The 57,044-nt window shown below is 68.1% G+C and carries 54 protein-coding genes and 1 tRNA gene (1 of these 55 running past the window's edge); 34 read left to right on the top strand and 21 right to left on the bottom strand.

Going from position 1 to position 57,044, the window contains the following annotated elements; translation table 11 throughout:
• Positions 1–516, top strand: the 3' portion of a protein-coding gene (gene hisF, locus IG65_RS0110300; RefSeq protein ID WP_030514640.1) for an imidazole glycerol phosphate synthase subunit HisF. 258 nt of this gene lie to the left of the window's left edge; only the last 516 of its 774 coding nucleotides appear in the window; the start codon falls outside the window, past its left edge; the stop codon is at positions 514–516.
• 61 nt (positions 517–577) lie between these two features.
• Positions 578–925 (top strand): phosphoribosyl-AMP cyclohydrolase, encoded by a 348-nt coding sequence (gene hisI, locus IG65_RS0110295; protein WP_030514639.1) that lies wholly within the window; start codon positions 578–580, stop codon positions 923–925.
• A gap of 5 nt (positions 926–930) precedes the next feature.
• Here hisI and IG65_RS0110290 read toward each other — a convergent pair whose 3' ends face one another.
• The 3 genes from IG65_RS0110290 to IG65_RS0110280 all read right to left on the bottom strand — a co-directional run bounded on the left by IG65_RS0110290 (position 931) and on the right by IG65_RS0110280 (position 2,809).
• Positions 931–1,455 (bottom strand): MarR family winged helix-turn-helix transcriptional regulator, encoded by a 525-nt coding sequence (locus IG65_RS0110290; RefSeq protein ID WP_231509128.1) that lies wholly within the window; start codon positions 1,453–1,455, stop codon positions 931–933.
• A gap of 149 nt (positions 1,456–1,604) precedes the next feature.
• A complete protein-coding gene (locus tag IG65_RS34555; protein WP_036523953.1) occupies positions 1,605–2,201 on the bottom strand; it encodes a hypothetical protein in 597 nt (198 codons plus the stop codon).
• 131 nt (positions 2,202–2,332) lie between these two features.
• Positions 2,333–2,809, bottom strand: a complete 477-nt coding sequence (locus IG65_RS0110280; RefSeq protein ID WP_030514636.1) for a peroxiredoxin — start codon at positions 2,807–2,809, stop codon at positions 2,333–2,335.
• Positions 2,810–2,905: 96 nt separating this feature from the next.
• Between IG65_RS0110280 and IG65_RS0110275 the strand changes: the two genes are divergently transcribed.
• The 9 genes from IG65_RS0110275 to IG65_RS0110235 all read left to right on the top strand — a co-directional run bounded on the left by IG65_RS0110275 (position 2,906) and on the right by IG65_RS0110235 (position 12,775).
• On the top strand, positions 2,906–4,483 hold the full coding sequence (locus tag IG65_RS0110275; RefSeq protein WP_369801514.1) for an anthranilate synthase component I: 1,578 nt from the start codon (positions 2,906–2,908) through the stop codon (positions 4,481–4,483).
• A gap of 98 nt (positions 4,484–4,581) precedes the next feature.
• Entirely contained in the window at positions 4,582–5,532 is a 951-nt protein-coding gene (locus IG65_RS0110270; RefSeq protein WP_369801506.1) for a TIGR02234 family membrane protein, read from the top strand.
• A gap of 151 nt (positions 5,533–5,683) precedes the next feature.
• Positions 5,684–6,508, top strand: a complete 825-nt coding sequence (gene trpC / locus IG65_RS0110265; protein ID WP_030514633.1) for an indole-3-glycerol phosphate synthase TrpC — start codon at positions 5,684–5,686, stop codon at positions 6,506–6,508.
• Positions 6,505–7,779, top strand: coding sequence for a tryptophan synthase subunit beta (trpB, locus tag IG65_RS0110260; RefSeq protein WP_030514632.1), 1,275 nt, complete (start codon positions 6,505–6,507; stop codon positions 7,777–7,779). Before trpC ends, trpB begins: the two co-directional genes overlap by 4 nt.
• Positions 7,776–8,567: a tryptophan synthase subunit alpha gene (gene trpA, locus IG65_RS0110255; protein ID WP_030514631.1), complete on the top strand. Its 792-nt coding sequence runs from the start codon at positions 7,776–7,778 to the stop codon at positions 8,565–8,567. The genes trpB and trpA overlap by 4 nt, the downstream gene beginning before the upstream one ends.
• A gap of 50 nt (positions 8,568–8,617) precedes the next feature.
• A complete protein-coding gene (gene lgt / locus IG65_RS0110250) occupies positions 8,618–9,826 on the top strand; it encodes a prolipoprotein diacylglyceryl transferase (protein WP_369801505.1) in 1,209 nt (402 codons plus the stop codon).
• 31 nt (positions 9,827–9,857) lie between these two features.
• On the top strand, positions 9,858–10,343 hold the full coding sequence (locus IG65_RS0110245; RefSeq protein ID WP_030514629.1) for a TM2 domain-containing protein: 486 nt from the start codon (positions 9,858–9,860) through the stop codon (positions 10,341–10,343).
• A gap of 103 nt (positions 10,344–10,446) precedes the next feature.
• Positions 10,447–11,868 carry a pyruvate kinase gene (gene pyk, locus IG65_RS0110240; RefSeq protein WP_030514628.1) on the top strand — a complete coding sequence of 474 codons (1,422 nt, stop codon included), beginning with the start codon at positions 10,447–10,449 and terminating at the stop codon, positions 11,866–11,868.
• Position 11,869: 1 nt separating this feature from the next.
• Positions 11,870–12,775 carry an acyl-CoA thioesterase II gene (locus tag IG65_RS0110235; protein WP_030514627.1) on the top strand — a complete coding sequence of 302 codons (906 nt, stop codon included), beginning with the start codon at positions 11,870–11,872 and terminating at the stop codon, positions 12,773–12,775.
• 24 nt (positions 12,776–12,799) lie between these two features.
• On the opposite strand, the gene IG65_RS0110230 is transcribed toward IG65_RS0110235, so the two are convergent.
• The 4 genes from IG65_RS0110230 to IG65_RS0110210 all read right to left on the bottom strand — a co-directional run bounded on the left by IG65_RS0110230 (position 12,800) and on the right by IG65_RS0110210 (position 14,868).
• Entirely contained in the window at positions 12,800–13,204 is a 405-nt protein-coding gene (locus IG65_RS0110230; RefSeq protein ID WP_030514626.1) for a hypothetical protein, read from the bottom strand.
• A gap of 107 nt (positions 13,205–13,311) precedes the next feature.
• Positions 13,312–14,037 (bottom strand): low molecular weight phosphatase family protein, encoded by a 726-nt coding sequence (locus IG65_RS0110225; RefSeq protein ID WP_231509127.1) that lies wholly within the window; start codon positions 14,035–14,037, stop codon positions 13,312–13,314.
• 51 nt (positions 14,038–14,088) lie between these two features.
• Entirely contained in the window at positions 14,089–14,670 is a 582-nt protein-coding gene (locus IG65_RS0110220; protein WP_051755694.1) for a phenylacetaldoxime dehydratase family protein, read from the bottom strand.
• A gap of 111 nt (positions 14,671–14,781) precedes the next feature.
• Positions 14,782–14,868: transfer RNA gene (locus IG65_RS0110210), tRNA-Leu, on the bottom strand.
• A 196-nt stretch (positions 14,869–15,064) separates the two neighbouring features.
• Between IG65_RS0110210 and IG65_RS0110205 the strand changes: the two genes are divergently transcribed.
• From IG65_RS0110205 to IG65_RS0110190, 4 genes are all read left to right on the top strand, one after another.
• A complete protein-coding gene (locus IG65_RS0110205; RefSeq protein WP_030514623.1) occupies positions 15,065–15,691 on the top strand; it encodes an ANTAR domain-containing response regulator in 627 nt (208 codons plus the stop codon).
• Between the two features lie 316 nt (positions 15,692–16,007).
• On the top strand, positions 16,008–18,788 hold the full coding sequence (polA, locus tag IG65_RS0110200) for a DNA polymerase I (protein WP_030514622.1): 2,781 nt from the start codon (positions 16,008–16,010) through the stop codon (positions 18,786–18,788).
• Between the two features lie 138 nt (positions 18,789–18,926).
• Positions 18,927–19,607 (top strand): bifunctional 2-polyprenyl-6-hydroxyphenol methylase/3-demethylubiquinol 3-O-methyltransferase UbiG, encoded by a 681-nt coding sequence (locus tag IG65_RS0110195; RefSeq protein ID WP_030514621.1) that lies wholly within the window; start codon positions 18,927–18,929, stop codon positions 19,605–19,607.
• A 371-nt stretch (positions 19,608–19,978) separates the two neighbouring features.
• Positions 19,979–20,407, top strand: coding sequence for an alpha-isopropylmalate synthase regulatory domain-containing protein (locus tag IG65_RS0110190; protein ID WP_030514620.1), 429 nt, complete (start codon positions 19,979–19,981; stop codon positions 20,405–20,407).
• Between the two features lie 89 nt (positions 20,408–20,496).
• On the opposite strand, the gene trxA is transcribed toward IG65_RS0110190, so the two are convergent.
• Positions 20,497–20,862, bottom strand: a complete 366-nt coding sequence (gene trxA / locus IG65_RS0110185) for a thioredoxin (protein WP_030514619.1) — start codon at positions 20,860–20,862, stop codon at positions 20,497–20,499.
• 76 nt (positions 20,863–20,938) lie between these two features.
• Positions 20,939–21,448 (bottom strand): 2'-5' RNA ligase family protein, encoded by a 510-nt coding sequence (locus IG65_RS0110180; RefSeq protein ID WP_231509126.1) that lies wholly within the window; start codon positions 21,446–21,448, stop codon positions 20,939–20,941.
• Between the two features lie 182 nt (positions 21,449–21,630).
• On the opposite strand from IG65_RS0110180, the gene IG65_RS0110175 reads away from it, so the two are divergent.
• The 4 genes from IG65_RS0110175 (at position 21,631) to IG65_RS0110160 (ending at position 25,516) form a co-directional block, all read left to right on the top strand.
• Entirely contained in the window at positions 21,631–22,713 is a 1,083-nt protein-coding gene (locus tag IG65_RS0110175) for an isocitrate/isopropylmalate dehydrogenase family protein (protein WP_030514617.1), read from the top strand.
• A 152-nt stretch (positions 22,714–22,865) separates the two neighbouring features.
• A complete protein-coding gene (locus IG65_RS0110170; RefSeq protein ID WP_231509125.1) occupies positions 22,866–23,774 on the top strand; it encodes an ABC transporter substrate-binding protein in 909 nt (302 codons plus the stop codon).
• Between the two features lie 6 nt (positions 23,775–23,780).
• Positions 23,781–24,731, top strand: a complete 951-nt coding sequence (locus IG65_RS0110165) for an amino acid ABC transporter permease (RefSeq protein WP_030514615.1) — start codon at positions 23,781–23,783, stop codon at positions 24,729–24,731.
• Complete coding sequence (locus tag IG65_RS0110160) at positions 24,728–25,516, top strand: amino acid ABC transporter ATP-binding protein (protein WP_030514614.1); 789 nt, start codon at positions 24,728–24,730, stop codon at positions 25,514–25,516. The genes IG65_RS0110165 and IG65_RS0110160 overlap by 4 nt, the downstream gene beginning before the upstream one ends.
• Positions 25,517–25,530: 14 nt before the next feature.
• Here IG65_RS0110160 and IG65_RS0110155 read toward each other — a convergent pair whose 3' ends face one another.
• Entirely contained in the window at positions 25,531–26,373 is an 843-nt protein-coding gene (locus IG65_RS0110155; RefSeq protein ID WP_030514613.1) for an oxidoreductase, read from the bottom strand.
• Between the two features lie 90 nt (positions 26,374–26,463).
• Here IG65_RS0110155 and IG65_RS0110150 point away from each other — a divergent pair, with 90 nt between their 5' ends.
• Positions 26,464–27,357 (top strand): LysR family transcriptional regulator, encoded by an 894-nt coding sequence (locus tag IG65_RS0110150; RefSeq protein ID WP_030514612.1) that lies wholly within the window; start codon positions 26,464–26,466, stop codon positions 27,355–27,357.
• 19 nt (positions 27,358–27,376) lie between these two features.
• On the opposite strand, the gene IG65_RS0110145 is transcribed toward IG65_RS0110150, so the two are convergent.
• Positions 27,377–28,288 carry a LysR family transcriptional regulator gene (locus tag IG65_RS0110145; RefSeq protein WP_030514611.1) on the bottom strand — a complete coding sequence of 304 codons (912 nt, stop codon included), beginning with the start codon at positions 28,286–28,288 and terminating at the stop codon, positions 27,377–27,379.
• Positions 28,289–28,359: 71 nt separating this feature from the next.
• Here IG65_RS0110145 and IG65_RS0110140 point away from each other — a divergent pair, with 71 nt between their 5' ends.
• From IG65_RS0110140 to IG65_RS0110125, 4 genes are all read left to right on the top strand, one after another.
• Complete coding sequence (locus tag IG65_RS0110140) at positions 28,360–29,724, top strand: FAD-binding oxidoreductase (RefSeq protein ID WP_030514610.1); 1,365 nt, start codon at positions 28,360–28,362, stop codon at positions 29,722–29,724.
• An 83-nt stretch (positions 29,725–29,807) separates the two neighbouring features.
• Positions 29,808–30,746, top strand: a complete 939-nt coding sequence (locus tag IG65_RS0110135; RefSeq protein ID WP_030514609.1) for an SPFH domain-containing protein — start codon at positions 29,808–29,810, stop codon at positions 30,744–30,746.
• The gene (locus IG65_RS0110130; RefSeq protein WP_030514608.1) at positions 30,746–30,925 is read left to right on the top strand and encodes a hypothetical protein; all 180 of its coding nucleotides are present in this window, start codon (positions 30,746–30,748) and stop codon (positions 30,923–30,925) included. Before IG65_RS0110135 ends, IG65_RS0110130 begins: the two co-directional genes overlap by 1 nt.
• 109 nt (positions 30,926–31,034) lie before the next feature.
• Positions 31,035–31,859, top strand: a complete 825-nt coding sequence (locus IG65_RS0110125; RefSeq protein WP_063833564.1) for a hypothetical protein — start codon at positions 31,035–31,037, stop codon at positions 31,857–31,859.
• Here IG65_RS0110125 and IG65_RS0110120 read toward each other — a convergent pair.
• Positions 31,834–32,715 carry a class I SAM-dependent methyltransferase gene (locus tag IG65_RS0110120; protein ID WP_030514606.1) on the bottom strand — a complete coding sequence of 294 codons (882 nt, stop codon included), beginning with the start codon at positions 32,713–32,715 and terminating at the stop codon, positions 31,834–31,836. The two genes, IG65_RS0110125 and IG65_RS0110120, sit on opposite strands and share 26 nt — an antisense overlap.
• 473 nt (positions 32,716–33,188) lie before the next feature.
• On the opposite strand from IG65_RS0110120, the gene rpsA reads away from it, so the two are divergent.
• Both rpsA and IG65_RS0110110 read left to right on the top strand, forming a co-directional pair.
• Complete coding sequence (gene rpsA / locus IG65_RS0110115; protein WP_030514605.1) at positions 33,189–34,661, top strand: 30S ribosomal protein S1; 1,473 nt, start codon at positions 33,189–33,191, stop codon at positions 34,659–34,661.
• Positions 34,662–34,882: 221 nt separating this feature from the next.
• Complete coding sequence (locus tag IG65_RS0110110) at positions 34,883–36,412, top strand: phospholipase C (RefSeq protein ID WP_030514604.1); 1,530 nt, start codon at positions 34,883–34,885, stop codon at positions 36,410–36,412.
• Positions 36,413–36,466: 54 nt separating this feature from the next.
• Here the strand turns inward: IG65_RS0110110 and IG65_RS37700 are convergent, their stop codons facing one another.
• Positions 36,467–36,673 carry a hypothetical protein gene (locus tag IG65_RS37700; RefSeq protein ID WP_146098606.1) on the bottom strand — a complete coding sequence of 69 codons (207 nt, stop codon included), beginning with the start codon at positions 36,671–36,673 and terminating at the stop codon, positions 36,467–36,469.
• A gap of 291 nt (positions 36,674–36,964) precedes the next feature.
• Here IG65_RS37700 and coaE point away from each other — a divergent pair, with 291 nt between their 5' ends.
• A complete protein-coding gene (gene coaE, locus IG65_RS0110105) occupies positions 36,965–38,161 on the top strand; it encodes a dephospho-CoA kinase (RefSeq protein WP_030514603.1) in 1,197 nt (398 codons plus the stop codon).
• 23 nt (positions 38,162–38,184) lie between these two features.
• On the opposite strand, the gene IG65_RS37695 is transcribed toward coaE, so the two are convergent.
• The 3 genes from IG65_RS37695 to IG65_RS0110090 form a co-directional block, all read right to left on the bottom strand.
• On the bottom strand, positions 38,185–38,349 hold the full coding sequence (locus tag IG65_RS37695) for a hypothetical protein (protein WP_156055551.1): 165 nt from the start codon (positions 38,347–38,349) through the stop codon (positions 38,185–38,187).
• Positions 38,350–38,391: 42 nt separating this feature from the next.
• On the bottom strand, positions 38,392–38,916 hold the full coding sequence (locus IG65_RS0110095) for a DUF402 domain-containing protein (protein WP_030514602.1): 525 nt from the start codon (positions 38,914–38,916) through the stop codon (positions 38,392–38,394).
• Positions 38,917–39,002: 86 nt separating this feature from the next.
• Positions 39,003–39,566, bottom strand: coding sequence for a hypothetical protein (locus IG65_RS0110090; RefSeq protein WP_081879372.1), 564 nt, complete (start codon positions 39,564–39,566; stop codon positions 39,003–39,005).
• 864 nt (positions 39,567–40,430) lie between these two features.
• On the opposite strand from IG65_RS0110090, the gene uvrB reads away from it, so the two are divergent.
• The gene (gene uvrB, locus IG65_RS0110085; RefSeq protein WP_030514600.1) at positions 40,431–42,614 is read left to right on the top strand and encodes an excinuclease ABC subunit UvrB; all 2,184 of its coding nucleotides are present in this window, start codon (positions 40,431–40,433) and stop codon (positions 42,612–42,614) included.
• Between the two features lie 71 nt (positions 42,615–42,685).
• Here the strand turns inward: uvrB and IG65_RS0110080 are convergent, their stop codons facing one another.
• Positions 42,686–43,156, bottom strand: a complete 471-nt coding sequence (locus IG65_RS0110080; protein WP_030514599.1) for a VOC family protein — start codon at positions 43,154–43,156, stop codon at positions 42,686–42,688.
• A 76-nt stretch (positions 43,157–43,232) separates the two neighbouring features.
• Between IG65_RS0110080 and IG65_RS0110075 the strand changes: the two genes are divergently transcribed.
• From IG65_RS0110075 to IG65_RS0110065, 3 genes are all read left to right on the top strand, one after another.
• On the top strand, positions 43,233–44,138 hold the full coding sequence (locus IG65_RS0110075) for a helix-turn-helix domain-containing protein (RefSeq protein ID WP_231509124.1): 906 nt from the start codon (positions 43,233–43,235) through the stop codon (positions 44,136–44,138).
• A gap of 104 nt (positions 44,139–44,242) precedes the next feature.
• Entirely contained in the window at positions 44,243–44,659 is a 417-nt protein-coding gene (locus IG65_RS0110070; protein ID WP_030514597.1) for a DoxX family protein, read from the top strand.
• A 435-nt stretch (positions 44,660–45,094) separates the two neighbouring features.
• Positions 45,095–45,547, top strand: a complete 453-nt coding sequence (locus IG65_RS0110065) for a universal stress protein (protein ID WP_030514596.1) — start codon at positions 45,095–45,097, stop codon at positions 45,545–45,547.
• Between the two features lie 28 nt (positions 45,548–45,575).
• Here IG65_RS0110065 and IG65_RS0110060 read toward each other — a convergent pair whose 3' ends face one another.
• On the bottom strand, positions 45,576–47,954 hold the full coding sequence (locus IG65_RS0110060; RefSeq protein ID WP_030514595.1) for an ATP-binding domain-containing protein: 2,379 nt from the start codon (positions 47,952–47,954) through the stop codon (positions 45,576–45,578).
• A gap of 225 nt (positions 47,955–48,179) precedes the next feature.
• Positions 48,180–49,520, bottom strand: coding sequence for a diguanylate cyclase domain-containing protein (locus tag IG65_RS0110050; RefSeq protein ID WP_369801503.1), 1,341 nt, complete (start codon positions 49,518–49,520; stop codon positions 48,180–48,182).
• Positions 49,521–49,826: 306 nt separating this feature from the next.
• On the opposite strand from IG65_RS0110050, the gene IG65_RS0110045 reads away from it, so the two are divergent.
• Positions 49,827–50,969, top strand: coding sequence for a beta-ketoacyl synthase N-terminal-like domain-containing protein (locus IG65_RS0110045; protein ID WP_030514593.1), 1,143 nt, complete (start codon positions 49,827–49,829; stop codon positions 50,967–50,969).
• A gap of 107 nt (positions 50,970–51,076) precedes the next feature.
• Positions 51,077–54,031, top strand: a complete 2,955-nt coding sequence (uvrA, locus tag IG65_RS0110040) for an excinuclease ABC subunit UvrA (protein WP_030514592.1) — start codon at positions 51,077–51,079, stop codon at positions 54,029–54,031.
• 88 nt (positions 54,032–54,119) lie between these two features.
• Here uvrA and IG65_RS0110035 read toward each other — a convergent pair whose 3' ends face one another.
• Both IG65_RS0110035 and IG65_RS0110030 read right to left on the bottom strand, forming a co-directional pair.
• Positions 54,120–55,418 carry a hypothetical protein gene (locus IG65_RS0110035; RefSeq protein ID WP_030514591.1) on the bottom strand — a complete coding sequence of 433 codons (1,299 nt, stop codon included), beginning with the start codon at positions 55,416–55,418 and terminating at the stop codon, positions 54,120–54,122.
• Positions 55,418–55,639 (bottom strand): hypothetical protein, encoded by a 222-nt coding sequence (locus IG65_RS0110030; protein WP_030514590.1) that lies wholly within the window; start codon positions 55,637–55,639, stop codon positions 55,418–55,420. The genes IG65_RS0110035 and IG65_RS0110030 overlap by 1 nt, the downstream gene beginning before the upstream one ends.
• Before the next feature lie 211 nt (positions 55,640–55,850).
• On the opposite strand from IG65_RS0110030, the gene IG65_RS0110025 reads away from it, so the two are divergent.
• Entirely contained in the window at positions 55,851–56,819 is a 969-nt protein-coding gene (locus IG65_RS0110025; RefSeq protein WP_036523946.1) for a nitronate monooxygenase family protein, read from the top strand.
• Positions 56,820–57,044 lie beyond the last annotated feature (225 nt).

Genomic DNA, 57,044 nt, shown 5'->3' with positions numbered 1-57,044 from the left:
GTCGAGGATGTGGACCGGCTGCTGCGCGCGGGCGCGGACAAGGTGTCGGTGAACACCGCGGCGATCGCGAACCCGGAGATCCTGCGCGAGATGTCGCAGCGCTTCGGTTCCCAGTGCATCGTGCTGTCGGTCGACGCGCGGCGTGTGCCCGACACCGGCTCGCCCACCCCGTCCGGCTGGGAGGTGACCACTCACGGCGGCAAACGCGGCACCGGCATCGATGCGGTCGAGTGGGCGGTGCGCGGCGCCGAACTCGGTGTCGGCGAGATCCTGCTCAACTCGATGGACGCCGACGGCACCAAGGGCGGTTTCGACCTGCCGATGATCAGCGCGGTGCGCGCCGCGGTCTCGGTGCCGATCATCGCCAGCGGCGGCGCCGGCGAGGTCGACCATTTCGCGCCCGCGGTGCGGACGGGCGCCGACGCGGTACTGGCCGCGAGCGTCTTCCACTTCGGCGATCTGACGATTCCCCAGGTCAAATCCGCGATGCGGGCCGAGGGCATCACCGTCCGCTGAGGCCGGACGGCATCCTCCGCCCAGCCCGCTCAGTTCCGACAGGACAGGTATAACGATGGCTATGAGTTTGGATCCCGCCGTCGCCGCCCGGCTCAAGCGCAACGAGGCGGGGCTGGTCGCGGCGATCGCACAGGAACGCGGCACCGGCGATGTGCTGATGATGGCGTGGATGGACGACGAGGCCCTGGCCCGCACCCTCGCCACCCGCAAGGCCACCTACTATTCGCGCTCGCGGCAGCAGTACTGGGTCAAAGGCGAGACCTCGGGACATACGCAATACGTGCACGAGGTGCGGCTGGACTGTGACGGCGATGCCGTGCTGCTGATCGTCGACCAGCAGGGCGCGGCCTGCCACACCGGCACCCACACCTGCTGGGACGGGGATCTGCTGCTCGCCGACGCGAGCTGAACCGGTCAGTGGGCGGCGCCGGCCGTCGCCTCGGTGGCCGGCGGGTCGGGGAGTCCGTCGGCGCGCCCGATGCCCCGGGACAGGCCCGCGTCGAGCTGCGCTACCAGCGCCTCACCGAGAGTGAGCAGCTGTTCGACCTGCTCGTCGTCGATGCCGTCGAACACCAGCCCCCGCACGCCTTCCAAGTAGGCGGGGGTGGCCTTCTGCACCTGTTCGAAACCCTCATCGGTGAGCACCGCATAGGCGCCGCGGCGGCCGCGCACTACGTCGCGGCGCGCCCAGCCCAGCCGTTCCAGCTTCGTCACCACATGCGACAGCCGTGATAGCGAAGCATTTGCCCTATTGGCCAGTTCGCTGAGTTGCAGGCGATGTCCAGGCTCCTCGGACAGCAGTGCCATGAGGAAATACTCGAAATGCGTCATACCGGCTTCGCGTTGCAGCTGGGTGTCCATTGCCGCCGGTAATCGCGTCGTCAGCGCGACCAGAGTCCGCCACGCTCGCCGTTCGGTGGGATTGAGCCATTCCGTCACTTCGCGCCCTCTCTTGCAGCCCAGTGACGCAAATCTCGGTTCACTGTCACTCGCGACCAACAAGTTTGCCACGACTTCGCTGGCTGGTCAGCCCGGTTGCCGATGACGTGACAGCTATCACGCCGGGGCGCGATCACGACGCTGTCGGTTCACTCCCTGATATCGCCTGGTGGACGCGTGTCGTTAGCAGTGTCCGGCGCGGTGACCACGCCGGCTTCGGCGCGGCGGGCCGAGCGTGCTCGCCATTGTTTGCGTAGCAGTAGCACGAGCAGCACCACGAAGATGGCGGCCGCCACGATGGCGCCGACCAGTGAGGCGCCGCGGAAGCCGGGCGCGTCGACGTCGAGCACGCGTTCCCCGGCGTGCGCGGCGCTGTTGCCGCCCAGCACGATGGTCAGCGTCATCAGATTGGGCAGGGCCACGATCAACGCCAGCACCGCCGCGGCGCCGGCGGCGAATTTGCCGGCTCGGGTGCGCCATACCCGCACCGCGCCCAGCAGGAGCAGCAGGGGGATCAGCGTGCACAGGAACCCGATCGCCAGGCCCGACCAGATGCCCTGGGCGAAGCTGCCGTGCCCGGACACGCCGGCGATCCGCTGCGCCCACCAGCGCGGAATGAAGGCCGACAGCACGAAGTAGGCGACGACCAGCACGATGATGACCGCGAGCAGGCCGAGGGCTCGATTCCGCCACACGGTGGCTCGGGGTTTGGTCCCGGAGTTCGTGAGGGAGCTCGTCGATGTCATGAATCCAGCGTATGCGCGAGGCCCGCGCCGACGCCGGGAGAATCGTGTCGTGTCGGGCCGTCAGTGCGCTCTCACCAGGGGAAAGGCGGCGTGCACCGGGAGGCGGCCCGGGGTGTGTCCAGCTGGTCGATTCAGGCCCGGTGCTCGCGCAGGGCGGCCAGCGCGGCGTCGGCGTGGACGTTCGCGCGCAGTTCGCCCGAGATCACCGCCAATACCGTGCGGTCGGTGTCGATCACGAAGGTCTGCCGCTTCACCGGCAGGAAGTTGCCGAGCAGACCGCCGATCGCCCCGGAACGCTTGACGCCGAACCGTTCCGCCACCGCGCCGTCGCGATCGGACAGCAGCGGATAGCCGAGGGTCTGCGCCTGCGCGAAACCGGCTTGGGTGTCGACCGAATCGGTGCTGATTCCCGCGCAACTCGCGCCCAGGGCCGCGAATTCGCTTGTCAGATCACGGAAATGGCAGGCCTCGGCGGTGCACACGGGAGTATTGGCGGCGGGGAAGAAGAACAGTGTCAACGGCCCGTCGGCCAGCAACGAATCGAGCGACCGGACGGTGCCGGTCTGATCGGGAAGTTCGAACCCGGGTGCGCGCTGGCCTTTTTTCACAGTCGCGAGGGTACCGGGCGGCACGGTTGCCCGGTACCCGCCGCGGATCGCGCGGGTCGCGGCGGGGCCAGGAAATCTCGGTTGCGGCCGACTGGAATGATGAGCGATATGCACGGCGCCGCATTCGACCGTCCGGAAACCGCAACCACCACCACTCGGGACCAGTTCCGCGTACTCGCGGCCGCGCACCGGGTGGTGCCGGTGACGCGCAAGGTGCTGGCCGATTCGGAGACCCCGCTGTCCGCCTATCGGAAGCTGGCCGCGGACCGGCCGGGCACCTTCCTGCTGGAGTCGGCCGAGAACGGTCGTTCGTGGTCGCGCTGGTCGTTCATCGGCGCCGGCAGCCCCACCGCGCTGACGGTCGTCGACGGCGAGGCGGCCTGGCTGGGCGCCACCCCCGCCGACGCCCCGGCCGGCGGCGATCCGCTGGAGGCGCTGCACGACACGCTGGAACTGCTGCGCACCGAGCGCCTGCCCGGCCTGCCGCCGCTGACCGGGGGGCTGGTCGGATATCTGGGCTACGACATCGTGCGCCGCATCGAGCGGCTGCCGGAACTGACCACCGACGATCTGCGGGTCCCGGAGATGGTGCTGCTGCTGGCGGCGGATCTGGCCGCCTTCGACCATCACGAAGGCGCCATCACGCTGATCGCCAACGCGGTGAACTGGAACGGCACCGACGAGCGCGTCGACGAGGCCTACGACGACGCCGTCGCCCGGCTCGACCGGATGACCGCTGCGCTGGCCGCACCCGCCGAATCGACCGTGTCCGTCTTCGACCGTCCCGAGCCGGACTACATCCGCCGCCGCACCAGCGAGGACTTCGGTGCGGGCGTGCGGCGGCTGGTCGGCGAGATCGAGGCCGGCGAGGCGTTCCAGGTGGTGTTGTCGCAGCGGTTCGAGATGGACTTCGACGGCGAACCGCGCGATGTGTACCGGATGCTGCGCGCCTCGAATCCCAGCCCGTACATGTATCTGATGCACATTCCCGACGGTGCGGGCGGCACCGCCTTCTCCATCGTCGGATCGAGTCCGGAATCGCTGGTGACGGTCAAAGACGGTGTGGCGACGACACATCCGATCGCCGGCACCCGGTGGCGTGGCGCCACCGAGGAGGACGATGTGCTGCTCGAGAAGGATCTGCTCTCCGACGAGAAGGAGAACGCCGAACACCTCATGCTCGTCGACCTGGGCCGCAACGACCTGGGCCGAGTGTGCGAGCCGGGCACCGTGCGCGTCACCGAATACCGCCACATCGAGCGCTACAGCCACGTGATGCATCTGGTGTCGACGGTGACCGGGCGGCTGGCGGCCGGTCGCATCGCCCTCGACGCCGTACGCGCCTGCTTCCCTGCCGGCACGCTGTCGGGTGCGCCCAAGGTGCGGGCCATGGAGTTGATCGAGGAGAACGAGCCCACCCGCCGCGGCGTCTACGCCGGGGTCGTCGGCTACCTCGACTTCGCCGGCGACGCCGATACCGCGATCGCGATCCGCACCGCGCTGCTCAAGGACGGCATCGCCTATGTGCAGGCCGGTGCCGGCATCGTCGCCGATTCCCAGCCCGACTACGAGGACGAGGAATCGCGCAACAAGGCGATGGCCGTTCTCAAGGCCGTCGCCGCCGCCCGCACCGTACGCACCTTCACCCCCGAACCCGACGGCACCCTGCTATGAGTAACCCGGAATCTGAACCAGCCCAACGACATTCGCCCAGCGAACCGGAGGCGAAGCCCGCGCCTGGCACGAGCGACGCGTCTGCTGCCGGTGCGGCAGTGCGCCAGCCGCAGCCCGATGCCGACACCTCTGCGGCACAGCGCGCGCCGATGCAGAGCGGCCCCGAGGGCGAGGCGGTCCGGTCGGGTGCCGGACAAGCCGATGGCAGGGAATCCGACGGCCACGCTGCGGCGGTCCGGTCCGGCTCCCGCCTCGACGACGCCGCCGCGCAGGTGCCTCCCGGCGGCGACCCCGACCACTATGTCCCCGAGACGGAGACGGGCGGCGCCGACAGCGTGACCGGCAAACGCGCCCGCCCGGTGCTGCCGGTCCTCCTGCTGGCCGTCGGCGCGGCCGCGCTGTGGGGCGCCTCGCGCATGACCTGGGTGACCCTGCGGTCCTCCGACGGTCTGACCGAACCGCGCACCCAGCATCTCAACGGCGGCCTCTGGTTCGGCGCGCTGACGCCGCTGGCGCTGGTGCTGCTGGCCTCGATCGCGGCCGTCTTCGCCACCAAGGGCTGGCTGCGCCGGCTGATCGGGGTGGTGGTGGCGCTGGTCGCCGCCGTCGCCGCGGTGCCGGGCCTGGCGCTGCTGACCCAGCACGGCAAGATCGCCGAACGGGCCGCCCGGCTCGCCGAACTGCCCGCCCGCGCGCACGTCGACGCCGCCACGGCGGCCACGTTCCCCGCCGCCCTCAGCGTCGTCGGTGCGCTCGCGGCCTTCGCCGCCGGAGTGCTGCTGGCCCGCATGCCAGAAACGACGGCCCGCATGTCGGGTAAGTACGACAATCCGGTGTTCCGCCGGGCCGCGGCCGCCGAACAGGTCGCCGAATTGCGCCGCACGGGTGATCCGGAATCGGCCGCCGCGGCCACCGACGCACCGCGGACGGCGACGCCGAAGTCCTCGCCGCACACCCCGGAACCGGAGTCGGGCGAACTCTCGCAGCGCGTGCTGTGGGACGCGCTCGACGCGGGCGCCGACCCGACCGACGACGAGCCGGGCCGATGAGCGCCCTACCACGCCGCGCCGGGCGGCAGGCGTCACACCCCGCCGTCGGCTCGGCTTACCCTTCCATTTACTCTTTATCAGCATCGGTGAGACAGCACCTGGGGGGATTCTCAGGTAGCAAGTCCGTCTCCCCAGAAAGGATTCGAGCCAGATGACGGTACTCGACTCGATTCTCGACGGGGTCCGTGCGGATGTGGCCGCTCGGGAAGCCCTCCTGGATTTCCAGGCCGTCAAGAAGGCCGCCGCCGCGGCACCCTCGCCGCGCGATGCGCTCGCCGCTCTGCACGCGGACGGGATCGGAGTCATCGCCGAGGTCAAGCGCGCCAGCCCCTCGAAGGGTGAGCTCGCCGACATCCCGGACCCGGCCAGCCTGGCGAAGTCCTACGAGGACGGTGGCGCGCGCATCATCAGCGTGCTCACCGAGGGCCGCCGCTTCCACGGCTCGCTCGACGACCTGGACGCGGTCCGCGCGGTCGTCGACGTGCCGATCCTGCGCAAGGACTTCGTCGTCGGCCCGTACCAGATCCACGAGGCTCGTGCCCACGGCGCGGACGTGATCCTGCTGATCGTGGCCGCCCTGGAACAGGACGTGCTGGCCTCGCTGATCGATCGCACCGAATCGCTGGGCATGACCGCGCTGGTCGAGGTGCACACCGAGGAGGAGGCCGACCGGGCACTGACCGCCGGCGCCTCGGTCATCGGCGTGAACGCCCGCAACCTGAAGACCCTCGAGGTCGATCGCGACGTCTTCGCCCGCATCGCGCCCGGACTGCCCACCGAGGTCATCCGGGTCGCCGAATCCGGCGTCAGCGGCACCGCCGACCTGCTCGCCTACGCCGGCGCCGGCGCCGACGCGGTTCTGGTCGGCGAGAGCCTCGTGACCAGCGGCGATCCGCGTGCCGCCGTCTCCGAGCTGGTGACCGCGGGTACCCATCCGTCCTGCCCGCGTCCGCTGCGGCGGGGTGTCACCCGATGACCGGCGTGCACGAGCCGCTGCCCCAGGCCAGCGAGGGCGTCACCCACCGCAGCCACGAACCGGATCTCGGCGGCCACTTCGGCGTCTACGGCGGCCGGCACGTGCCCGAGGCGCTGATGGCGGTGATCGAAGAGGTCACCGCCGAATACGACAAGTCCCGCCTGGATCCCGATTTCCTGGCCGAACTCGACCGGCTGCAGCGCGATTACGCGGGCCGGCCCTCGCCGGTCTTCGAATGCAAGCGGCTCTCGGAACATGCCGGCGGCGCCCGCATCCTGCTCAAGCGCGAGGATCTGAACCACACCGGTTCGCACAAGATCAACAATGTGCTGGGCCAGGCGTTGCTCGCCCAGCGGATGGGCAAGACCCGGGTGATCGCCGAAACCGGCGCCGGTCAGCACGGTGTCGCAACGGCCACCGCCTGTGCGCTGCTCGGCCTCGAATGCGTGATCTACATGGGCGCGGTCGACACCGCGCGCCAGGCACTCAACGTCGCGCGGATGCGGCTGCTCGGCGCCAAGGTGGTATCGGTGACCACCGGCTCGCAGACGTTGAAGGACGCGATCAACGAGGCGCTGCGCGACTGGGTCACCAACGCGTCGGAAACCTACTACTGCTTCGGCACCGCGGCGGGCCCGCATCCGTTCCCGCTGATGGTGCGCGATTTCCAGCGCGTAGTCGGCCTCGAGGCGCGGGTGCAGGTGCAGGCGCAGACCGGTCGGCTGCCCGATGCCGTCGTGGCGTGCGTGGGCGGCGGATCGAACGCGATCGGCATCTTCCACCCGTTCCTCGACGACGAGGGCGTGCGGCTGATCGGCTACGAGGCGGCCGGCGACGGCGTCGAAACCGGAAGGCACGCGGCGACTTTCGCCGGCGGCCGGCCGGGAGCGTTCCAGGGCGCCTACTCGTACCTGCTGCAGGACGAGGACGGCCAGACCATCGAATCGCATTCCATCTCCGCCGGTCTGGACTATCCCGGCGTCGGCCCCGAACACGCCTACCTGAAGGACATCGGCCGCGCCGAGTACCGGCCGATCACCGATACCGAGGCGATGGACGCGCTGCTGCTGCTCTCGCGCACCGAGGGCATCATCCCGGCCATCGAATCGGCGCACGCGGTGGCCGGTGCTCTGCAGCTGGGTCGCGAATTGGGTTCCGGCGCAATCATTCTGGTGAATCTGTCCGGACGCGGCGACAAGGACATGGATACCGCGGCGCGCTGGTTCGGCCTGTTCGACGACGCTGCCGCCACGGAGGAGAATCGCTCGTGAGCCGTCTGGAATCGACCTTCGCGGCCAGCCGCGGCGAGGGCCGCGCCGCGCTGATCGGATATCTGCCCGCGGGCTACCCGGACCTGGCCGGATCCATCGACGTGTGCACCGCGATGGTCGAATCCGGTTGCGACATCATCGAAGTCGGTATCGCCTATTCCGATCCGGTGATGGACGGCCCCACCATCCAGGCCGCCACCGAGCAGGCCCTGCGCGGCGGCGTGCGGGTGCGTGACGTCTTCGGTGTCGTCGAGGCGATCACCGCCGCCGGGGGCAATGCCGTGGTGATGACCTACTGGAATCCGGTGCTGCAATACGGCGTCGATCGTTTCTCCCGCGATCTCGCCGCGGCCGGCGGCCTCGGGCTGATCACTCCCAATCTGATTCCCGAGGAGGCGGGGGAGTGGTTCGAGGCCTCCCGCGCCCACGATCTGGACCGCATCTTCCTGGTCGCTCCCTCCTCCACCGAGGAGCGCCTGGTCAAGACCATCGAGGCCAGTAGCGGATTCCTCTACGCCGCCTCCACCATGGGCGTCACCGGCGCCCGCGACGCGGTGTCCTCCGCCGCGCCGGAACTGTGCGCGCGGGTGCGTGCCCACTCCGATATCCCGGTCGGTGTCGGCCTCGGCGTGCGCAGCGGTGCGCAGGCGGCCGAAATCGCTTCCTACGCCGACGGAGTGATCGTCGGCTCGGCGCTGGTCACGGCCGCGGGCCAGGGACTGGACCAGGTCCGCAAGCTCACCGCGGAACTGGCCGAGGGCGTGCGTTCGGCGACTGTCACCAGCTGATCGGAGACGCGAACTGGGCGGCGCGCGCCCCCTCCGTTACGGTGGGGCCCGTGACTTTTCCAGTCCTGGCAGACGGCGTCGATGTGCACGGTGGAGCAATACTGGCCTATATTCCCAGTCCGCCGCGAGGCGTATGGGATGTGGGGCCGTTCCCGCTGCGCGCCTATGCGATCTGCATCATCATCGGCATCATCGTCGCGATCTGGTGGGGTGAGCGGCGTTGGCGCGAGCGCGGCGGCGAGCAGGGCAAGGTGCTCGACGTGGCGATGTTCGCGGTGCCGTTCGGACTCGTGGGCGGCCGGCTCTATCACGTGGCCACCGACTGGGAGAAGTACTTCGGCGCCGGCGGGCATCCGATCAACGCGCTGAAGATCTGGGAGGGCGGTCTCGGAATCTGGGGTGCCGTGCTGCTCGGCGGCGTCGGCGCCTGGATCGGCTGCCGGGTGTATCGAATTCCGTTGCCCGCCTTCGGCGATGCCATCGCCCCGGCGATTCTGCTCGCGCAGGCCATCGGCCGCCTCGGCAACTACTTCAATCAGGAGCTCTACGGCCGCAAGACCGATCTGCCGTGGGGCCTCGAGATCTATCTGCGGTTCGATTCCGACGGCCGGCTGGACATGATGAACGGCGTTTCCACCGGCGTGGTGGAGAAGATCGTGCAGCCGACCTTCCTCTACGAGCTGATCTGGAATCTGCTCGGCGTGCTGGTGCTGGTGATGGTCGACAAACGCTGGCAAATCGGCCACGGTCGCTTGTTCGCCCTGTACGTGGCGATCTACACCTTCGGCCGCTTCTGGGTCGAGTTGCTGCGCGACGACGAGGCCACCCACATCTTCGGCATCCGGGTCAACTCCTACACCTCGGCGATCGTATTCCTCTGTGCGCTGGCGTATTTCGCCCTCGCCACCAAGGGGCGCGAAACCGCCGCCCAGCTCGCCTCCGGAGGTGAGCGCCCCTGGCCGTGGCAATGGGGTGCGTTGCGCCGGTACGGCGCCGCCGGGCAGGAAGCCGCCGCTGAGAGCGCACCTGCCGCCTCGGTCGACGAATCCGCCGCCGGCGAATCGGACGAGTCCACCGCCGGCCCGTCCGATTCGGTGACGACGGGCACTGAGGCGACCGGTACCGAGGCGACCGGCAACGAACTGGATCCGCCCGCCGATGACAAGGATGCGGCCGGTGTCACCACCGCCGGGAACAGCGAGCAGCGGGCCGAGGGCGAGTCGGGTAAGCCGGGCCGGAAGAAGGCGGACAAGAGCTGAGCGGGCCGACCGCTCGAATCAGGAGGACTTCGTGACCGACCCCTATCAGCCGCAGCCCGGCTACGGCCCGCAGTACGGGGCTCCGGGTACCGGGCCGGGAAATCCGGGCGGCTACGGCCAATCCGGCCCCTACGGAGCCGGGCAACCGGGCCCCTACGGGCCGGCCGGCTACAGCCAGCCCTACGGCCAGCCCGCCGACCCGTACGCCCAGCCGTACGCCCCGGGCCCCGGCTACCCGCCCGCGCCCTACGGCATGGACCCGGAGGCGCCGTACGGGCGCAATATGTACGGCGAACCGTTCTCGGACAAATCGAAGCTGACCGCCGGGCTGCTGCAACTGTTCGTAGGTGGCCTCGGGATCGGCCGGTTCTATCTCGGCTACACCGGCATCGGCGTCGCCCAGCTCCTGGTCACGCTGTTCACCTGCGGTCTGGGCGGAATCTGGCCGTTCATCGACGCGATTTTGATCCTGACCGGCAAGGTTCGCGATCCGTACAACCGTCCCTTGCAGGAGTGACGACTATGCCGGTCGAATATGTGATGTGCGTCATATTTTCGTCGATTGACAGTGGCGGGAGTGCCGATCAGCGCCACTGCGGCGGCAGGACTAGGCTCGGCTCGTGATGCGACGGACAAAGATTGTGTGCACCCTCGGGCCGGCCACCGCCACCGAGGACCGGATCCGTGAACTTGTCGACAGTGGCATGGACGTGGCCCGGTTGAATTTCAGTCACGGAGAACACGCCGATCACGCCGAGAACTATCACAAGGTGCGGCACGCCGCCGAGCAGATGGGTCGTTCGGTCGGCATCCTGGCCGACCTGCAGGGGCCGAAGATCCGCTTGGGCCGGTTCATCGAGGGCCGCACCGTGTGGGCGACGGGCGAGGAGGTGCGGATCACGGTCGACGACGTGGAAGGCACCCACGATCGCGTCTCCACCACCTACAAGCAGCTATCCGAGGACGCCAAGGCCGGTGACCGGCTGCTCGTCGACGACGGCAAGGTCGGGCTGACCGTGGTCCGCGTCGAGGGCAACGACGTGGTGTGCCGCGTCACCGAGGGCGGCCCGGTCTCCAACAACAAGGGCGTCTCGCTGCCGGGTATGGACGTGTCCGTTCCGGCGTTGTCCGAGAAGGACATCGAGGATCTGGAATTCGCCCTGCGGCTCGGTGTGGACTTCATCGCCCTGTCGTTCGTGCGGTCGCCGTCGGACGTCGAGCTGGTCCACGACATCATGGATCGCGTCGGCCGCCGGGTGCCGGTGATCGGCAAACTCGAAAAGCCCGAAGCCATCGACAATCTCGAGGCGATCGTGCTCGCCTTCGACGCGATCATGGTGGCTCGCGGCGACCTCGGCGTCGAACTGCCGCTCGAGCAGGTGCCGCTGGTGCAGAAGCGCTCGATCCAGATGGCAAGGGAGAACGCCAAACCCGTCATCGTCGCCACCCAGATGCTGGAGTCGATGATCGGCAACTCCCGCCCGACCCGCGCCGAGGCCTCCGATGTCGCCAACGCGGTGCTCGACGGCGCCGACGCGGTCATGCTCTCCGGCGAGACCTCGGTCGGCCAGTATCCGATCGAGACGGTGCGGACGATGGCGCGCATCGTGCACGCCGTGGAATCGGAATCCTCGACCCGGGTGCCGCCGCTGACCCACGTCCCGCGGACCAAGCGCGGCGTGATCTCCTACGCGGCCCGCGATATCGGCGAGCGGCTCAACGCCAAGGCGCTGGTGGCCTTCACCCAGTCCGGCGACACCGTGCGCCGGCTGGCCCGCCTGCACACCACGCTGCCGCTGCTGGCGTTCACCCCGCTGCCGGAGGTCCGCAGCCAGCTGGCGCTGACCTGGGGTGTGGAAACCTTCATCGTCCCGCCGGTCGGTACCACCGACGAGATGATCGGCCAGGTCGACAAGGAACTGCTGTCGCTGAATCGCTACGCCAAGGGCGATCTCGTGGTGATCGTGGCCGGCTCCCCGCCGGGTACCGTCGGCTCCACGAACCTGATCCACGTGCATCGCATCGGCGAGGAGGACCACTGAGGTGAGTGCATCACTGGGCGAATCGGTCGGCACCGGCAGTGAGAGCGGCGGCGATCTCGCCGTCCTGCTCGGCCTGCTCGAACTCGAGGAGATCGGCGAGGACGTCTTCCTCGGTCACCATCCGGAGAAGGTGTGGAGTCGCACCTTCGGCGGCCAGCTGGTGGCGCAGGCGATCATCGCGGCCGGCCGCACGGTCGGACCGGGGCGCCCGGTGCATGCGGTCAACGCTCATTTCGTGCGCGGCGGCGACGTGCGCAAACCGATCGAATACCGGGTCGAACGCCATCGTGACGGGCGTGCGTTCGCCAACCGCACGGTCACGGCGTATCAGGACGATCAGGAACTGTTCGTGATGCTGGCGGCGTTCCAGGACTGGGCCAAGGGCCTGGAACACGCCAGCCCGCAGCCGCAGGTGCCCGATCCGGACGGCCTGCCCCGGGTGGAGGAGTCCTTCTCCGGGTTCGAGGACAAACTGCAGATGTTCGTGCAGGCACCGCATCCGATCGATATGCGCTACACCAACGATCCGGCCTGGATCCTCAAGGGCACCGGCGGCACCCTGAACCACAATCGCGTGTGGATGAAGGCCGACGGCGAACTGCCCGACGATCCGCTGATCCATGTGGCGACGCTGGGTTATTCGTCCGACACCACGGTGCTGGATTCGATCATCACCACGCACGGGCTGTCGTGGGGCCACGACCGGATCGTGGCCGCCACGGTGAATCATTCGATCTGGTTCCACCGTCCGTTCCGCTTCGACGACTGGGCCCTGTACGCGACGCAGTCACCGGTGGCCGCCGGTTCGCGCGGCCTGGCCACCGGTCACTTCTATTCGCGGGCCGGCGAGCTGCTGGCCACCGTCGTGCAGGAGGGCGTGATCAGGCACTTCCCGGCGCGCAAGTAGCGCTGGGCGCCGGGAGCGCCGGTATCAGAGGCGTTCGCGGTTCTCGTCGAAGTCGTAACTGTCGCGATGGAGCGCGTGAATCGTGTAGGGGACGGCGTCGGCGGTGGTGGCGATCCCGAGGACCAGTCGATGCTCGAGTGCGGCCAGGCCGGATTCGGTCAGCTGATCGGGATCGCCCACCAGGCTGAGCGCTATCTCGTAGGTGCGCCGCGAGCCGGGGTCGCGGTGGGGGTGTTCCAGGCGCCACTGGGTCTCCAGGACCGTATGGCCGGGTTGATCGGCGTCGACGGGCAGGGTGAAGCGCCAGGCGAAAACATCGTGCTCGGCGAGGTGGTCGTCGACCACGCAGCGCACGGTGTGCACGACGCGGTCGAGCGTTTCCGGTGTGACGTAAACATGGAGTGAAACATCCGAAATTCGTTTCGGCATGTCTGTGTCCTGTTCCGGTGTCGAACCATCGGCGTCGGCAGTTACCGCGGGGAGTCTAACCCCGGATCCCGCTCCGCGGGAGGGCGGCATGCCCGGCGCCGGATTGTTCAGGCGTGGCGGCCGATTCGCACGGGCTCGATACCCCAAGGCGGGGTTTCGATACGTCCACCGGGCAGCAGCACCAGCCGGGGCCGGCCGGACTCCGTTCGGCCCGCGTCGCGATGGGGGTGCAGGGCGAGCAGCAGCGGGACCAGCGTTTCGGCGATCCGATCGCCGACGGCACAGTACTTTTCGCTCGACAATCCCACCGGGTCGGCGATGTTCTCCCGGCCCACCAGCGCGAGATCGTTTCGCGCACTGTCGATCTGGGCGATCGTGCGGGCGCCGGAGACCTTCGTCACCCGGTAGGCCTCGAGTAATGTGAAGGTCCGCGGCCGGGCGGCCGGAACCAGGTCGATGATGTGGTCGCGGATCTGCTCGGTCATCGCCAGCACGAGGTCCGCGCGCGTGACCATCTCCGACTTCAACTTGCGTGCTGAGAAGTTGCCGGGATCCGCGCCGAGGCCTGTGATGGTCTGTGCCGCAAGCGGATCGACGCCGAAGCCGACGAGCGCGCGGGTGCCGGCGCTCTCGGCGGTCAGGTCGTCGAGACCGTGTTCGGCCGCGACGGCGCGGGTCAGACGTTCGGCGATCACCGAGCGGCAGACGTTGCCGGAGCAGACGAACAGGACGTGCATGACCGCTACGGTAGGGCGCCGCGGGCTCCGGCAGAAGCCGAGGACGGCCGAAAACCGCTTATTTAACGCGATGTTCAGCTGCCGGTAGCGCGTCACGTTCGACCGTTTGCCGAATTTTCGCTGACCGGCTGGGCGACGGGTGTGGCGCTACGGCTGCCGATCCGTGTCGGAAGCCTCGGTGCCGTAAGCGTTCCGATAGTAGGAGGCTTCCTCGACGACCGGGGCGACCGTCGGTTCGGTGCCGAGATGAGCGTTGTCCGCGCCGGCGCGCGTGGCGTTGTCCTGGGCCCGGCCGCGCGCGCTGAACAGCGGTCCGCGCATGGACCGGGTCGGAGCGAAGGCGCCCAGCCCGGTGGGCGTGGTCATATCGTCGTACATGGTGTCGATGCCGCCGCGCAGGAAATAGGCCTCGTGCCAGAACCCGGTGCCGCCGGAGTCACGCAGAAACCGCTGCCACCAGTCGCGATGCGGCTGGGAACGGGTCCAGCGCTCCAGGCTGTCCAGGTCGCGCCAGTATTGGCGGGCGCCCCAGTGCGGTGGGAACAGCGACCAGATGATGTCCTCGTGCCGCAACAGGCCATCCGGCCGATCACGATGGGAGCGATACAGTTTCGGCCCCAAGCCGAGCAGACGCAACACCCCCCGCGGGGTCCGCACCCGCATCCCCAGATAGATCACCACCAGATCGGGATATCCCGAAAGATCCGCGGTGAGCCGGTTCACCCGCATACGCGACCTCCTCCTGCCCGGGGTCGTGTGCACCACCCTACGCGTAGTCACGGGTCATCCTGCCGATTCGGTTCGAATACGACAAAAGCGGCCCGATCGGACCGCCGACGATGGTGCCGAGTGTGGGACTCGAACCCACACGTCCGTGAGGACAACGGTTTTTGAGACCGTCGCGTCTGCCAGTTCCGCCAACTCGGCGCACCGGGAGGAAATGATAGCCGGTGGGTGCCCAGGTTACCGAATCGGTGCCGCGCGGGCGGGTTCCCGCTGGGTAGATGGGTTGTGAGCGAAGTTGAACGGTACGCTTTAGGACACTCGGCGTGCGTGGCCGGTGACAGGGTGGGACCGGAGGCGCACATCGGGCGTCGGCATCGGAATATCGAGGGGTCTGTCTATGGGAACGAATGCAGGGGGCGCGGGCGCGAAGCAGGACGCGCCGGCTGCCGCGAAGCGTGTCGTGGTGGCCGAGGACGAGGCGCTCATCCGGATGGACCTTGTGGAGATGCTCTCCGAGGAGGGCTACCAGGTGGTGGGTGAGGCCGGCGACGGCCAGCAGGCGGTCGACCTGGCCGTGGAACTGCGCCCCGATCTGGTCATCATGGATGTGAAGATGCCGCGGCGCGACGGTATCGATGCCGCCGGTGAGATCGCCTCCAAACGTGTTGCGCCCGTAGTGATCCTGACCGCGTTCAGCCAGCGTGACCTGGTCGAGCGGGCGCGCGACGCGGGTGCGATGGCCTATCTGGTGAAGCCGTTCACGAAATCGGATCTGGTGCCCGCGATCGAGTTGGCGGCCAGCCGTTTTCACGAGATCTCGGCGCTGGAACAGGAGGTCGCGAATCTGTCCGACCGCCTGGAGACCCGCAAACTGGTCGAGCGTGCCAAGGGCGTGCTGATGCAGACGCAGGGGCTGTCGGAACCGCAGGCGTTCAAGTGGATCCAGCGCACCGCGATGGATCGTCGCACCACCATGAAGGCGGTCGCGGAGGTCGTCCTGGAGAATCTCGCGCCGAAGTCCTGATCGCCCCCTGTGGTCGGCCGCGGCTCGTGTGCCGGCCGCGTGCCGGTCGAGCGCGGGAGTGGTCGGGTCGCGGCCCGCGCCGTCGGCGGGCTCGCTCGTGGGCTTCGGGTGAGGTCCTCGGGCGAACTCCGGCACCGACGCGGGAAAACCGCGGACATCGGCGAGCTTGTGCACGACCTCGCTGCCGGTCCGGTGGGGCGGATGTGGCCGGCGTGAAAGCGGGGCACCGTATCCGCGTGTGCGAATTCGAACGCGACACATGTCGGTCCGTGCCCGGTGGCCGGGGATGTCGGTGGATATCCCTAGACTCTGTGCCGTGACTCCAGCCTCCACCGATCAGCGTCAGGGCAGTGTGTCGTCCACCACCGCCGCAGCGGCCGCGCCGAAAGCCGGCAGTACGGCGCCGGGTGCTCCCGGCGAGCGGCCCACGCTGTTGTTGCTGGACGGCCATTCCCTGGCCTACCGCGCCTTCTACGCGCTACCGGCGGAGAACTTCAAAACCGTCACCGGGCAGACCACGAACGCCGTCTACGGCTTCACCGCCATGCTGATCAACCTGCTGCGCGACGAACGGCCCACCCATGTGGCGGCCGCGTTCGACGTCAGCCGAAAGACCTTCCGGGTCGAGGCCTATCCGGAGTACAAGGCCAACCGCATCACCACCCCCGACGAATTCCGCGGGCAGGTGGAGATCACCCAGGAGGTGCTGGGCGCGCTCGGCATCCCGGTGATGGCCATCGAAGGCTACGAGGCCGACGACATCATCGCCACCCTCGCGACTCAGGCTGTGCCGCAAGGCTTCCGGGTGCTCATCGTCACCGGCGACCGGGATTCGCTGCAGCTGGTCAACCCCGACGTCACCGTGCTGTACCCGAAGAAGGGCGTCTCCGAACTCACCCGTTTCACGCCGGAGGCGGTCGAGGAGAAGTACGGCCTGACTCCGGCCCAGTACCCGGATTTCGCGGCCCTGCGCGGAGACCCGAGCGACAACCTGCCCGGCATCCCGGGTGTGGGGGAGAAGACCGCCACCAAGTGGATTCGCGAATTCGGCGATCTGCCCACCCTGGTCGAGCGGGTCGACGAGGTGCGCGGCAAGGTCGGCGACGCCCTGCGCGCGAACCTGTCCAGCGTGGTGCTCAACCGGCAGCTCACCGAGATGGTCAAGGATGTTCCGCTGCCGTACACCCCGGAGCAGCTGGCGCAGCAGCCGTGGGACCGCGACAAGATCCACCGCCTGTTCGACGATCTCGAATTCCGGGTGCTGCGGGACCGGCTGTTCGAGACGCTGGCGCCGCCGGAGCCGGAGGCCGAGAGCGGTTTCGAGATCAGCGGCGGTCCGGTCGCGCCCGGCGCCGTCGCCGACTGGCTGGTCGAACACGCGAAAGCCGGTGTGCGCCACGGTGTGTCGATCGTGGGCACGACCACGCCCGTCCAGGGGGATGTGAAGGCGATCGCGATCGCCGCCGCCGACGGGGAGGGTGGCTACTTCGACGTGGTCGCGCTGACCCCGGAGGACGAGCTCGCCCTCGGCCGCTGGCTCGCCGACGCCGGCACCCCGAAGGCGGTGCACGAGGCCAAGGCCGCCATCCACGCTCTGCGCGGGCGCGGCTGGCGGCTGGCGGGGCTCACCAGCGATACCGCGCTCGCGGCCTATCTGGTCCGCCCCGGGCAGCGCACCTTCAACCTCGACGATCTGTCGCTGCGGTACCTGTCGCGGGAGTTGCGGGTCGAGGCCGCCGAGGACGCCCAGCTATCGCTGCTCGACGACGAAGACCAGGTCGACACCGAACTGGCCCAGGCCGAGATTCTGCGCGCCCGCGCGGTGGCCGATCTGGCCGAGGCGTTCGATGCCGAACTCGACCGCATCGAATCCGTGCCGCTGCTCACCGAGATGGAACTGCCGCTCCTGGGCGTGCTGGCCGAACTCGAACACGCCGGCATCGCCGTCGACTGCGACAAACTGGACCAGTTGCAGCGCGAATTCGCCGACCGGGTGGCCTCGGCCGCGGAGGCGGCCTACGAGGTGATCGGTGAGCAGATCAACCTCGGTTCGCCGAAGCAGCTGCAGGTGGTGCTGTTCGACAAACTGGATATGCCCAAGACCAAGCGGACCAAGACCGGCTACACCACCGATGCCGACGCGCTCGAGTCGCTGTTCGAGAAGACCCAGCATCCCTTCCTCGAACATCTGCTCGCGCACCGCGACGCCACCCGCCTCAAGGTCACCGTGGACGGGCTGCTGAAGTCGGTGGCCGACGACGGCCGCATCCACACCACGTTCAACCAGACCATCGCCGCCACCGGCCGGTTGTCCTCGACCGAGCCGAATCTGCAGAACATCCCGATCCGCACCGACACCGGCCGGCGCATCCGCGACACCTTCGTCGTAGGCCCCGGCTACGAGTCGCTGATGACGGCGGACTACAGCCAGATCGAGATGCGGATCATGGCGCACCTGTCCAAGGACGCCGGGCTGATCGAGGCGTTCAACTCCGGCGAGGACCTGCACAGTTTCGTCGCGTCCAAGGCGTTCGACATCCCGATCGCCGACGTGCACCCGGAGATGCGCCGCCGCATCAAGGCGATGTCCTACGGTCTGGCCTACGGCCTGTCCGCCTACGGACTCTCGCAGCAGCTGCGGATCAGTGCCGAAGAGGCGAAGGCGCAGATGGAGGTCTACTTCTCCCGCTTCGGCGCGATTCGCGACTACCTGCGCGACGCCGTGGATCAGGCGCGCAAGGTGGGCTACACCGAGACGCTGTTCGGCCGCCGCCGCTACCTGCCCGATCTGGATTCCAGCAATCGCCAGCGCCGCGAGGCCGCCGAGCGGATGGCGCTCAACGCGCCGATCCAGGGCACCGCCGCCGACATCATCAAGGTCGCGATGATCAACACCCAGGCCGCCATCGCCGAGGCCGGGCTACGTTCGCGCATGCTGCTGCAGATCCACGACGAACTCGTCTTCGAGGTCGCGTCCGGCGAGCGGGAGGCGCTGGAATCGCTTGCCCGCGAACAGATGTCGAGCGCCATCGACCTGTCGGTACCGCTCGAGGTCTCCGTCGGCGTCGGCCGCAGCTGGGACTCGGCCGCCCACTGACCGGGGCGCCGAAGGCGCCGGCCGGCCTGGTCTCGCGCGGCGTATGGCGCCACAGGCGGTGATGTGCCGCGCACGGTGCGGGAAATCGCTCCCCGGCGGTCGGTGCGCGGTCGACCCGCCGCATCGTAGGGTGGCGCGATGGGTGCAGTGGACTGGGATCACAACGCCTTCTACCACCGGACGCTGCTGCGGCAGCTGCCGCAGCGCTGTGAGCGGATCCTCGAAGTCGGTTGCGGGGCAGGCGCTTTGGCGGTCGAGCTGGCGCGGCGTGCCGACCGGGTCGACGCGGTGGACCGCTCGCCGGAGATGATCGAGGCGGCCCGCGGTGTCGTCCCGGGCAACGTCGAATGCACCCGGGCCGACATTCTCGAGTACCCGCTGCCGGAAGCCGCCTACGACGCCGTCGTGTCGCTCACCACGCTCCATCACCTGCCCCTGGAACGGGTGCTGCCGCGGCTCGCGCAGACGCTGCGGCCGGGCGGGGTGCTCGCGGTGATCGCGCTGCCGCGGGCCGACCCGCTGCGTGAACTGCCCGCGGAGATCGCGGGCGTACTCGGCCATCGCCTCTTCGGCGCGACGTTCGCGATGCTGCGTGCCACGGGCCGCGGCGCCTGGTACGCGCACGAACCCACGCATGCGGTGATGCCGGTCGTGCTCGATCCGCCACTGACCACACGCGAGGTCGCGCGCCGGGCGGGCGGCATCCTGCCGGGCGCGCGCGTGCGGCGGCTGGTGTTCTGGCGCTATCTGTTGCGGTGGGACAAACCCGGGCAAACCCCCGTGACGACACGCCGACCATGTCCGGGGCGCATCCTGTGAACCCGCTGTGGCCTGCGTGAATGCGGCGTTCACCACGGCACTGTCCGTTGGCATGCCGTTCACTCGAAAATGTGACGAAGTTACTCGTTGGTTCCGCCGCAATATTGTTGCCATCGACGCGGTGAGTCCATATTCTCGAAGCCGTGCCGAATCCCGCCGCAAGCCACAGCGCCGCGCGCAACGTCGCCGACCGCGACCGCGTGGTGCGCCTTCCGCTTACCGCGATGGTGGCTGCGGCGCGACTTCTCGTAGTACCTCGCCGTAGCGGGAGCTGATTCGGACCGGCCCCCTCGCTGCGGCCGTTGACAAGTGTTTGCGCTGGTCCCCTCTGTCATCCGACCAACGACAAAGCTTCGGGAAGACCTAGTCCAATGACGATTACTATCGATACACATGCCTTCATCGCGGCCGCGCCCAAGGGGCTGCGCGCCGAATCCGCCGACCTGACGCCCGCGGAGTTCTACGACCGCTACTGCGCGCACACCGGCCCGGTCAAGCTCAGCGACTGGGCGCGGGCCGAACAGCGGGCGACCTACACCGCAACCATCGAACTCGCCGGACATGCGCGGACCGTGGTGTCCGCGGGCAGCCCGGTCGCCGCGCTGACCTCGGCGCTCTACGACGAGGGCTACCCGGTGGAGATTCTGCAGTTCCACCAGCGGCATACCGGCGCCGGCACCGCCACCTTCGTGCAGTGCGAATGCAACGGCCGCCGAGGCTGGGGCGCCGCGCTCGCCGGGGACGGGCCGGAGTCGACCGTTCGGGCCATGATCGCCGGCATCAACAAACTCGGGAACTGAGCTGGTTCGGCCACCGAGCCGACACGCGAAAACCACAGTGCCGCATCCCCTTTCGTGAAGAATCGGGATGCGGCACCGGTTCGTGCGGGTCAGCCCTGCTGCTGTTCGGCGAGCTGCTTGCGCACCTCTTCCATATCGAGCGCCTTCACCTGGGAGACCAGATCTTCCAGCGCGGCCGGCGGCAGTGCGCCGGGCTGCGCGAAGACCAGGACACCCTCGCGGAAGGCCATGATCGTGGGGATGGAGCGGATGTTGGCGGCGGCGGCGAGGCTCTGCTCGGCCTCGGTGTCGACCTTGCCGTGGACGACATCGGGATGCTGTTCCGAGGATGCCTCGAAGGTGGGCGCGAACGCCTTGCAGGGCCCGCACCAATCGGCCCAGAAATCGACGAGGACGACGTCGTTTCCGGTCACAATCTCGTCGAAGTTCTGCGCGGTCAGGGTCTGGGTGGCCATGACTTCCTCTCGTGTCGTTTTATGCGGTGCAACGCGGGACGCTGTGCATATCTTCCGCGCGGCCGGCGTCCGCGGCTCAACCGTGGACCCCACCCCCTGGGGAGATCGGCCACTCGATCCGCCGATCACCGTCCCACCGCCGAATACCCACCACGGTAGCCGCAAAATCCCGCTCGGCGGCCACCGCGTCGATCGCCGCGGGCCAGTGCTCCGGTTTCAGCCGCCGTGCCAGCGTGACGTGCGGGGTCCACGCGTCCGGGCACATGTTCGCCGGAACGCCGGGGCACGCGTCGACGACCGCCGCGATGCGCCGTTGCATCGTCAGCAGGTCCTCGGTGGGCACCACCAGCCGTACCAGAATCGGATGGCGGGCGCCGAATATCAGCAGCCCGCCCAGCCGGATCGGGAGCGGCCGGAACGGCAGGGCGGCCAGCGTCTTGTCCATCCGGGGCCAGATCTCGCGGGCGACCGCGACGGTGATATGCGGCCGGTGTTCCGGTGTGGGACTGTGCATTCCGGCCGTGGCCAGCACACCCCACTGCCGGCGGACCTCGGCCTCCGCCGCCTCGTCGAGTACCAGTTCCACCGACTGCACCATGGTTCAGGACAACTTACGCGCGCGGGCCGGGCCCGGTGCGCCGATTACCCGAGTTGCCGGGCAGGCCGGGCCCGCGGTCGGCTCGACGATCCGGCACCCAATAGGGTGACCCGGTGTGCCGGGCCGCGGACCGGCCGGGACGGGGTGGTGCGAGCAGAGGAGTGAGCGCGGTGGATGCGCGGCGGGCGGTGCGGCTCGGGCTGATCGAGGGCGACGGCATCGGGCCGGAGGTGGTGCGGGCGACCCGGGCCGTGGTGGACGAGGCTCTCACCGCGGCCGGTGCGGCGACGCCGGAATGGGTCGAGCTGCCGATCGGGCATGCGGCCATCGCCGAATGCGGGGAACCGCTGCCGGAGACCACGCTGTCGGCCCTCGCCGATCTCGATGCCTGGATCCTCGGTCCGCACGACAACGCCTCCTACGCGCCGCATCACCGCGTCGGGGCCCCGCCGGGCGGGGCGATCCGCAAACGCTTCGGCCTGTACGCGAATATCCGCCCGGCCCGGGCCTTTCCGGGCGTGCGGGCGGCGGCGAAGGACATCGATCTGGTGATCGTGCGCGAGAACAGCGAGGGCTTCTACGCCGACCGCAACATGTTCGCCGGTTCGGGCGAGTTCCGGCCCACCGCCGATGTGGCGATGGCCGTGGCCGTGATCACCCGGGCCGCCTGCGAACGCATCGCACATCAGGCCTGCACGCTCGCGGCAGCGCGGGGCGGCCGGTTGACGATCGTGCACAAGGCGAATGTGCTGCCGATGACGATGGGACTGTTCCGAGAGGTCTGCGCGGAGGTGGCCGCGGGATATTCCGGAATCGAGGTCGACGACGAGCACGTCGACGCCGCCGCGGCCCATCTGGTTCGCGCGCCCGGTGACTACGACGTGCTGGTGACCGAGAACCTGTTCGGCGACATCCTCTCCGACCTTGCGGGGGAGCTCGCCGGGTCGCTGGGCTTGGCGGCCTCGCTGAACTGCTCGGACGACAAGGCGATGGCTCAGGCGGTGCACGGCGCGGCTCCGACGCTGGCGGGGCGCAACCGGGCGAATCCGGGCGCACTGCAACTGTCGGCCGCGATGCTGTTGCGCTGGCTGGGCACCCGCGCCGGCGATCCGGCGCTGCTGGGCGCCGCCGACCGGATCGAGCGCGCGGTGGCGGCGACCCTGGCGGCCGGTATCGCCACCGCCGACCTCGGCGGACTGGCCTCGACCAGTGAATTCACCGAGCAGGTCCGGGCTCGCGTGCATCGCCGGTGAATCGGCGTGTACCCCTGCCGCCGGTCGTGGCGCGCATTAACCTTCGGTAACCGACCGGCGCATCTCGTGCCGATCGCCTAGATTTTCGAATGGCTGCATTGCTACACGGCGACCCGCTCACGGTGGCGGATCGCGCGAATACGGAGGGCCGCGTGTCAGTTCGACTCGGCGCCCGCGGGTACATCCTGCGAGCCGCGTGCGTGATCGTCGGTGCGGCGGTGCTGGCAGCGGGATGCTCGGACAACACCGAGGACGAATCGCCCAGGGTGCCCAAGGTGCCGGTGACGAAGGTCGAGTCGATCGCCGCGCAGCTGCCGCCGAAGATCGCGCAGGCGGGACGGCTCGTGGTCGGTGTGAACGTTCCGTACCAGCCCAACGAGTACCGGGATCCGCACACCGGACAGATCATCGGATTCGACGTCGATCTGATGGATGCGGTCGCCGCTGTGCTCGGTGTGCGCGCCGACTACCAGGAAGCCGATTTCGAGAAGATCATCCCGGCCATCGAGGCCGGCACCGTCGACGTGGGAATGTCGTCGTTCACCGACAACCTGACGCGGGAGAAGACCGTCGACTTCGTCGACTACTTCTCCGCCGGCATCCAGTGGGCACAGCGCAAGGGCCGCCCGATCGATCCGAACAACGCCTGCGGCAAGAAGGTCGCGGTGCAGCGCACCACGACCGAGGACATCGACGAGATCCCCGCGAAATCGAAGGCCTGCACCGATGCCGGCAAGCCCGAGATCCACAAGATGTCCTACGACGAACAGAGTGCGGCGGCCACCGCCCTGGTCCTCGGCCAGGTCGACGCCATGTCCGCCGATTCCCCGGTCACCGCGTATGCGATCAAGCGCAATCCCGACGCCATCGAGGCCGCGGGCCCGGTGTTCGAGGCCGAACCCTACGGCTGGCCGGTACCGAAGGGTTCGCCGCTGGCCCCGGTACTGCAAGCGGCGCTGCAGCATCTGATCGATTCCGGCGTCTACCGCACCATCGCCGAGAACTGGGGCGTGGAGGCCGGTGCGATCACCACCTCGGTCATCAACGGTGCGAAAGGCTGAGTGCACATGTCCGCGCAACCCCCCGCCGGCTCGCAGGCCGGGCCGCCCGAGGCGTCCATGCCGGAGCCGATCGAGGCCGTACCGCTGCGGCGGCCCGGACGCTGGATCGCCGCGGCGGTGCTGCTGATCCTGCTCGGGCTGTTCGTCTACGGTGCCGCCACCAACCCGGCCTATCGCTGGGACACCTACTGGAAATACCTGTTCGATCGGCGGATTTCCGAGGGTGCGGTGGTCACCCTCGAACTGACCGTGCTGGCGATGGCGATCGGCGTGATTCTCGGCGTGATCCTCGCGGTGATGCGGCTGTCGCCGAATCCGGTGTTGCGGTCGGTGTCGTGGGTGTATCTGTGGATCTTCCGCGGCACCCCGGTATACATCCAGCTCGTCTTCTGGGGTCTGTTCCCGGCGCTGTACAAATCGATTCAGCTCGGAATCCCGTTCGGCGGGCCCAGTTTCGTGCAGTGGGATGTGCAGGACTGGTCGCAGCCGTTCATCTTCGCCATGATCGGCCTGGGCCTGAACGAGGCCGCCTATATGGCCGAGATCGTGCGTGCCGGAGTCAATTCGGTGGGTGAGGGGCAGCGCGAGGCGTCGGTGGCGCTCGGCATGTCGTGGGGACAGACCATGCGGCGCACGGTGTTGCCGCAGGCGATGCGGGTGATCATCCCGCCCACCGGCAACGAGCTGATCTCCATGTTGAAGACCACCTCACTGGTCACCGCGATCCCGCTGACCACCGATCTGTACGGCCGCGCCCGCGATATCTACGGCATCAACTTCCAGCCGATCCCGCTGCTGCTGGTCAGCGCGACCTGGTATCTGGCGATCACCAGTGTGCTGATGGTCGGCCAGTTCTATCTCGAGCGGTACTACTCGCGCGGGGTGACGCGGCAGTTGACCGGCCGGCAGCTGCGCGCACTGGCCACCACCCAGCAGACGACGGAGGTCGGCAAATGAGCAGCGCCGTGGCGGCCTCGGCCGATGTTCCGATGATCCGGGCCGAGCGGGTGTGCAAGAACTTCGGTGCGCTGCAGGTGTTGCAGGGAGTGTCGCTCGAGGTCGCGCGCGGGCAGGTGATGTGCCTGATCGGCCCGTCCGGATCCGGCAAATCGACCTTTCTGCGTTGCATCAACCATCTGGAACGGGTGAACGCCGGGCGCCTCTACATCGACGGCGATCTGGTCGGCTATCGCGAGCGTGGGGGCAGACTCTACGAACTGCGTCCGCGGGAGTCGGCTCGCCAGCGCCGCGACGTCGGCATGGTGTTCCAGCACTTCAATCTGTTTCCCCATCGCACCGCGCTGGCGAATGTCATCGAGGCGCCGATCCATGTGAAGAAGCTCTCCCGCTCCAAGGCGGTCGCCCGGGCGCGGGAACTGCTCGATCGAGTCGGCTTGGCGGACAAGGCCGATGCCTATCCGGCGCAGCTGTCGGGCGGCCAGCAGCAGCGGGTCGCGATCGCCCGCGCCCTGGCGATGGATCCGAAGCTGATGCTGTTCGACGAGCCCACGTCGGCCCTGGATCCCGAGCTGGTCGGCGAAGTCCTCACGGTCATGCGCGAATTGGCGCAATCGGGCATGACGATGGTGGTCGTCACGCACGAAATGGGTTTCGCCCGCGAGGTCGCCGACCAGCTGGTGTTCATGGACGGGGGCGTGGTGGTGGAGGCCGGAGATCCGCGCGAGGTGCTGGCGAATCCGCAACACGAGCGAACCCAGGCCTTCCTGTCCCGCATCCTGTAGAACGCGATCGAGGCTCAGTTCTCCTCGAACGCCGTTGCGCGCGAGACCTTTTCCCATTCGCCGATCTCGGCGCGCACGGAGTCGAGGTGACCGAGCAGGGTGTCGACCGAATCGCTGCCCAGCGGCAGCCGCAGCGGGGTGCGCTCGGCCTCGAGTGCGGCGCGGATGGCGGCCGCGGCCTTGGCCGGGTCGCCGGGCTGGGTGCCGTCGCCGCCCTCGATCATGCGGCGGGTCTTGCCCGCGGTGTCGGCGTAGACATCGGATTCGGCGCTGAAATAGGCTGCGCCGGAACCGAACAGGCCGGTACGGAAGGCGCCCGGCTCCACGACGAGCACCCGGATGCCGAACGGCGCCACCTCGTCGGCCAGTGCCTCCGACAGCCCCTCCAGCGCGAATTTGGTTGCGCTGTAGGCGGAGAAGCCGGCGAACGACATCTGGCCGCCCACACTGCTCATCATGACGATCGCCCCGCTGCCCTGGGCGCGCATCTGCGGCAGGACGGCGCGAGTGAGCGCGGCGGGACCGAAGACGTGCAGGTCGAACAGGTCCCGCAACTCCCGGTCGGTGGTTTCCTCCACCGCGCCGACCTGGGTGCGTCCGGCATTGTTGACAAGCACGTCGATGCGGCCGTACCGGGCGATCACATCGGTGACGACCGCGTCGACGCGGGCGGTGTCGGTGACGTCGAGGGCGACGGCCTCGATGCGATCGGGATGGGCGGCGACCAGATCGTCCAGCGCGGCGGTGCGGCGGGCGACCGCGACGACGATATCGCCGGCATCGATCGCGTTCTGGGCGATCGCGCGGCCGAAACCGCTACTGGCGCCGGTGATCAGCCAGACCTTGCCTGTGCTCACGGAAACTCTCCTCGGTAGTTCGGGGTACGAGAGAAATCTTTGTCTGTCCCCAGTGGTGAAGTCCAAGACCTTTCGCTATAACCATCGGTTATGGATGTGCACGGACGTGATCTGCGGTACTTCGTCGCCGTCGCCGACGAGCTGAGTTTCACCCGTGCGGCCGAGGTGCTGTTCATTTCCCAGCCCGCGCTGTCGAAACAGATCCGCGCGCTGGAACGCCGGATCGGGGCGCCGCTGTTCGTTCGCGACGGCCGGGCGGTACGCCTGACCCCGGTGGGCCGGACCCTGCTGCCGCATGCGCGAAAGATGCTGGCGGACTGGGACATCGCGCGTGCCGAGGTGGAGGGCGCGAAGGCCGGCCAGCACGCCACCGTCACGATCGGGATCAGCACCAGTCCGGGACGCGGTCTGCTGCCGGCCATCCGCTCGCGCCTGGCCACCGCGTTCCCGCTCGCCAAACCCGTCCTGCGCCAATCGGGGTGGTCCGATCCGTCCGCCGGACTGGGCGACGGGAGCTGCGATGTCGCGTTCGTCTGGCTGCCCCTGGCCGAGCCGGAGCGTTACGAATGGATCGTGGTCGCGCGGGAGCCGCGCATGGTGGCCCTGCCCGAAGATCACCGCCTGGCCTCGCGACCGGCGATCGACTTCGCGGATCTGCTCGACGAACCGTTCCTGGCCTTGCCGAAGTCCGCGGCGGGCCTGCGCGACTACTGGCTCGGCGTGGACGCTCGCGGGGGACGTGCGCCGGTCATCGGCGCGGAGATCACCAGTACGGAGGAGACCTACGAGGCGCTGCTGAACGGCGACGGGGTGGTCCTGCTCGCGGCGGGCAACGTCCCGCTGGTCGCGCACGAGGGCGTGGTCGCCCGGGAAGTGCGGGGAATCGGCCCGAGCGAGCTCGCGCTCGCGTGGCGGTGCGGCGAGTCGCGGCCGCTGGTTCGCGGTTACATCGAGGCCTGCCGCCTGGTGGTCGGTAGTCGATAGCAGCGTCTTGTGTCGGCATTCATCGGTGCGCTGTCCTCCGGGGGGCCAGCGCGATCCGCAACTGCCCGAGCAGTACCTTCGCGGCCGGTGCCGCCGGCCGATCCGATCGCCAGACCAGGGCGAGCTGTCCGTACATCTCGGGGTCGGTGATCTCGATCATCCGGACTCCGGCGGCCTCGGCGTGGGCGGCACCGAGGGCCGGTACCACGGCGATACCCAGTCCTCCGGCGGCCAGCTGCACGAGCAGCGGCGGCGCGGCGGCCTCGAACTCGATCATCGGAGTGAATCCGGCAGCGGCACAGCAACGTTCGAGCACGCCGCGGATTCCGGTGCCTCGTGGCAGGCAGATCAGGGAGCGCTCGCGCAACTCGTCCAGTGCGATCCGGGAGCCGAACGCGTGATCATCGCGCGCTACGGCAGCGGCCAGGCGCGTCTCGAAGACGACGTCGGCGGCGAGGCGTTCGTCGAGTTTCTCGCCGGTCAGCCCGACCAGGGCGATATCGAGTCCGCCGTGGGTCAGCGCGGCGAGCATGCGGTCGGTGGTGTCCTCGGTGAGGGTGATGCCGACCTGCGGATGATCGCGGTGGAAGTCCGACAGGACCGTTGCGACGTCGAACTCCTCGGTCGCCGCCCCGGAGATCAGGCCGATGCGAACCTGCCCTCGCAACAATCCGGTGAACTCGTCGACGGTGAAGGAAACCTGTTGTGCCGCTGCCAATGCCGCCCGTGCGTGCGGCAGCACGGCGGCGCCGGCGGCGGTCAGTGTCACGGTGCGTCCCGACCGGTCGAGCAGCGGCTGACCCAATTCCCGTTCCAGCTGCCGGATCTGCGCCGAGAGGCCGGGCTGGGCCAGATGCAGCCGCTGGGCCGCCCGGGTGAAATTGGCCTCCTTGGCGACGGTGACGAAGTAGCGCAGCTGCCGCAGTTCCATAACTGCTCATTCTAGTATCGAGAAGAACTATCTGTTTTACTTCTCATTCGCCCGGCGGCAGAGTTCAGGACATGACGAACTCGAACTTCCCCGCCGAACTGCCCACCGTCACCGGCCCGGTCTTCCGTCCGGGTGACGACGGCTACGACGCCGAGGTCTCCGGCTTCCAGACCGCGTATTCGCACCGGCCCGATCTGGTCGTCGGTGCGCTCCACGCCGAGGATGTGCGCGCGGCCGTGGAATTCGCCGCCCGGCACCGGCTGCCCGTCGCCGTGCAAGCGACCGGGCACGGGCTCTCGGTGCCGGCCGCCGGCGGCGTGCTGATCAGTACGCGCCGGATGACCCAGGTGCGCGTCGATCCGGGCGCCCGCACCGCCTGGGTGGCCGCCGGCGTGCAGGCCGAGGCGCTGATCGCCGCGGCGGTCGCGCACGGTCTGGCGCCGCTGAACGGTTCCTCGCCCTCGGTCGGCGTGATCGGTTATCACCTGGGCGGCGGGCTCGGCATTCTGGCGCGCACCTTCGGCTACGCCGCCGACCGGGTCCGCGTCCTGGAACTGGTGACAGCCGACGGCCGGTTGCGCCGCCTCACCCCCGGCGACGAATTGTTCGGCGCCGCACTGGGTTCGGGCGGCAACTTCGGTGTGGTCACCGGCATGGAAATCGAACTGTTCCCGATCACCGAGGTCTACGGCGGACAGCTCACCTTCGACACCCCGCTTGTGGAACCCGCCCTCGAGGCGTGGCGGCAGTGGACCGCCGAGGCCCCCGAGGAGATGACCTCGGCGATCACCATGATGACGATGCCCGACGCCGCGGCGATTCCGGAACCGCTGCGCGGGCGCTATCTGGCCACCGTCAACATCGCCTTCACCGGGTCGGCCGCTGACGGTGAGCGGCTGGTCCGGCCACTGCGCGAGGTGGGTGCCCGGATCGCCGACGACCTGCGAACGATGCCCTACACCGATACCCACGGCATCTACCGCGACCCGAATTTCCCGCACGCCTACACCGCGACCAACGCGCTGCTGTCGGATCTGACCGCGGACGCGGCCTCGGCCTTCCTCGATGTCACCGGCCCCGAGGCGCCGGTCGCGGCGGTGGCGGGCTTCCGGCATCTCGGGGGAGCGCTGCGCCGCCCGGGTCCGGCGGGGATCGCGATGGATCACCGGGAGGCCGAGTACAACGCGCGCGTCATCACGATGCCGAACTCGGACGGCCCGGATCCGCGGGGCTACCACGATCTGGTCGCGAAGACGTTGGCGCCGTGGACGATCGGCCACAACCTGAACTTCCTCTACGGCGCCGGAGAGTGGGCCGATGAGAACCAGACCCGGGCCGGATACTCGGCGCGGACCTATGCGGGGTTGCGGGCGCTGAAGTCCGAGTACGACCCGGCCAACCTGTTCCGTTTCAACCGCAACATCCGGCCCGCCTGAGCGGAGTCCGCCGACCGGACCCCTGGCATCGGGGATATCTCTGCGCTATCGTAGTGATATCACTTCAATATTGGGAGGATGTCATGTCGCTGCGTCCGGCCTTCCGGCTGAACGGGTTCTTGATGCTGTTGGTGCTGCTGGTGGTCGGCACCGCCGGACTGATCGGCGGGGTCGCCGCCTCCAGCGCCGCCGGTTCGGGCGGGGGTGCCGGTGCGGCGATCGGCGCGGCCGCTGGATACGTGATCTTCGCGGTCGCGGTCATCCTGCTGACCGGGCTCACCACGGTCGGCCCGAACGAGGCCAAGGTGCTGCAGTTCTTCGGCCGCTACGTCGGATCGGTCGCCGACGCCGGCTTCTTCTGGGCCCTCCCGCTGACCACCAAACGGCGAATCTCGTTGCGGGTCCGTAATTTCGAGACGCAGAAGTTGAAGGTCAACGATTTCGACGGCAATCCGGTGGAGATCGCGGCCGTGGTGGTTTACCGGGTCGTGGACAGCTTCAAATCCGCCTTCGCCGTCGACGACTACGAGGAGTACGTGCAGACCCAGTCCGAGGCCGCGGTCCGGCACCTGGCCACGGTGCACCCCTACGACGCGGCCCCCGACGTGGTGCCCGCGGCCGTGGCGATGACGCCCGCTCTCGTGGGGGCCGACGACCCGGCCCCGACCAGTCTGCGCAACGGCGCCGAGGTCGCCGAGGAACTGACCACCGAACTGCGCGAACGTACCGCGCTCGCGGGTATCGAGATTCTCGAAGCGCGGATCACGCACCTGGCGTACGCGCCGGAGATCGCCCAGTCGATGCTGGTCCGCCAGCAGGCCGCACAGGTGGTGGCCGCGCGCAGCCGCATCGTCGAGGGCGCGGTCGGCATGGTGGGCATGGCGCTGCAGCGGCTGACCGAGGAGGGGATGGTCGACCTGGACGAGGAACGGCGGGCCTCGATGGTGTCGAATCTGCTGGTGGTGCTGTGCGGTGATCGATCCGCCCAGCCCGTCGTCAACACCGGAACGCTCTACTCCTGATGGCCAAGCGCGAGCCCAAGAAGGTGCTCGTCCGGCTCGATCCGGCCGTCCACGAGGCGATAGCCAAGTGGGCGGCCGACGACCTGCGCAGCATCAACGCTCAGATCGAGTTCGCTCTGCGGATGGCGCTCGATCAGGTGGGGCGCTCCCCGCGGCGGTCCGGGGAGACCCCCGAATAAAAACAAACCTGACACCCGTTTCGTCCGATATTTATTACCAGGTGGTCACGCCTTGAACACAAAACGCCCCAGGAAGTGCGAAAAGGTCACAGATGGGTAGCTTGGTTGCGTGCCAATCGTGTTCGAAACCGGGGGACTGCAGCAGCTTGACCAGACCACGTGGGGGAATCCGGCCACCCGTGACATCATCACGCTGAGCTATATCGATCTGGTACCGGACTTACCCGCCCCGCTGTCCGACATCGACACGTTGCGCCGCCGCCTCACCGAACTGCAGGCCGAGTTCGGCTGCCTGATCGAGGCACATGCCATCACCGTGGATTCCCAGCCGGCCCTGCTGCGCCTGGAGAAGTTCCCGCTGGCCGATCAGGCGTCCGGACTGGGCTTCACCGCCGGAATCGTCGTGCCCAAGGCCGGATGCAGCGCGATCGTGAAGATCATGTGTCCCGAAACCGGCCGCTCCGGCGTCCGGGAGGCCGCGGTCGTGCCGAAGGTCGGCTTCGCGAACATGTTCCCGCCGCATCCGTACGCGCCCGAGGTCAAGGGCAAGCTGCCCTACAACATCGCCGACGACGCGCGCTGGGATCCGCAGTTCCCGGACCATCCGCTGACCCGCGCGCGGCGCTGGATCACCCACGTCAGCCGGACCGCACGTATCGACCCGCGGTTCGCGGCCCTGCCGCCGTTCGCGGGTCCGGCCGACGCGGAGGCGTCGAGCGGTAAGGCGGCGCCCACCGGTAAGACACCGCCTACCGGTAAGACACCGCCCACCGGTAAGGTGGAGTCCGCCGCCGCGCCCGCCGCGCCGGTGGCCAAACCTGATCCGGGGAAGACCACGCCCATTCCCGCGCAGAACTCGGTGTCCGACGGCAAGGCGACGGCGGCGCCGCTGCCGCGGGCCGCGCGGGCTAATGCCGCGGCGGCTTCTCGGTAACGAAAATGGCTGTGCCGGGGAAGATCTCACCGCGCAATGGGCTCCACTGACCCCATTCGCGCTCGAGCCACTCCGGCCATTCGGGTTCGACGATGTCGAGCAGGGTCAGGCCCGCGCCGACGATGTCGCGGACCCGATCGCCGATCGTGCGGTGATGTTCGACGTAGATCGGTTCGTCGTCGGCGTCGACCTCGACGTAGGGCGTGCGGTCGAAGTAGGGGATCGTGGCGCGCAGTCCGTCCGGGCCCGGATCGTCGGGGAAGATCCACCGCATCGGGTGATTCACCGAGAACACCCAGCGCCCGCCCGGCCGCAGCACCCGGGCCACCTCCCGCATCACCCGGGCGGCATCGGCGACGAACGGGACCGCGCCGAACGCCGAACAGGCCAGATCGAACGATTCGTCCGCGAACGGCAGCGCCTCGGCACCGGCCTGCACCAGCGGCACCCGCGGTCCGCCGCGCGCCATCGCCGCGAGTCCGCGGTCGAGCATCGCCCGCGACAGATCCAGTCCGACCGGATGCGCGCCCTGAGCGGCCAGCCAGCGCGAACACGGCGCCGATCCGCAGCCGATCTCCAGGACGCGCCGCCCGGCGACCTCGCCCAGCAGATGCCAGTCGCCCTCGTGCAACCCCTCCGGGCACCAGACGAATTCTCCGGCTTCGGAGTCGACGCCCAGGAAATCGGCGTGCGTCTCGTGGTACTGCGCGGCATCGGCATCCCACCAGCGCCGGTTGGCGCGCTCGCTGACCGCCGACCCGACGGTCGCGCGGGTCACCCGCGCGGTGCCGAGCAGGGCATTGGCCTGGGCGTGGCGCTCGTCGTCGAGGAGGGCCGGATGCGGGTCGTCGGACATGGGTCGCAGCGTATGGCACGGCCCGGTCCGCGCCCCCGCGGACGCCGTCTCCGATCCGGCCGGCCCGGGCGCGACCGGGGTGCTTACGTCTCGGCCGTGACGGGTACCACACTGTGCGGGAACGGTGTTCGGTGCCGGCCGTATGATCATGGTGCGGGCGGGGGCCCGTGTTTGCTTGGCGTAACTCACGTCGCGTACGCTGTTTCCCGCGAGTGTCTTCGGCATTTGCGTAGCCGCTGTCGGTACTGTAGCGCTCGGTACCGGGCGCAGGGGTTACGGATTTCGGAAGTCGCCCGCAGGCTGTGATTTCGCAGCCGGTGCTGTGAGTTTCTGCAGTGAGTACAGCGTTGTGCTGTGTCGCAGCGATGTGCTGTGCATGGCCGTCAACGTAGTTCCACCGCTGTGACTTCACAGCAAAACCGAGAGTTCCAATGTCCACTACCGACCACAATCCGTCCGGAGCAACCCAACATATGCCCACCACCGTCACCTCGCCGCAGGTAGCCGTCAACGACATCGGCTCCGCCGAGGACTTCCTCGCCGCCATCGACAAGACGATCAAGTACTTCAACGACGGAGATATCGTCGAAGGCACGATCGTCAAGGTCGACCGCGACGAGGTTCTGCTCGACATCGGTTACAAGACCGAAGGCGTCATCCCTTCCCGCGAACTGTCCATCAAGCACGATGTCGACCCGGCCGAGGTCGTTTCCGTGGGCGATGAGGTCGAGGCCCTCGTTCTCACCAAGGAGGACAAGGAAGGCCGCCTGATCCTGTCGAAGAAGCGGGCTCAGTACGAGCGGGCGTGGGGCACCATCGAGGAGCTCAAGGAGAAGGACGAGGCCGTCAAGGGCACCGTCATCGAGGTCGTCAAGGGTGGTCTGATCCTGGACATCGGCCTGCGTGGCTTCCTCCCGGCCTCTCTGGTCGAGATGCGCCGCGTCCGCGATCTGCAGCCGTACGTCGGCAAGGAGATCGAGGCCAAGATCATCGAGCTGGACAAGAACCGCAACAACGTGGTCCTGTCCCGCCGCGCCTGGCTGGAGCAGACCCAGTCGGAGGTTCGCAGCGAGTTCCTGCACCAGCTGCAGAAGGGCCAGGTCCGCAAGGGCGTCGTGTCCTCGATCGTCAACTTCGGTGCGTTCGTCGATCTCGGCGGCGTCGACGGTCTGGTGCACGTCTCCGAGCTGTCCTGGAAGCACATCGACCACCCGTCCGAGGTTGTCGAGGTCGGCATGGAGGTCACCGTCGAGGTTCTCGACGTCGACCTGGACCGCGAGCGCGTTTCGCTGTCGCTCAAGGCCACCCAGGAAGACCCGTGGCGTCAGTTCGCCCGCACCCACGCCATCGGCCAGATCGTGCCCGGCAAGGTCACCAAGCTGGTTCCGTTCGGTGCGTTCGTGCGCGTCGAAGAGGGCATCGAGGGCCTGGTGCACATCTCCGAGCTGGCCGAGCGCCACGTCGAGGTGCCGGACCAGGTTGTCGCCGTGGGCGACGACGCGATGGTCAAGGTCATCGACATCGACCTGGAGCGCCGCCGGATCTCGCTGTCGCTGAAGCAGGCGAACGAGGACTACCACGCCGAGTTCGACCCGTCGAAGTACGGCATGGCCGACAGCTACGACGAGCAGGGCAACTACATCTTCCCCGAGGGCTTCGACCCCGAGACCAACGAATGGCTCGAGGGCTTCGACAAGCAGCGGGAAGAGTGGGAAGGCCGCTACGCCGAGGCCGAGCGTCGCCACAAGATGCACACCGCTCAGATGGAGAAGATGGCGGCCGACGCCGCCGCCGAGGCCGCCAACGGTGGTGCCTCCGGTAACTACTCCTCCGAGAGCGGTGCGCAGAGCTCGTCCTCCAGCTCCTCGTCGGAGTCGGCCGGCGGTTCGCTGGCCAGCGACGCGCAGCTCGCCGCGCTGCGTGAGAAGCTGTCCGGCAACGCGTAAATCGCTGAGCTGAAACGAAGGCCCCGGTCCATCGGACCGGGGCCTTCGCCCATCTCCGGGCTACTCGTTCCGCCCCTCGTCACCGCGTCGATGCCGCCGGTCCATTATTCTCGGCGAGGATCTGCCACTGTCCTCTGTCAGCCGGCACGGTCTTGTCGGCCGGCACTGTCCTGTCAACCGGCACTGTTCATTTCACCGACGCGGAAGGTCTCGGCACCGGCATGGGTCTGTTCGACGGCATCAACAGGCGTGATTTTCTGGCGAAGGCCATGGCGGCCGGTGGAGCGGGGGCCCTGGCCGCCTGGGCGAATCCGATCATCGAGCGCGCGCACGCGGCCGACCCGGCGGGGATGGGCGGGCTCGGCGATATCGAGCATTTCGTCCTGCTCATGCAGGAGAACCGCTCGTTCGACCACTACTTCGGAACCCTGTCCGGTGTAAGGGGTTTCGACGACGCCTCGCCGGCGTGGAAGCAGTACGGCTACGCGCCCGGCGTCGGGCCCACCGCCGACGGGTTCATCGTCCCGTTCCGGCTCGACACCACCCGTGGCGCGACCCTCGACGGTGAGTGCATCAACGATCCCGATCATTCCTGGGCCGGAATGCACGAGGCGTGGAACGGCGGCCGCAACGACCGCTGGATGCCGATGTCGGTGGCCGGCGTCGGCGCTGCCAACGGTCCGGCGGCCATGGGGTATTACACCCGCGCCGATATTCCGGTTCACCACGAGCTGGCCGATGCGTTCACCCTCTGCGACCACTACCACTGCTCGGTGCTCGGCCCGACCGACCCGAACCGGCTGTACTGGATCTCCGCCACCATCGACCCCGACGGTCTGGCCGGCGGGCCGATGGTGGAGACGCCGACGCTGATCCCGCAGAACGTCTACAGCTGGCGCACCTATCCGGAGAACCTCTCGGAGGCCGGCGTCGACTGGAAGATCTACAACAACCGCGATGTCGGACCGATCTCGTCGGTGATCCTCGACGGCATGATGGGTTGCTTCACACAGGCCGCTGACCCGAATTCCGAACTCGCCAAACGCGGCAAGGCCCCGGTGTATCCGCAGGACTTCGCCGCGGACGTGGCCGCCGACCGGCTTCCCTCGGTGTCGTGGGTGATCCCGCCGCTGTTCAACTGCGAACATCCCGCGCTGCCACCCGCGTTGGGCGCGGTGGGCATCATGCAGGTGCTCGACATCCTCACCTCCAACCCGAAGGTGTGGGAGAAGACCGCGCTCATCGTGAGCTACGACGAGAACGGCGGCTTCTTCGATCACGTCACCCCGCCGACACCGCCGCCCGGCACACCGGGGGAGTACCTGACGGTGGATCTCGGGCGGGTGCCGGCGGCCAAGGGGGTCGCCGGTCCGATCGGATTGGGTTACCGCGTCCCGTGCTTCGTCATCTCGCCGTATTCGCGCGGCGGGCTGGTCGCCTCGCAGACCTTCGACCACACCTCGCAATTGCGTTTGCTGGAACGTCGTTTCGGCGTGGAGGTGCCGAATGTGACCGCATGGCGGCGCAGCGTCACCGGCGATATGACCTCGGCATTCGATTTCGGTTCGACGCCCGATTCCGTGCCGCCGCGAATTAGCGATCCGAAACCGAAATCGGATGCCGCACTCGCGCAATGTGGGCCGAATATCGCGCTCGGTACCGAGGGTAAGGGAATTCCCTATCCGGTGCCGCCGAATGCGATGCCGAGCCAGGAACCGGGCTCGCGCCGGACCCCGAGCGGCCTGGTGTGAAAAACGGGCGGCCCACCGAATCCGCGGTGGGCCGCCGAACGTTCGATGTACTGGTCAGCTCGCCGTGGCGGGAATCCAGCGGGTGACCCCGCCCCGGCTGCGCATGGCCGCGAAGCTGTGCCGCGCCGGGCTGAGTAGGGCGGTCAACCACGAACGGCGGTGTTCGGCCAGTGCTGCCGCAACGGCGGGAATCCGAATGCAGTGCACGGTGCCTGCCATACCCAGCCGGTGGCGACCCGACTGGATGTTTGTGGTGCCCAATGATCTTCCTTCGCTAGCTCGGATGGCCTGGATCGCCCGCGGCGAAACAGTAGCGGAACAAAAGTGTGGGGTTGCGGATTTTGCGTGACTTCGAGCCCGGCGTGTCGGAAAGTTGCCGACCCCAGGTCGGTATCGGGCGGAAAAAGTTGCGAATTGATATCACCGGCGTCACGGAATGGGTAATACCGCGTGGTCGAGGTGAAAAGGATTCACGCGGTGGGTAATCAGCTCTATCGCCCCGCGGCCGGGGTGCGGGCGCGGACCGCGGTGGTGGGATGCGAGACTGGGGAAATGTTGCGTATCGGTCTCACCGGAGGCATGGGAGCGGGTAAGTCGACGGTGGCGCGGCTGCTGGTGGAATACGGGGCTGTTCTGGTCGACAGCGACGCCATCGCCCGCGAGGTCGTCGAACCCGGCACCGAGGGCCTCGCCGCACTCGTCGCGGCGTTCGGCCCGGAAATCCTGGCCGAGGACGGCAGTCTGAACCGCCCCGCGCTCGCGGCGGTCGCCTTCGCCGACGAGCAGTCGCGCACGACGCTGAACTCGATCACCCATCCGCTGGTCGGCCGGCGCACGACCGAGCTGATCGCCGCCGCGCCGGCGGACGCGATTGTGGTGCAGGACGTTCCGCTCCTGGTCGAGAACAATCTCGGCGCGATGATGAATCTCGTCGTGGTGGTGATGGCCGATGAACAGACGCGCGTGCACCGGCTCGAGCAGTTCCGCGGCGTGAGCCGCGCGGACGCGCTGGCGCGGATCAAGGCACAGGCCAGTGACGACCAGCGGCGGGCGGCCGCGGATGTCCTGCTGGACAACAACTCCGACGCCGAGGCGCTGGCGCCGCAGGTGCGGGCGCTGTGGGAGCAGCGCCTGCTGCCGTTCGAACACAATGTGCGCACGCGGACCCCGGCGCGCTCGACCGGGGCGGTGCGGCTGGTCGAGCCGGATCCGCAGTGGCCGGCGCAGGCGCAGCGGTTGATCGGCCGGCTATGGCTGGCCTGCGGTGGCGATGCGCGCCGCATCGATCACATCGGTTCCACCGCCGTGCCGGGGCTGGCGGCCAAGGATGTGATCGACATCCAGATCACGGTCGCCGACCTCGCGACGGCCGACGCACTGCGAGACCGGTTGGCGCTCGCCGGTTTTCCCCTGGTCGACTCGGTCACCGGCGACAACCCCAAACCGACGCCGCAGGATCCCGCGGGCACCGATGCCGAACTGTGGGCGAAACGTCTGCACGGCAATGCCAACCCCGGGCGGCTCGCGAATATCCATGTGCGCGTGGATGGTTCGCCGGGGCAGCGCTTCGCGTTGGACTTTCGCGACTGGCTGCGCGCCGACGCCGACGCCCGTGCCGAGTATTCGGAGATCAAGCGCCGCGGGGAGGCAGAGGCGGCGGGCAAGCTGGGCGACGAGGCCGTCGAGGCCTACCTGTCGGTGAAGGAACCCTGGTTCGACAAGATCTACGAGCGAGTTCCCCGCGCCTGATACAGGCACCACCCGTACCGCGGTCAGCGCGATACGGAGGTGATCCGGTCGATCTCCGCGAGGTCCTCGGCGGTGGGCTGCCACTGCCCGGCCCGGACATTGGCCTCGAAATTGTTGGTGCCCAGTCCGACGACCGACACCGCGAGCCCCGAGTTCCCGATCCGGCGCAGCGAAGACGACTCACCCATGGCTCTCCTTGTTCTCGAGGTTGCGTAGCTCGGCCCGTACCATCACCGCCAGCCGATCTCGATACCTCGCGAGCGCAGCCAGGACTCGAAATCGTAACCGTGCGAGGCGATTCCGTCGATCGCCCGGGTGGCGGCCTCGATCGCCTGCTGCGCCTGCGACGCGCTCAGATATCCGGCGGCGTGAGCGGCCAGGAGCTCGTCGACGTCGAGCAGAATCGCCTCGCGGCCGGTTCGGACCACGATGTCGAGGTAGTGGTCGACCGACTTCCACATCTGCGGCCCCGCCGCGGCGAAATCGCCGATATCGAGGTAGAAGTCCTGGTCACGTCGATGGGTGGGACGGAAGTGGAAGATGGTGGCGCGCAGCGACAGCTCCGGCAGCAGCCAGGATTCGAGGTAGTGGAATTCCGGATGATCGGCGGTGCGGGCCATGTAGAGCCCCCACGGTTCGGTCCGATACGTCTCCACCGGCCGCACGAAGCCCTTCGGATCGGTGTTGGTGGACCCGGCGAGGTCGAAGTATTCGATCTTCGGCCGATGCAGATCGACCACATGCCCCTGCGTCATGCCCCGAATCTACCGCCGCGGGCCCGCAAAACGCCCGCTCGCGCCGCGATCCGGATGATCATCGACGCGAGCGGGCGGTGACGCGGTTACAGCCAGTGCAGGGCGATGCCCTGGGTGGTGAGCCAGCGTTCGAAGTTGTGATCGTGCGAGGCGATACCGTCGATGACCGCGGTGGCCTGCTCGAACGCGCGCTGAGCCGTCTCGGCCGATACGTGGCCGGCCGCGTGCGCGGCGAACAGTTCGTCGACCCCGTGCAGTTCGCAGACGTGGCCGTTGCGGGCGACGATGTCGATGTAGTGGTACTCGGCCCGCCAGCGCTTCGGCTCGATCTTGGCGAAGTTGCCGATATAGATGTGATAGATCGGATCGCGATCGTGTGCCGCGTTGACGTGATGCATGGTGACGCGGATCGACTGCCTGGGCAGCAGCCAGGTCTCGGTATAGCGGTAGGGCGGGGTATCGGCGGCCCGGACCAGATACAGCCCCCACGGCTCGGCGTGATAACTGTCGACCGAATGGACGAAACCGCGGGAATCGGTTCTGGTGAGATCGGCGATATCGAAATATTCGACGTGCGGTCTGTGTGCCGTACCCGATGGTGGCACCGGAATCGGTGCTTTTCGGCCCGGAATGTTGCGATTCGACGGCATTGGGCTGACTCCATTGGGCGCGGCAGTGCGCAGAGTCCGGGTGACACGTTCAGCGAGGAAACCGGCCATAACACTTGCCCTTCTCGACTTCCGACCGGATCAGCGTACACCCGGGCAACCCCCTCCGGCGGGGTGAAAACGACACGGAATTCGGCTGATTCGGCCGTGCCGTGATCATCGAGGCGGCTTGTGCTACCGGACATTTCGGGCATCTGGTCGGTTGATCCAATTCTGCGCGCGCGGTTGCCGGAGCAATGCTCCCGCAGTCCCGGCAAACCTCCGGCCAGGCCTGTCGCAATAATCGGCGGCGGGGTTCCGGAGGCGCCGGCGGGCGGGAGTGTGGCCGCGCCTTGGGGGAATTGTGGAATTATTGTGCGGGATAATGTTTTCGGCCCGCAGTGGCCGAAACACGGTGGCCTATTTCGAATTGTTCGAAATGTCCGGAACAGTCGGCGGAGAATTGCGCCGCCGGTAGCGCGAGCTGGGCCGAAATGATTGGCATACGGCATGTTCCGGAGGAGGGGACGGCGTCCGCGCGCCCACCGGGTGTGTCGACGCTCGATCCGGAGGGTCCGGTTCACGGTGGACGGTCCCGGGAATATGCGGGTTCGGGCGCGCCGGCGGGGTCACACGGCAGCCGTTTTATCGAAGGCCGGAGGGCCGCCGGTTTTGCCGTGTGGTTGCCCCGGGCAGGGCGGTGTGCACGCCGGGCGGCCACGCCGGCCGGGGCGGTGTCAGGGCCGTGCGGCGGCAGGCTGCTGCCGCCGATACGCAGTCGTGGCCGAAAAATGATCACCGGGTGTCCGGCTGTGCCCGCGGTCACGGCGCCGGAACTTGTCGGTGCCGCGGCTTACCCTGGTGACCATGGCTTTCGCAACGGAGATCCCCGCGGATTCGGACGCACCCGGCGGGCAGCCGCTGGCGCATTCGGAATTCCGGCCGATCGGGGCGATCGAGCGCTCCGACGGGCGGTTCGAGGTCGTCAGCGAGCATCAGCCCGCCGGTGACCAGCCCGCCGCGATCGCCGAGCTGGAGCGGCGGTTGCGTGGCGGCGAGAAGGACGTGGTGCTGCTCGGCGCCACCGGCACCGGCAAGTCGGCCACCGCGGCCTGGCTGATCGAGCGGGTGCAGCGCCCGGCCCTGGTCATGGCGCCGAACAAGACCCTGGCGGCCCAGCTGGCCAACGAACTGCGCGAGATGCTGCCGCACAACGCGGTCGAGTACTTCGTCTCCTATTACGACTACTACCAACCCGAGGCCTATATCGCGCAGACCGATACCTATATCGAGAAGGACTCCTCGATCAACGACGACGTGGAGCGGCTGCGCCATTCGGCGACCTCGAGCCTGCTCTCGCGCCGCGATGTCGTGGTGGTCGCCTCGGTCTCGTGTATCTACGGTCTGGGTACCCCGCAGTCCTATCTGGACCGCTCGGTGCAGCTCGAGGTCGGTACCGAGGTCGAGCGCGACCGGCTGCTGCGCCTGCTGGTCGATGTCCAGTACACGCGCAACGACATGGCCTTCACTCGCGGGTCGTTCCGGGTGCGCGGCGACACCGTCGAGATCATTCCCTCCTACGAGGAGCTCGCGGTCCGGATCGAATTCTTCGGCGACGAGATCGAGGCGCTGTACTACCTGCATCCGCTCACCGGCGATGTGGTGCGTCAGGTCGACACCCTGCGCATCTTCCCGGCCACCCACTACGTGGCCGGGCCGGACCGGATGGAGCGCGCGGTCGCCGATATCGAGACCGAACTCGAACAGCGGCTGGCGGATCTGGAGCGGCAGGGCAAACTCCTCGAGGCACAGCGGCTGCGCATGCGCACCCAATACGACCTGGAAATGATCCGGCAGGTCGGGTTCTGCTCCGGTATCGAGAACTACTCGCGGCATATCGACGGCCGCCCGGCGGGGTCGGCGCCGGCGACGCTGCTCGACTACTTCCCGGAGGACTTCCTGCTGATCATCGACGAGTCGCACGTGACCGTCCCGCAGATCGGCGGCATGTACGAAGGCGATATGTCGCGCAAGCGCAACCTCGTCGAATACGGCTTCCGGCTGCCCTCGGCGGTCGACAACCGCCCGCTCACCTGGGAGGAGTTCGCCGACCGGATCGGCCAGACCGTGTACATGTCGGCCACGCCCGGCCCGTACGAGCTGGGCAGTACCGGCGGTGAATTCGTCGAGCAGGTGATTCGCCCGACCGGTCTGGTCGACCCGCAGGTGGTGGTCAAGCCGACCAAGGGCCAGATCGACGATCTGGTGCACGAGATCCGCACCCGCACCGAACGCGACGAACGCGTACTGGTCACCACCCTGACCAAGAAGATGGCCGAGGACCTCACCGACTATCTGCTGGGCATGGGGGTTCGGGTGCGCTACCTGCATTCGGAGATCGACACGTTGCGCCGCGTCGAACTGCTGCGGCAGCTGCGGCTGGGTGAGTACGACGTACTGGTCGGCATCAACCTGCTGCGTGAGGGCCTCGACCTGCCGGAGGTGTCGCTGGTAGCGATTCTGGACGCCGACAAGGAAGGCTTCCTGCGCAGCGCCACCAGCCTCATCCAGACGATCGGGCGCGCCGCGCGCAACGTCTCCGGCGAAGTACACATGTACGCCGACAAGGTGACCGATTCGATGCGCCAGGCCATCGACGAGACCGAACGCCGGCGGGCCAAGCAGATCGCCTACAACGAAGCCAACGGCATCGATCCGAAACCGCTGCGCAAGAAGATCGCCGACATCCTCGATCAGGTCTACCGTGAGGCCGACGAGACCGAGGTCGAGGTCGGCGGATCCGGACGCAATGCCAGCCGCGGACGCCGTGCCCAGGGCGAACCCGGCCGCGCGGTGAGCGCCGGCGTGTACGAGGGCCGCGACATCGCGAATATGCCGCGCGCGGAACTGGCGGATCTGGTGGCCCAGCTGACCGATCAGATGATGAACGCCGCCCGCGAGTTGCAGTTCGAGCTGGCCGGGCGATTGCGCGACGAGATCGCCGACCTGAAGAAGGAGTTGCGGGGTATGGACGCTGCCGGGCTGAAATGAGTTCCCGCACAGCATCTTTCCCGCGGATGCGGCGGTGGCCCGGCCGGACCGGGGCACCCGCGCGGCCCGCTTCAGCTCTGCGTGGCCATCCACTCGTTGACCCGGCGCTCGCCCTCCTCGCGCGAGACGTCCTCGACCCGGGTCATGACCACCCAGCGATGTCCGAACGGATCCATCACCAGCCCGTAGCGGTCGCCGGTGACGAACGTCTGCGGCTCCTCGACCCGGGCTGCACCGTGTTCGGCGGCGCGGGCGACGACAGCGTCGACATCGGGGCAGTAGTGCACGATGCTGGTGTGCACCCAGCCCGATTCGGGTGCGCGCACCCCGTGATCGGGGATGGGCATACCCATCTGGATGGTGGAATCGCCGATCGCCAGTTCGGCGTGCGCCGGTTGCCCGTCGGGAAGGTCGTTGCGGCTGAGCACCTTCGCGCCGAAGACCGCGGAGTAGAACTCGATGGCCTTGTTGCCGTCGGGTACGGCCAGGAAACAGTTGATGGAGTGATAACCCTCGGGAATGGGATTGACGTCGTTGCTCATAGGGACAACTCTCGGCCATTGCGGGGAGAAGATCTTGGAAGAAAGCGACAGTCTCGTCCGCGGCGGGAGACGGTCCGTGCCGACCGGTGACGGGCGCGCGAAAGGCGCTGCGCTGCAACCGGTTCCGGTACCACCACCGGAAGTGACCAAGGGCATCCTGCATCCCCGCGAGCAGGAGCGCCACCGCCGGCTGATCCGCTTACCGGCTAGTCCGCGCACCGCCGAATTCGTCGAATGGTATTGGTCGGTCTCCTGGGATCTGCGCGGCCGGCCGGCCTACCAGGCGCAGGTGCTGCCGTTTCCCTCGGTCAATGTCAGCTTCGAGCGGTCCGTCACCCGCACCGGCGGGTTCGTCAACGGCGTGACCACCGGCAAATTCGTCCGCGAACTGGCGGGGGAGGGTGAAACCTTCGCCGCGAAGTTCCGTCCCGGCGGCTTCGGCGCCTTCACCGGAATCGATGTGGGCGCCCTGCGCGATACCGCGATCGAACTGACCGAGGTGCTGCCGGAGGCCGCGGGCCTGACCGAACGCGTGCTGGCTGCCGACAGCGCCGGCGAACGCCGCGACATCGTCGACGCCTACTTCGCCCGCGCCGCGCGCCGCCGCGCGCCCGACGACAACTATCTCCTGGTGCTGCGCATCATCGCCGCGATGGAAGCCGATCCGGACCTGACCCGCGTCGACCAGGTCACCGCCCGTTTCGACATCCCGATCCGCACCCTGCAACGCCTGTTCCGCCGCTACGTCGGAGCGGGCCCGAAGTGGGTGCTGCGCCGCTACCGGCTTCAGGACGGCGCACAACTGCTGGCGCAGGGCCGCACCGACGATCTGGCCACCCTGGCACTGGAACTCGGCTATTTCGATCAAGCCCATTTCAGTCGCGAATTCGCGAACGAGATCGGAATGGCGCCGCTGGAATACGCGCGCGCATCGCTACTGTCACACCACGCCTCACCGCGGGACTCTGCGCCGGATCGCTGATTCGTTTCGGCCGAACCGGTTCCGGGAATAACCGACCACATAAGTAGTTGAATGCTGTACTACCAGTCCGGCGGCGGTGCTGTCGGCCGACAGAGGAGTTGGCGATGAGTGTTCTGGTGCTGATCGGGCGCATTCTGTTCGTCATATTGTTCGCGAGTTCGGCGATCGGGCATCTGACGCAGGCCGATGCGATGACCGGTTACGCCCGCAGCAAGGGTGTTCCGATGGCGAAGGGGGCGGTGCTGGGCTCGGGGGTGGTGCTGCTGCTCGGGGCCTCGAGCGTGCTGCTCGGGGTGTGGGCCGATCTGGGTTCACTGCTGCTGTTCGTATTCCTGCTGCCGACCGCATTCCTCATGCATCCCTTCTGGAAGGAATCCGATGCTCAGGCCAAACAGGGGGAGATGATTCATTTCAACAAGGATCTGGCATTGGCCGGTGCGGCGCTCATGCTGTTCGCCTTCTTCGCTCATGTCGACGATCTCGGCGCCACAATCACCGGACCGCTATTCCACCTCGGTTGATCGCGGAACGGCCGCATTCGGCATTCCGTTTATTACCTCGCATATCCGGTAAGCGCCCGAATCGGTTCCCCCGCCGGGAATTGTGAGTTCTCACCATCGCGCCCGGGTCTCGTTGTGCACCCGGGCAATCGCGGTCGGCGTAATTGGGGAATCCCGCTTCTGTGACGAAAATCCCAGGGCCACAAGCGGGTTCGCAACTGCGACAACGATCGCAGCGAGATGGGTCTGCGGTCGGGATCCGCGCTGGTGAGACGGGTCGTGCGGCCATCCGGCCGGCTAATGTGGCGTGGGGATCGCGAGGCGCACCGATGTGATGTATTGCGATTGTCGATGATTCCGGCGCGATAACGGTTATGGTCTAGCGCAGTTGCCCGCGCGGGTTTCTGCTCCGGAATTGCGCGCAGGCATCCGCCCACTTGTACGTTTGGAGGAAAGATGACCGCCTACCGGTCCATTGTCGTCGGTACCGATGGCTCGGATTCGTCGTATGTCGCTGTCGAGAAGGCTGCCGCGCTGGCCGGCGACGCGGGCGCCACCCTGTACGTCGCATGCGCGTACTACCCGACCGACGACCGCGATGTGGCCGCTGCGGCCGATGTCCTCAAGGACGAGGCCTACCAGGTACGCGGCTCGGCGCCCACCAACGAGATCCTGCGCGTCGCGCGGGACAAGGCCGTCGCCGCCGGTGCGACCAACATCGTGGAGCGGGCCGTCGTGGGCGAACCCGTCGAGTCGCTGCTGAACCTGGTCAAGGAGGTGGAGGCCGATCTGCTGGTCGTCGGTAACCGCGGCCTCAACACCCTGACCGGGCGCCTGCTCGGCTCGGTGCCCTCCGACGTCGCGCGCAAGTCGCGCAGCGACGTCCTGATCGTGCACACCGTGCGCTGACGTTCGCCCGACCTGCCGCTCGAGGTCCTCAGCGCAATGCGCCGAGGACCTCGGGCAGTGTGCCGGTGTGGACCACCGATAATCGCTGTGTGGCACGGGTGAGCGCCACGTAGAGATCGTTGAGTCCGCGCGGCGACTCGTCCAGGATGGCCTGCGGCTCCACCAGCACGACCGCGTCGAACTCCAGGCCCTTCACCTCCGCCACCGTCAGCACCTGCACGGAATCGCCCGCCAGCGAGGCGAATTCGCTCACCGTCGCATGCGGGGCGAGCACGGCGGTGATTCCGGGCTTGCCGGCCTCGGCGTCGACGAGTTCGGTCACCGCGGCCAGCGAGCCACCGGCCGCGACCTGCACGGCCCGCGGTGCGAAGCCGGATTCCCGGACGGAGCGGGGAATGGTCGCCTCCGGGTCGATCGCGGCCAGCACATCGGCGGCCACCGCCATGATCTCGGCGGGCGTGCGATAGTTGACCGTCAGCTCGGTGAGCTTCCAGCGCTGTGCGACATAGGGTTCCAGCATGCGCTGCCAGGACGAGGCGCCCGCCGGATCTCCGGTCTGCGCGACATCGCCGACCACCGTCACCCAGCGATTCGGGATGCGCCGCATCACCATTCGCCACGCCATCTCCGACAGTTCCTGCGCCTCGTCGATGATCACGTGTCCGTAGGTCCAGCTGCGATCGCCGGCAGCCCGCTCGGCGGTCGTCTGGCGGTTGCGCACATGCTGGCGTTCGGCGAGCTGTCCGGCGTCGATCAGGTCGTAGGCCATGAGGATTTCCGGATCCAGGTCGTCTTCGAGATCCTGCGGCGCCGAACCGGTCAGGATGTCGAGCGCCTCCTGCGCCTCGGCCAGCTGCGCGCGCCACCGCCGCCGCGAGCGTTCCCGCTCCTCCGCGTCGTCGATGCCCAGCAATTCCGCCAGCTCGTCGAGCAGCGGCGCGTCCGCCGCCGCGAAAGCGGGCCCACTCGCCGCGTCCGGCGCGCGGAACAGCTCCTTGCGGTCCTCGGCGCTGAGCCGGTCCGCGGCGTGCGCGAGCCGCTCCGGCTCGGCCCACAGGTCGGCGAGCACCTGCTGCGGGGTCAGGATCGGCCACAACTGCGCGATCGCGCGCTGAATGCCGGCGTCGGCACGCATCTCGTCGCGAATCTCGGTGAGGTCGGCCTGACTCAGCAGATTGCGCCCGGAGCTCGACGGCCGCCGGCCCGCGGCGGCATCCGCCTCGTCGACGGTGTCGGCGAACTGGTCCTTGCCGATGATCTGTGCCAGCTGGTCGGTCAGCGCGTCGACCACCGAGGCGGCGAAGATCGGACGGGCGAGGTTGTGCGGGCGGCGCGAGGAGCGCGCCCGGCCGCGCGCACGGGTGGCGATCTTGCGATCCAGCGTCAGCTCGTACCCGTCGAAGTCGAGGCGGACCGGGTCGCGCGGCACCTCCTGCCGGTCGCGCACCGCCTTCTTCAGCACATCGATCATGTCGAGCGAACCCTTGAGTTCGCCCGCGCGCAGCGAATCCTCCAGTGTCGCTTCGACTCCCGGATACAGATTGCCGATCGTGGACAGCAGCACGCCGGTCTCGCCCAGCGACGGCAGCACCTGGCCGATGTAGTCGAGGAAGGTGGAATTGGGGCCGATGATCAGTACCCCGGCCTTGTCGAGCTGCTGGCGGTAGGTGTAGAGCAGATACGCCGCACGATGCAGCGCGACCGCGGTCTTCCCGGTACCCGGACCGCCCTGGACCACCAGCACGCTGCGGTGTTCGGAGCGGATGATGGCGTCCTGCTCGCTCTGGATCGTCTCGACGATATCGGTCATGTGGCCGGTGCGCGCCGCGTTCAACGCGGTGAGCAGGGCGCTCTCACTGCCGACGCCGCCGTCGTCGGAGTCGATCGCGCCGGCCCGCCGTGCCATGTCCAGATCGAGATATTCGTCGCTGATACCGGTCACGTTGCGGTTGCGTGAGCGGATGTGCCGGCGCCGGGTCACGCCGTCGGGGGCGGCGGTGGTGGCGAGGTAGAACGGGCGGGCCAGCGGGGCCCGCCAGTCCAGCAGCAGGGTGTTGTAGTCGTCGTCCTCGTCGAGGATGCCGAGGCGGCCGATGTAGCGGTACTCGCCCGCGGCGCCCTCGTCGCCGGTGTTCTCCGCGGCCAGATCGATCCGGCCGAAGCACAGCCCGTTCTCGGCGGCGTCGTATTTGGCGAGGTCTTCGGAGTAGAGCTGGGTGAACGATTCGCGTTCGCTGCGAGCCTGCGGGGTGCCGCCGGTCTCGAGCAGCACTGTCTTCAGCCGGCGCTGCGCGTACTCCCTCATACCGTCGAGCCGCTGATACAGCAGGGTGAGATAGCTCTGCTCCCGCTCCAGTTCGGCAGCGCGATCGGTGGCGGGGCGATCCTCGGTGAGGCGGTCGGGCAAAACGGAACTCCTTGTCACCACAGGGGCCGAGCGGGCCGCGCGCGAAGAGAACGGAATCGTCGAGTCTAGTTCGGGTTCGCGGGACTCGCCGTAGTCGCAGGTGAACGCGTCGCGACCACGGTAGTGAAATGTTGCACTACCGGGACGTCGAACGTCGCCTCGAACTCGGCCGTGCGATCGGGCCGGACGGGCAGCAGCGCGTGTTCGAGGATCATCGCGGATCTTTCAGGAGGCGTGAGTGTTGTTCGGTCGCCGTCCCAGGGCGTTGCTCTCGGAGGTCGCCGGTTTGGCACGGTACATCGCCAGATCGGCGTCGTGCAGCACCGCTTCGGGAGTACGCGGATCACCCGGGCGCAGCGCGGTGACGCCGATCGATGCCTCGATGTGGATGCGGTGGCCGCGGGCGATGATCGGCTCGGCCATGGTCTGGCGCAGCCGGGCGATCAGGCCGTCCAGGTCGTCCGGCTGGGTGCGGCCGGACAGCAGTACCAGGAATTCGTCGCCGCCGATGCGGCCGACCACATCGTCGGTGCGCAGGCCGCGCTGCAGTCGCTGGGCCACGATCTGCAGCACGGTATCGCCGATCGCGTGGCCCAGGGTGTCGTTGATGGACTTGAATCCGTCGAGGTCGATGAACAATACGTTCGATACCGGCGACTGCTCGTCGACGCCCAGCGCGGTCGCCAGCCGCGAGAGCACCAGCGATCGGTTGGCCAGCCCGGTGAGCGGATCGTGGGTCGCCTGATATTCCAATTGCCTTCGGCTGGCACGGAATTCGGTGACGTCGTTGAACGAGGAGACGGCCGGCGAGTCGGCTGCGCCCGGGTTGAGCAACCGGCTCGAACCCGACAGCCAGCGCCGCTGCCCGTCCGAGCGGTCCACGCCGAACACGTAGCGGGAGATGGTTTCTCCCGTGGCGAGGGTTCGTGCCACCGGGTGATGGCTCGGGGCCAGCGGCTGGGCGTTCGCGTCGAGCAGCGCCAACGGCAGCGAATCGATGCGGCGGCCGACCAGATTGTCGCCTTCCTGACCGAAGATGCGCAGCGCCGCCGGGTTGATCGATTCGATCCGGCCCTCGCGGTCGATGACGACCACACCCTCCTCGAGTTGCGACACCACGGCCGTGAAATGGTGTTCGGCCCGGCGCTGCGCGGCCTCGGCGCGGCGCTGAGCGGTGAGGTCGTGGATCACCACCTGATAGGCGAGCCGGTTCTGCCAGACGGTGAGCACCGAGACCGTCTCGACGTCGACCGCCTGGCCGTCGCTGCGGATCAGGGTCATTTCCGCTGTCTCGGACGCGTCGCCGGTCTGGTGCAGCCGGTCGATGCGCTCGAGCATCGCGGGCACGTCGCGATGCGCCACGAACTGGGTGACCGGATGTCCGACCACCTCGTCCACTCCGGGGGCGGCCAGCAGCCGCACGATCGCCGGATTGGCGTACACGACGATGCCTTCCTCGTGCACGACGACGCCATCGGGACTGTGCTCGACCAGGGTGCGGTACCGCTGGGCGAGCACTTCGGCGTCCATCACGGCCTCGGGCCGGTTCTCACCTGCCTCAACCACATGTAACCCCCTGATCATGGTCTGTTCAGGTCAATTGGCGCACGGGATCATTCTGATGGTGACGTACCGCGGATCGCAGCGCGGACGGTATTGGTTCGGTCACAGTTCAGGTTCTTATCGGGCCTGTGAGTGATCATGACAGGTGCCCGTTCCCGCGGTATCGGCGGACGGTACGCTGTCGGGTTCGGGTTCGGTCCGGTCGGGGGGCCGGACCGGGTGTTACGCCGAAGGCAGCTGCCCAGGCCGGGTGTAGGAGCGCGAATGCCGAACACAACCCCGATGTCGACTCGAGAATATCAAGATCGTATGCCGATCGCAGGTATCGGCGTCGTCAGCGGTTACGGCTGGGGCAGGGAGACGCTGTGGCGCGGTCTGCACACCGGTAAGGCGGCCGCCGGGCTCTATCCCGGCTACGGCGCCGACCGCGACGAATACGCGTGGATCGCCCTGGTGCCCGACGGCGGCGACGAGGCGCTGAGCCCGAGCCGCTACGCCCGAGCGGTTCAGGAGGCCGCGCGCGAGGCGATCGCCGATGCGACCGAACGAGGCTGGCGTCCGGGCCGCACGGTCGGGGTGATCCACGCGATCGTGCTCGGCGACGTCCGGGACTGGGAGGACTTCTACCTCGCCGACGACAGCCGCCGCCGCTCCCGCGACTATCTGCGGCTGCTGCCGTCGACTCCGATCTCGCTGCTGATGCAGGAATTCGGCTTCCACGGCCCCTCGATGAACGTCTCGGCGGCTTGCAGTTCGGCCAACGTCGCGCTGATCACCGCGCAGATGTGGCTGGATCAGGGCTTCGCCGACGACGTGATCTGCGTGACCACCGACCTGTCGGCGAGCCCCGACATGGTCCACCACTTCGTGCAGATGGGCGCGGCCGTGATCGACGCCGATCCGCTGGAGGCGTGCCGGCCGTTCCAGGAGGGCAGCCGGGGATTCAGCTTCGGCGAGGCGTCGGTCGCGTTCGTGGTCTCGCGGCAGGTGGAGCGGCCGTACTGCGCGATGCTGGGCGGCGCGATGACCAATGACGCTTATCACGTCGTGTCCGTCGACCCCGGTCTGGAGCGGATACTGGACTGTACGCACCAGGCCCTGAACCGGGCCGGGGTGCGCCCCGGGGACGTGAGCTACTACAACGCCCACGGACCGGGAACCCGGCAGTGCGATGTGGCCGAACGGGCCGTGCTGGCGCGGATCTTCGACGACCGCCCGCAGGTCTATTCGATCAAGCCGCTGACCGGACATTGCATGGGTGCGGCGGCCGGCGTCGAGATCGCGGCGACGGCGCTGGGGTACGAACGCGGCGTCGTGGTGGCGCCGCCGATCGTGGCCGAGGCGCATCCTCGCCTGCTGGACGGACCCACCCCGTTCGCCGGCGGATTCACGGTGAAGACCTCGCTCGGAATGGGCGGGCACAACTCCGTGGTGGTGCTCGGCCCGGCGTGAGAGCCGGGGCCGCTCGCGGTCGTGTCACCGAACTTGTCGGTGGGTGTGCTTAGCATGGCGTCTGGGGAGATTCTGGACGCCGAATTTCGATCGAGAAGGGACAGCCGGTGGCGGATCTGTTGACCGTGCGCGGAGCTCGGGAGCACAACCTGAAGGGAGTGGACCTCGACCTGCCACGCGACAGCCTGATCGTGTTCACCGGACTGTCCGGGTCCGGTAAATCCAGCCTCGCCTTCGACACCATCTTCGCCGAGGGCCAGCGTCGCTACGTCGAATCGCTGTCGGCGTACGCCCGCCAGTTCCTGGGGCAGATGGACAAGCCCGATGTGGATTTCATCGAGGGACTCTCCCCGGCGGTGTCGATCGACCAGAAGTCGACCAACCGCAATCCGCGCTCGACCGTCGGCACCATCACCGAGGTCTACGACTACCTGCGCCTGCTGTACGCCCGCGCCGGAACCCCGCACTGCCCGGTCTGCGGTGAGCTGATCGCCAAGCAGACCCCGCAGCAGATCGTGGATCAGGTGCTGGAGATGGAGCCCGGCACCCGCTTCCAGGTGCTGGCCCCGGTGGTGCGGACCCGCAAGGGCGAATTCGTGGACCTGTTCGACCAGCTCAACACCCAGGGCTACTCCCGGGTGCGGGTCGACGGTGTGGTGTATCCGCTCACCGAGCCGCCGAAGCTGAAGAAGCAGGAGAAGCACGACATCGAGGTCGTGATCGACCGGCTGGCCGTCAAGCCGACTTCCAAACAGCGGCTGACGGATTCGATCGAGACGGCGCTGCGGCTGGCCGACGGCATCGTGGTCCTGGATTTCGTCGACCGCGACGAACACGCCCACGACCGCGAGCGGCGGTTCTCGGAGAAGCTGGCCTGCCCGAACGGTCATCCGCTGGATATCGAGGATCTGGAACCGCGGTCGTTCTCCTTCAACTCGCCGTACGGCGCCTGCCCGGACTGCACCGGTCTCGGCATTCGCAAGGAGGTCGATCCGGATCTGGTGGTGCCCGACCCGGAACTGAGCCTCAACGACGGCGCGATCGCCCCGTGGTCGCGCGGGCAGACCGCCGAATACTTCAACCGGCTGCTGTCCGGGCTGTCCGAGGCGATCGGCTTCTCGATGGACGCGCCGTGGAATACGTTGCCGCTCAAGGCCCGTAAGGCGGTGCTCGAGGGCAGCTCCGATCAGGTGCACGTGTCCTACACCAACCGCTACGGCCGCAAGCGGTCCTACTACGCCGACTTCGAGGGCGTGATGCCGTTCCTGCAGCGGCGGTTGGAGAGCACCGAGTCCGAGCAGATGAAGGAGCACTACGACGGGTACATGCGCGATGTGCCGTGCCCGGTCTGTAGCGGTGCGCGGTTGCGCCCGGAGATCCTGGCCGTCACACTCAACGCCGAAGCCGGACGCCGTTCCATCGCCGAGGTGTGTGATCTCTCGATCCGCGACTGCTCGCGCTTCCTGAACTCGCTCGAGCTGGGGGAGCGGGAGGCCGCGATCGCCGGTCAGGTACTCAAGGAGATTCAGGCCCGGCTGGGCTTCCTGCTCGACGTGGGCTTGGAATATCTGACGCTGTCGCGCGCGGCGGCGACGCTGTCCGGCGGTGAGGCGCAGCGCATCCGGCTGGCCACCCAGATCGGTTCGGGACTGGTCGGCGTGCTGTACGTGCTCGACGAGCCGTCCATCGGCCTGCATCAGCGCGACAACCGGCGCCTGATCGAAACCCTCACGCGGCTGCGGAATCTCGGCAATACGCTGATCGTGGTCGAACACGACGAGGACACCATCCACTCCTCGGATTGGGTGGTCGACATCGGCCCGCTGGCCGGTGAGCACGGCGGCCAGGTCGTCTACAGCGGCCCGTACCCGGGTCTGCTCGAGGATCCGAATTCGCTGACCGGCGCCTATCTTTCGGGCCGCGAAGTGATCGAGGTGCCGCTGGTACGCCGGCCGGTGTCGAAGAAGAAGCAGCTCACCGTGGTCGGCGCGAACGAGCACAATCTGCGCGGCATAGATGTGGCCTTCCCGCTCGGCGTGCTGACCTCGGTCACGGGCGTCTCCGGTTCCGGCAAGTCGACGCTGGTCAACGACATCCTGGCGACCGTGCTGGCGAACAAGCTCAACGGTGCGCGGCAGGTGCCCGGCCGGCACACCCGGATCAACGGCCTCGACCACCTCGACAAGCTGGTGCAGGTCGACCAGTCCCCGATCGGGCGCACCCCGCGCTCGAACCCGGCCACCTACACCGGCGTCTTCGACAAGATCCGCACCCTGTTCGCGGCCACCACCGAGGCCAAGGTGCGCGGCTATCAGCCGGGCCGGTTCTCCTTCAACGTCAAGGGCGGCCGGTGCGAGGCCTGTTCCGGCGACGGCACGTTGAAGATCGAGATGAACTTCCTGCCGGATGTGTACGTGCCCTGCGAGGTGTGCCACGGCGCCCGGTACAACCGGGAAACCCTCGAGGTGCACTACAAGGGCAAAACCATCGCCGAGGTGCTCGACATGTCGATCGAGGAGGCGGCCGACTTCTTCGAACCGGTCACCTCGATCCACCGATACCTCAAGACCCTGGTCGATGTCGGCCTGGGGTATGTGCGGCTGGGGCAGAGCGCCCCGACGCTGTCCGGTGGTGAGGCGCAGCGCGTGAAGCTGGCCGCCGAACTGCAGAAGCGCTCGACCGGGCGCACGGTCTACATCCTCGACGAGCCGACCACCGGCCTGCACTTCGAGGACATTCGCAAACTGCTCGCGGTGATCAACGGATTGGTCGACAAGGGCAACACCGTCATCGTCATCGAGCACAACCTCGACGTCATCAAGACCTCCGACTGGGTGATCGACATGGGTCCCGAGGGCGGCTCCGGCGGTGGCACCGTGATCGCACAGGGCACCCCGGAAGACGTTGCGGCCGTTGCCGACAGCTATACCGGCCAGTTCCTGCGCGAGGTTCTCGACAAGCCCGCCGCACCGGCGAAGGCGACGAAGACCAAGAAGGCGACGGCCACCAAGTCGGCGGCTGCGAAGCCGGCCGGGCGTCGCAGGACGGCCGCCGTCGGCTGAGCATCGCGCGACGGACCCGCTGGTTTCCGGCGGGTCCGTCTCTCAACGATGTCGATCGGTATCAGCGGCGCCGGTAGGTCGCGCTCGATCAGACCGCGTCCCAGCTGTCGGCGCCGCGGCGGCGGCCGAGCTGCCGGCGCCGGAAGAAGACCTCTTCCACCGACACCGAACTGGCAGCCACCGCGCCGGCCACCGTGGTCAGCCGCGGGTCCTCGCTGCGCTCGTCCAGATGCCATTGCACGCCCGCGCGGCGTTCCGGCGGCAGCATCGCCCAGCGGCTGCCGATCCGCGCCTGGACCGAATGATCGCCCGCCGCAATGATTTCCAGCAGGACGGGCCACAGATCGGCCTCGGTGGCATGCGAGGGCAGCGCCGCGATGGTGGCGTCGGACTGCTGGGCGAGCATATCGGCCAGCGCCGGCCGCATCGCGGGATCGAGCAGTGCCAGCAGGGCGAACAACCCGCGCCAGGGCGCCGGATCGGAGCAGCCCTCCAGGCCCTGCAGCAGGGCGGCGGCCACCGCGGTATCGGTGAAGATCGGCAGTGCCGCCATCGCCGCCAGGGCGGGCGGGCGCAAGGTGTCGAAGAAGACGGCCATATCGCGCACCGCCCGGCCGTGGATCGCGGTCGTCACCAGATTGCCCAGGAGGGCGGGCGTCCCGACGCCCAGCACGATATCTCCCACGTCGGCGACGACATCGGCGTCGCAGCGCGCGAAGATCGACAACGCCGCCAGCCGCAACTCCGGTGACCCGTGCAGGACGGTCTGGATCATGCGCGGCATCCGGCGCGCCGGGCCGTTGAGCAACTGGCGCAGCACGGAGGTCAGGGCGCTGGTGGAGAAGGCGAACGACGCCGAGAAGATCAGGCCTTCGTCGTCGGGGACGCCGCGCTCCACGGCTTCGATCAGCCGGGGTGACGCGTAGCCGAGAAACGGCCCCGCGGTGATGTAGTCGCGCCGGCGCAGCACCTCGTTGACGATCTGCACGATCGGTTCCGGTGGCGCAATATCGGCCAGTTCACCGACCGTGCGCGGGTCCAGATACGGCGCACAGTCGGCCGCGTAGCCGATGCCGAGCAGTGCGACGGTTTCGGCGGCCTTCTTCGGGTGATCGACGCCCACCGCGCCGGCCGCGCGTCCGGTCAGCGCCGGCGGCACCAGCTTCTGTACCAGCGGCATCGAGATGCCGAGCGGAATGATCGGCACCAATCTGCTGATCCGCTTGAAGGTTTCGGCGTGCTGATCGAAGACGATCGCGGCCATCCGCTGCTGCAGTTCGTGCAGATTGCGGGCGCCGAGGCGCTCCAGATGAGCGAGCCGTTCCGGTGGAACGTGCAACGTGCGGGCGAGCAGGATGAGCTGGGCGCGGGTTACCGGATCCGTCATCAGTCCAGCAGGTTCCCGAACATGATCTTCTTCGCCGGCGCGCGCAGCGGCCGCGGCAGGGCGCTGATCATCGAGTCCACCGACTGCGACAGCGCCTGCGCCTCCTCACGACGTGCCTGCGTGAACAGCGACAACAGGTCCGCGCATTCGTGATCGGTCAGTAGATCCGTGGCGGCGATCGGCCCGCCGAGTTCGTGGTCCAGATCTCTTCTGGCGGTCATGCTGCACCCCGGTATTCGTCACGTCTTCCGCTGGAACGTACCCATGAAGACATCCGGCGAATCATAGAAGCCGGCTACCGCGGGGCGAGGCCGAAAATGCCCGCATTGGGGTAAGTCACCGCGAAAAGCGGCGAGTGCTCGAGCACGACAACGACCGGCCGGTCCGCACGCCGCCGTCAGGTCCGCCGCACACACCTGCGACGATCGGGGCATGGCGATCCCGACCGCATTCACCGAAATCCTCTCCGTCCGCCACCCGATCGTCTCCGCGCCCATGGGTGGCGAAGCGGGCGGGGCCCTGGCCGCCGCGGTCTCCGAGGGTGGCGGTCTGGGGCTCGTCGGTGGTGGTCGCGGCGACCGGGAATGGGTCGAGCGCGAACTGCGACTGGTGCGCGAGAACACCACCGCACCATGGGGAGTCGGCTTCCTGAGCTGGGCGATCGACCGAGCCGTACTCGACCACGCGCTGTCGTTCGATCCGGCCGCGGTGGTGCTGTCCTTCGGTGACCCGATGCCGCTCGCGGCCGCCGTCCGGGACGCGGGTGCGGTGTTGATCGTGCAGGTCACCGATGCCGACGAGGCGCGGCGGGCGCTGGACGCGGGCGCGGACGTGCTGGTGGCGCAGGGCAGCGACGCCGGTGGTCACTGTGCGGCCCAGGGCATCGGGACGCTGTCGTTCGTGCCGACGATCGTCGATCTGGCGGGTGCGGTGCCGGTCCTCGCGGCCGGTGGCATCGCCGACGGTCGTGCGATCGCGGCCGCGCTGGCGCTCGGCGCGGCCGGGGCGATGGTGGGCACCCGCTTCCAGGCGACCCACGAGGCTCTCGTGCCCGCCGAACTGGGCAAGGCCCTGGTGGACGCCGCCGGCGCCGATACCGAGGTGAACTGGACGCTCGACATCGCTCGCGGCGCACCGTGGCCGGAGAAATATCCGGCCCGCACCCTGCGCAACACCTTCCTCGACCACTGGCGCGGCCGCGACGACGAACTGCGAACCGACGAGGCCACCCTGCGCGACTACCGCCAAGCCGCCGCCCGCAACGACCTCACCGCCGTTCCGGTGTGGGCGGGCCAGGCCGTCGATCGGATCACCTCGATCGCTTCGGCCACCGAACTGGTGGGTGTGCTCGCCGCCGAAACCGAAGCGGCGCTGCGCCGAATCGCGGTGCGCGAGGACTGAGTTCGACAACGGCGCCGCTGTCGTAGCGGCGTTCGCGGTCGGGCTGGAATCCGCCTGGACCTTGACCACAGGGTGGTGCGTCCATCATTATGAACACACGTTCATGAACAGACGTTCATAATGACTCGAAGGACTCTCAATGACTGTGTCAAGCCGCAGCTGCCACCGATGTCGGGCGGATGGCACTGAATTCGCGGCCGTCGCGCAGCAAGGCCCACAAGACAT

The sequence above is a fragment of the Nocardia sp. NRRL WC-3656 genome (assembly GCF_000720265.1).
Taxonomy (GTDB): domain Bacteria; phylum Actinomycetota; class Actinomycetes; order Mycobacteriales; family Mycobacteriaceae; genus Nocardia; species Nocardia nova.
The sequence above is the reverse complement of the archived record's forward strand: the minus strand, read 5'-3'. Positions and strand labels throughout refer to the sequence as shown.

Excerpts from the sequence above, each read along its gene's own strand:
- IG65_RS0110220 (WP_051755694.1), bottom strand. The coding sequence starts at position 14,670 with ATGCGGGTGAACCGGCTCACCGCGGATCTTTCGGGATATCCCGATCTG.
- trpC (WP_030514633.1), top strand. The coding sequence starts at position 5,684 with ATGACGGTACTCGACTCGATTCTCGACGGGGTCCGTGCGGATGTGGCC.
- IG65_RS0110190 (WP_030514620.1), top strand. The coding sequence starts at position 19,979 with ATGACGATTACTATCGATACACATGCCTTCATCGCGGCCGCGCCCAAG.
- coaE (WP_030514603.1), top strand. The coding sequence starts at position 36,965 with ATGTTGCGTATCGGTCTCACCGGAGGCATGGGAGCGGGTAAGTCGACG.
- trxA (WP_030514619.1), bottom strand. The coding sequence starts at position 20,862 with ATGGCCACCCAGACCCTGACCGCGCAGAACTTCGACGAGATTGTGACC.
- IG65_RS0110160 (WP_030514614.1), top strand. The coding sequence starts at position 24,728 with ATGAGCAGCGCCGTGGCGGCCTCGGCCGATGTTCCGATGATCCGGGCC.
- IG65_RS0110205 (WP_030514623.1), top strand. The coding sequence starts at position 15,065 with ATGGGAACGAATGCAGGGGGCGCGGGCGCGAAGCAGGACGCGCCGGCT.
- hisI (WP_030514639.1), top strand. The coding sequence starts at position 578 with ATGAGTTTGGATCCCGCCGTCGCCGCCCGGCTCAAGCGCAACGAGGCG.
- IG65_RS0110275 (WP_369801514.1), top strand. The coding sequence starts at position 2,906 with ATGATGAGCGATATGCACGGCGCCGCATTCGACCGTCCGGAAACCGCA.
- IG65_RS0110195 (WP_030514621.1), top strand. The coding sequence starts at position 18,927 with ATGGGTGCAGTGGACTGGGATCACAACGCCTTCTACCACCGGACGCTG.
- IG65_RS0110110 (WP_030514604.1), top strand. The coding sequence starts at position 34,883 with ATGGGTCTGTTCGACGGCATCAACAGGCGTGATTTTCTGGCGAAGGCC.
- IG65_RS0110120 (WP_030514606.1), bottom strand. The coding sequence starts at position 32,715 with ATGTCCGACGACCCGCATCCGGCCCTCCTCGACGACGAGCGCCACGCC.
- IG65_RS0110095 (WP_030514602.1), bottom strand. The coding sequence starts at position 38,916 with ATGACGCAGGGGCATGTGGTCGATCTGCATCGGCCGAAGATCGAATAC.
- IG65_RS0110035 (WP_030514591.1), bottom strand. The coding sequence starts at position 55,418 with ATGACGGATCCGGTAACCCGCGCCCAGCTCATCCTGCTCGCCCGCACG.
- IG65_RS0110070 (WP_030514597.1), top strand. The coding sequence starts at position 44,243 with ATGAGTGTTCTGGTGCTGATCGGGCGCATTCTGTTCGTCATATTGTTC.
- IG65_RS0110080 (WP_030514599.1), bottom strand. The coding sequence starts at position 43,156 with ATGAGCAACGACGTCAATCCCATTCCCGAGGGTTATCACTCCATCAAC.
- IG65_RS0110130 (WP_030514608.1), top strand. The coding sequence starts at position 30,746 with ATGGCCAAGCGCGAGCCCAAGAAGGTGCTCGTCCGGCTCGATCCGGCC.
- IG65_RS0110065 (WP_030514596.1), top strand. The coding sequence starts at position 45,095 with ATGACCGCCTACCGGTCCATTGTCGTCGGTACCGATGGCTCGGATTCG.
- trpB (WP_030514632.1), top strand. The coding sequence starts at position 6,505 with ATGACCGGCGTGCACGAGCCGCTGCCCCAGGCCAGCGAGGGCGTCACC.
- IG65_RS0110140 (WP_030514610.1), top strand. The coding sequence starts at position 28,360 with ATGACGAACTCGAACTTCCCCGCCGAACTGCCCACCGTCACCGGCCCG.
- IG65_RS0110090 (WP_081879372.1), bottom strand. The coding sequence starts at position 39,566 with ATGCCGTCGAATCGCAACATTCCGGGCCGAAAAGCACCGATTCCGGTG.
- IG65_RS37695 (WP_156055551.1), bottom strand. The coding sequence starts at position 38,349 with ATGGGTGAGTCGTCTTCGCTGCGCCGGATCGGGAACTCGGGGCTCGCG.
- IG65_RS0110150 (WP_030514612.1), top strand. The coding sequence starts at position 26,464 with ATGGATGTGCACGGACGTGATCTGCGGTACTTCGTCGCCGTCGCCGAC.
- IG65_RS0110230 (WP_030514626.1), bottom strand. The coding sequence starts at position 13,204 with ATGCCGAAACGAATTTCGGATGTTTCACTCCATGTTTACGTCACACCG.
- IG65_RS0110030 (WP_030514590.1), bottom strand. The coding sequence starts at position 55,639 with ATGACCGCCAGAAGAGATCTGGACCACGAACTCGGCGGGCCGATCGCC.
- IG65_RS0110025 (WP_036523946.1), top strand. The coding sequence starts at position 55,851 with ATGGCGATCCCGACCGCATTCACCGAAATCCTCTCCGTCCGCCACCCG.
- IG65_RS0110045 (WP_030514593.1), top strand. The coding sequence starts at position 49,827 with ATGCCGATCGCAGGTATCGGCGTCGTCAGCGGTTACGGCTGGGGCAGG.
- IG65_RS0110135 (WP_030514609.1), top strand. The coding sequence starts at position 29,808 with ATGTCGCTGCGTCCGGCCTTCCGGCTGAACGGGTTCTTGATGCTGTTG.
- IG65_RS0110165 (WP_030514615.1), top strand. The coding sequence starts at position 23,781 with ATGTCCGCGCAACCCCCCGCCGGCTCGCAGGCCGGGCCGCCCGAGGCG.
- uvrB (WP_030514600.1), top strand. The coding sequence starts at position 40,431 with ATGGCTTTCGCAACGGAGATCCCCGCGGATTCGGACGCACCCGGCGGG.
- IG65_RS34555 (WP_036523953.1), bottom strand. The coding sequence starts at position 2,201 with ATGACATCGACGAGCTCCCTCACGAACTCCGGGACCAAACCCCGAGCC.
- IG65_RS0110145 (WP_030514611.1), bottom strand. The coding sequence starts at position 28,288 with ATGGAACTGCGGCAGCTGCGCTACTTCGTCACCGTCGCCAAGGAGGCC.
- rpsA (WP_030514605.1), top strand. The coding sequence starts at position 33,189 with ATGCCCACCACCGTCACCTCGCCGCAGGTAGCCGTCAACGACATCGGC.